This is a genomic window from Caldanaerobacter subterraneus subsp. tengcongensis MB4 (assembly GCF_000007085.1).
Classification (GTDB): domain Bacteria; phylum Bacillota; class Thermoanaerobacteria; order Thermoanaerobacterales; family Thermoanaerobacteraceae; genus Thermoanaerobacter; species Thermoanaerobacter subterraneus.
This window is the reverse complement of record NC_003869.1, coordinates 318,186-375,856: the sequence shown is the minus strand read 5'-3', so window position 1 is coordinate 375,856 and position 57,671 is coordinate 318,186. Positions and strand designations below refer to the sequence as shown.

The following is a 57,671-nucleotide window of genomic DNA, read 5'->3' as shown; positions in this document are numbered from 1 at the left end:
AAATCCATACTGTGAAACTACGTTCTTATCATAATATTCTTCCCAAGACTTAGCAGGCACAAAACCTAGAGGATTTGAAGGTTCAACCTGATTTTCGTACACCTTTTCAGCTATTACTTTTGGATTTATAGCATAAGCCATGGCGCGTCTTAGTTCTACATTGCTAAGAGGTTCTTTAGTCACATTGATAAACATAAACACTGTATTATCAGGAATCATGTATGGTGGATTGTCATAGAAAGTCGTTATTCCATAATTAGCTTTTAACGTCGGTATACCAGGGAGGAAGAAATTACTTACATCCAGTTCTCCTTTCATCAACATTCCGAGAGCTACGTTATTACTTGGAACAATTAAGTACACTATTCTCTTAGGTTGTGGAGTAAGTCCCAGAGCTTTTATACCCCACCAGTTATCATTTCTCTTATATACCATGCGGTCATTGCTGTAAGTATCAAATAAGTAAGGTCCTGAACCAATTGCCTTTTCATTAGCACCATTCAGCAAATCATCTTTAGATTTATTCTGCCAAATATGTTTTGGTATAATAGGAATTTGATATAAGTTATATTGCCATTCGTGATAATGGGAAGTTGAAAATTTAAATACCACAGTCTTATTATCAGGAGTATCTACAGATTGCAACCATTGCCACATTGGGCTATAATAGATTTCAGGGTGTTCTTTTGCTATTTCAAAAGTGAATTTTACATCCTCTGAAGTCAAAGGCTGACCATCTGACCAAGTAAGTCCATCTCTTAATGTTACTTGATAAGTATTATCAGAGGTCCATTCACCTTTTTCGGCTAACCATGGAATGAATTCGTTTTTAAGCGGGTCATAATTAAACAAAGTTTCGTAAATCAATCCTACTGTACCTGTTACTGCATTCCATGGTGTAAGCGGATTCCAGTTGCTCGGTGGTGCCCACAATCCGCCTCCAGCATAAAGAGTTTCATTTCTCTGATAGGTAGTTTCTTGGGCAGGTTGCTGGGCTGTTTCACTTTGCTGGGTTTTATCAGCTGCTTCCTGGCTCTTTTGTCCACAGCCTGCCAGTGCACCCGTCACCAACATTAAAACCAATAATACACTTAAGAGCCTTCGCACCTCACAATCCCCCTTTTGAAATAGTTTTCAAAGTCTATAAATTTTTTAAATATACCTTTTCTTTTTATCACCCCTTTCTCAATTTTTAGATTAAAAAGGCTTTAAGCCTTTTTATACCATATATTATACAAAAATCCAATAAACACGTGTTTACAAAAGAGTATAGAAACAAAAATGTTGACCTTCATCTTGATAAAAGATATTCTTTCTTTTCATTTTCTTCTTTTATCTCAATTCTTTTACAAGATTCTCTTTCTACCAGTTTTACAGGTACTACAAATTTAGCTTTAATTGCTATCTCTTCCTCGACTGACCTAATAAGATTTTCTACTGCTAACTCTGCCATTTGCAATAAAGAAACGCTCATCGTCGTTAAAGCAGGTTTCAAATAGCGAGATATAGTAATATCATCAAAACCAATTATAGAAACATCATCTGGAATTTTGTATCCCATCTCTTCTAAAGCCTGCATAGCTCCTATAGCCATCTGATCATTTGAAGCAAAAATCGCCGTGGGTTTTGCTTTTTTGAATAATTTATATGCAGCCTTATAACCGCTTTCTTCAACAAAATCCCCTTTTACTACCAGACTACTTTTAAATGGAATTCCCGCTTCTTTCAATGCTTTCTTGTATCCTTCTAATCTTGCAAAACCAGAGAGCTTTTCCATATCACCTGTTATATGGGCAATTTCCCTGTGACCCAGACTTATCAAGTACTTTGTAGCTTCATAGGCTCCAGTCACATTATCCATGTTGACTATGATACTTTTATTGAATGGGTCATTCTCATCATCTCTTATTTCCTGGTCAATCACTGCCGTCTTAAGCCCTGCCTCAATAAGATTTTTTATTTCGGGGTCATCATTTTTTACACCAATAAAAATTGCTCCATTGATAGTCTTATTGTAAAAGACTTCCCTCACTTTTTTATAATCTTTCGGTTTATAAACAGTAATGACAAGAACATTATATCCTAGCTGATTTGCAAAATCGATAACCGCAGTTGTAAAAGGTCCAAAGTAAACATTGTCATAAACCTTATGAATATCACTATTCCTCTTCAAATCTACAATCACAAGGCCAATCGTCTTAGAGCTTTTTCCTCTCAACATGCGAGCTGAAGCATGAGGAACATAGTTATATTCCTTAATAGCTTTTAACACTTTTTCCTTAGTTTCAGGCGAAACATTGGGATAATTATTTATGACTCTTGACACAGTACTGCGAGACACACCGGCAATCCTAGCAATGTCTTTGCTATTAATCATAACAATTCTCCTCTATTTCTATATTGTTTGTTATAGATTATAGAGTAACTTTTCGCATTTTTCAACAAAAACTCTTAAAATAAATTTCATGAACACGTGTTTACGAGATAATTATATATTACCCCTTACCTAAAAGTCAATATGGTTTTTGTATTTTCATGTATTTTCAAATTGTCAGACATCTTATAACTTGCAAGGGGATAAGAATTTTATCCCCTTGCGTACTCAAACACCTCTGTATATTCGCTCATGAAAATATCTATAGGGAGCACCCAGTAACCTCCATTGTAGTCTATGTCTATCCCTGCAATTTCATAATATCCTCTCCATGGAACCAAAGAACAGTACCAGGATGTAGGGTTGTTTTTATGGGCGCTCCAGTAATACCTTTCTCCTACGTGTTTTGAAAGTTCTTCAACTATTTCAATCCTCTGTTTGAAAGTTGTCCCTGGAACAAAAAGCCCCCATGCTTCTCCAAAATTTTCGTAATAAAACTGAATAGATTCGTATATTACTCCTTTGTCAGGTTCTGCAGTGAGCAAACACTCATCATCAATACTTCCATGATATCTTCTGCTGTCAAATATAGCAGCATGCCTTATAGCTCCCTGTATGTGAAAGCCCAGACTTGTCGCAAGTACTATATCTCCAATAGTGAATTTTTCAAAAGAAAGCCTGTTTGTGTAAACCTTCTTCTTATTAGACTTTCCAGGAATTCTTAATCCAAATACCTCTTCATAGTCTATTTCTTTCATAAGTTCATACAAACTCATCTTATAGCTTTTTTCTTGCCATTCTTCATCATAAGGTTTAGAAATCATTATTAGGTTTCCAATTTTTAAAAAACGGTGATAAAACTTTTCTTTTGGTATAATGCTTCTTCTTTTGATTTCTTCTTTATACTGAAATTCTAACAAATCGATCCCTTTGTATTTCCTAACCTCCTCCCTCTATTATCTTTTATTTTCTCTTAATATCTTAGTTTTTCTTTAATTTTCTCATCACAACAAGAGCATCTCATGGCTTATATTACCATTTCTTACTTATCTAACCATTAAATGGGTAAGCTTAATAAACCTCATATCCTATTTCCATATTATGGCGGGATAGCTCCACTTATCTCATGGGGTTTACCCTCCCATGTCTCACTGGATCTTAGTCCTTAATTCCTTCGTTCTACCTGCCATGAGGTGGATGTCATTTCTGCTCCATTGCAGGGTCTTTGCCCGTATGGTGATTATTTTTATGACAATTCCCGCTCTTGTTGTCAATATCCCATCTCTTGATTGGTTGTTTTTGTCTTATTCCTTCTTTTACCTTTTATGTCACATCGTTCACACTTTCGCTTTTCATAAAAATCAATTTCTTCTTAAGGGTCAGCTCTTTAGATGTGACTAAGTTAAAGCTGAAGAGAAGATGATTAACCCTTAATTGATTTGATAGTATGTTGGCACTTTTTATGCAGCTTCCTGTAAGCCTGGCCTCTTTATGTCCTTCATCATCTTGATTGGGTCATATTTTACTCCTTTCTTTAATATGACATAAAATATCCTTATCAGTTTGTTGCACAATACTATTAGTGATTGCTTCTTTTTTAGCGGGTTTTGCGCTCTGGTGGTGTAATATTTGTGTAGTTCACGAAATTCTTCGTTTTTTGCGACCAAGGCCATTACTGCATTAAATAGCACACTCCTCAATCGCTTCCTCCCTCTTTTACTTATTGTCGTTTCTCCTTTATGCTTACCAGAGCTATTTTCTATTAGGTTTAATCCCCCTAGTTTTTGTATCTGTTTTGGATGTTCATATTTTTCAATATCTCCTACTTCTGCAATAAAACCTGCTACTGTGTTTACTCCTATCCCTTTGATTTCTAGTAGTTCTTTAACCCCTGGTATCTCAACTATTAATTCTTCCATCTTCTTCTCTATTTCTTCAATTTGTTTTTTTAAAAATTCGTATTGTTCAATGAGAGTCTTTATCTCGTATTCCGCCATCTTTATGCCCTGCTTCTTCCCTATGCTCTCCTTAGCAGTTTCTATCAGCTTTATAGCCCTTTTTTCTCCTACCCCTCTTTGTACTTCTTTCTTCCATATCGATATTATTTCTTCAGCACTCTTTTTTGCTATCTTCTCAGGCGTTGGAAATTCTCTTAATGTGATAAGTGCTGCTTTCCCTTCCCAGTCTGAAAATACGGTGTTAAACTCTGGAAAGTATATGTCCAACCATCTTGTTATTTGATTTTTTGTCATCCCTATTTGTTTGTTCAACCTGTCTTTTATGCCCATCGCTACCCTTAATTCTGCATATACTCCTTCAGGTATTATCGGCTCTACATATCTCCCGTCTTTTACTAGCATTGCTATTGTTTTTGGGTCTTTCTTATCGCTTTTTGTGGGAGAATTGTCATCTAATTCTTTGCTCATCTTTACATGAAATGGATTAACCAATACTACCTTTATGTTATTGTCTTTAAGGTATTGGGCAAAACACAGCCAATATTGCCCTGTCGGTTCTATCCCTACTATTAGTTTGTTTTTCTTATGTCTCTCCATCAAGTCTTTTGCCCAGTTAAGAAATTTTGTCATACCTTCTCTATTGTTTTCAAATCTCAGGTATTTCCCATATTCTACTCCTCTGTAGTCAAATGCTCTGGCATAATGGCTTTCTTTTGCTATGTCTACTCCCGCAATTAATGTGTCTCCCGTTACTTGCAAAATCTTTTCATTTTGTTTATACTTCATTTTAGGTACCTCCTGTTTATTTTGATAATTCGAGGTAAGTTCTTAAACTTACACTCTGTATTTTATCAGGAGGTACTTATTTTTTCAAAGTCCATTCTCCCTTATTTTTTATTCATTACAGGAATGCTCCATTTATACATCATCTCCTTTTGTAATAACATAATGTGCCCTACTTTCCCGTATGTGCCTGTCCTAAGTTTTTACAAAAAATTATTAGCTTTGACCTATGGATAATATAAAAATAACTGATGCATTTTAAATTGCATTATATGTAAAAAAGGTTTAAAATTAGGGTGTAAGCCCTAAAAAATTTGAGGTGATAGAATGACTGATGTCAATATTTTTAAGCCAGGAGCTGAGATAACAATAGACGACAAAAAGTGCATAGGTTGTAGAAGATGTGTAGAAGTATGCCCTGAAGATGTATATGAACTTGTAAAGAGGGAAGGAGAAACGAATCCGAACAGAGAATACAAATCTATAGCCTTATATCCTGAAAAGTGCATACTATGCCTTTCTTGTTTGGAAATCTGCCCGACTAATGCCATATATATTTTTGGCAAACAATAGGAGGTTGTTAAAATGGCCGGTCCACTTTTAGAAGAGCAACTCATAAAGCCAAAACATGACTGGAAAGACTTAACTTCAAAAATAGTAAAAAAATTAAAGCTAAAATATGAACCTGTAGGTGTATTTTTGGTACCATCTGTTCACAAAGAAAGGTATGAGAAGTTTTTTGAAGATATCCCAAGGCCCAATGGCAGATTAACTTACTGCCAGGCGGTTGAAACAGTAAGAGGTTCAACAAATTACTCTGGATTACCTGAACCGCCTGATGCTTTAAGGCTTAAGGCAGAAGATTTTATGTGCGCTGCAGGAGCTGCAAATCTTGGACTATACGATTTGCCTGAACCTATTAAAAACGGGGAAAGAGATTTTTTGCTAAGAAGATTTTATTCGCTGGAAACCTCAAGAGTGACAAGGGAGAAAATCCCCAAACTGGAACCTGGGAACGTGTCTGAGGTTATTGTATTCAAACTTTCAAAGGCTCCTGTAGAACCTCAGGTAGTGCTGGTTTTCGGAGTACCAGCACAAATACTCGCTTTAGAAGGGCATTATCTGATGAAAAAAGGCGGGAGGCTTAATATAGACTTACTTGGAACCTGTGGAGTATGTTCTGAAATGACAGTATCCCCTCTTGTGAATAGAAAAATGAACTTCTCCCTTCTCTGTGGCGGTGCAAGAGCCCATGCCTTTCACGACCCAACAGAAATGGGAGCAGGTATACCCGCTGAAGAATTCCCTGACTTGGTAGAAAACCTTCTAAATAGGCAAAACATCCCAATGAGACAGACGTTGCCTGAAAATTTAAGATAAAAATCCTGCTCTCGCAGGATTTTTTATTACCCTTTTTCGTAAATTTTAGGAATACCTTCTAAAAATTCTTTTATTTCTTTATAACTTTCCATTTTAAATACTGCTTCTCTCATTCGTGCACTGCCTGGAAGGCCTTTTAAATACCAAGCGATGTGCTTTCTCATTTCTACCACACCTGTTCTTTCACCTTTATACTCAACCATCATAGTAAGATGCCTTATCATAAGGTCTACTTTTTCCTTTATTGTAGGTTCAGGCAAAAGTTCACCCGTTTTAAGATAATGGACAGTCCTTTTAAATATCCACGGATTGCCCTGGGCTCCTCTCCCAATCATTACGGCATCGCAACCTGTTTCATCAAGCATTCTTTTTGCATCTTCTGGCGTAAATATATCTCCATTGCCTATTACAGGTATCTTTACGCTTTCCTTGACTTTTTTAATTATCTCCCAGTCAGCTTTTCCTGAATAAAACTGTTCTCTTGTCCTCCCGTGTACCGCTACAGCTTTAATGCCTACTCTCTCAGCAATTTGTGCAATCTCTACTGCATTTACATTATTATCATTCCATCCTTTTCTTATTTTTACAGTTACTGGTTTATATGAAGCCTTTACCACCGCCTCCATCACTTTTTCAGCCAAATCCGGTTTTAACATTAAAGCTGCTCCATCTCCATTTTTTACTATCTTTGGAGTAGGGCATCCCATGTTTATATCAATGATTAACGCTTTGCTTTCATTCAACCTTCTTGCAATCTCTCCCATAATCTCGGGGTCAGAGCCAAATATCTGAATGGCTACTTTTTCCCCATCGTCAATATCCAAAAGTGCCTTTGTATTTTCACTCCCATAGTAAAGCCCTTTAGCGCTTACCATTTCAGTATAAGTAAGTCCTGCACCCATTTCCTGACATATCAATCTGAACGGCTTATCTGTAACTCCTGCCATAGGTGATAAAAATACGTTATTTTCTAAAACTACATCCCCTATTTTCAACAGAGCTTCAACCCCTTTAACGAATGTTTCCTTCATATATTCTATCATATTTTGATACAAAAATAATAAGGGAGTGGAAAGCCACTCCCTTCACTTTACTTTGTATATTTCGCATATACGTATCCAAATCCACCATTATAGAGCACTTGATACCATCCGTTATATTCTCCAACTACTTTGAGCTCTGTTCCGTATGGTACTGCTCCAATCTTTCTCGCATTGAGAGAATTGTTTACTCTTACATTTAGTCCACTCTTAGCAGTGACTTTAACAGCTTTTAGCACAACAACATTTGACGGATTCGGAGTTGCAGCAACATACTTGCTGTAAATATATCCTGTCTTTCCATTGTAGTCAATCTTATACCAGCCATTTACTTCTTCAAGCAGTGTAACAACTTTACCTGCAGGAAGCACTCCTATTACCTTATATCTAAGCCCTGCGCCTTCTCTCACATTAAGTGCTGATGCTGTGACAATTCCGTAATTGTAAACTGGCTGAGAAGCTGTCTGTTGTTCTGTCTGCTGTGATGGCTGAGTTGTACCCTGGCTTACTTCTACTTCTTCCTGTACTGGCGTCGTTGAGATGTACCAATCGCTCTCAACCACAGGGCTTATCGTGCCGTGCTCCTGTATATACCTTATCATCAAATTTCTTACCTGGCCGTCATCTCCATAGGCCTTTGCTGAATCAAACACAATCTCTGGATTTGTTATTCCAGCAGCCTGCATGAATCCACCGCCACCGTTGAACCTGTAGTTATTTATTGCGACAGTGAATACATCATCATCTTTTACAAGTTTGCCATTTACTTTGAGGTTTTTGATTCTGTGTCCTGCCGGCTGTGTCAAATCTATCACATAGCTTGCACCGTACAGCTGGTCGAGGTTGTAATCAGGTATATTGAGTGTCGGATCTTTTGTTATTGGATCATTTGGTGAAGACACTTGTTTGTAATACCTTGCTGACCACTCCAACCAAGCCTTTAACTGCTTTCCAGTCATCTTTATTCCATAGAGGTAGTTCTCATAAACATACACGCCCATTATATCCTGTATAGTGATGTCACCTTTTAATATCTTAGCTGAGCTACTCAAAGGTGCGGCAATTGAAAGGTCTGTCTTTGCATAGTATTTCTGCACTTTGTTTATAAGGTCCATTATTGCTGTAGGCTTTATTGTCTGGTCTGTGCCCAAGAAATCGCCTGTTGCAACCCCAATCTTTGTGCCAATGTATTTTAATGTAGCATCGTGATATGGCTGTGCCAAGTTTAATATCTCAGGGTCTGCCTGTATTGAATCGTCCATCTTTATTGTAGTGCTCCATTTGTCTGCAATTACCCATTTGCCCTGATCGTTCTTTGTGATATCAAAGTATATCTGTGATACATATTCACCCCACTTGCCAGGCTCTGTAACTATTACAGTCTGTCCTGATGGATTCTTGTAGTCATGCTGCGGTATATTAACATGAGTATGCCCTGCAACTATTGCATCTATTCCATCGACATTCGTTGCCACTGCAATTACCTGGTTTTCTGGTATGATGTCTGTTGGTTTTTCTTCACCAGAGTGCATTGTGACCACTACAATATCTGCCCCTGCTTCTCTTAATTTTGGCACCCATTTCTTAGCTTCATCTACAAGGTCATTGAAGTGAAGTCCTGCGTAATTTTCTTTGTTCTCCCAAGCAGGTATCATCTTAGTTGTTAGTCCCAGGATACCTACTTTGACAGGTCCTTGAGGCGTATTAAATGTTTTGATGTAATAAGCGTCTACATAATTTGTTCCATCATCTTTGTAGGTATTAGCTGAAAGAACGTGTATTCCTTCGTTTCTCATATCCTTTATTACTCTGTTTAATACTTCAAGTCCATAGTTAAACTCGTGGTTTCCTAATGTCCAAGTATCATACTTCATTGCGCCCATCACTTTTGCAAGTGGATACTCTGTCTTCGTGTCTATCTTGTCATAGTAGTAAGATAATGGTGTACCCTGGATTGTATCTCCATTGTCAACAAGCACTACATAAGGATACTTTTCTCTCACCTGTTTTACATAAGTTGAAACTTTTGCCAATCCTCTGTTGGCAGGTTTAGCCGTGTTGTAATCCCATGGGAATATATTGCCGTGTATATCAGATGTAGCAAGAACTGTGATTAATGTACCCTCTTTTGTAGCAGGAGCAATTCTTCCGTCTATTACTGAAGTTATTGTCCCCTGCTCTTTTACTGCTTCAATGAAAGCGTCTCTCACAAGTTTGTAAGTGTCAACAAAGCTCTTCTTCACTTCAGGGTCAGTAAATCCTGTAAATCCGTCTCCACCTGTGCCCATGAAATTGTTTGTAGCAACAAGGTAGGACTTATTCATGTCTATAGGTGTACCGTCAGATTTTCTCATGTCAAATACTCTGTGCATTGAAGGCCTGGTTGGGTCGTATTTGAAGGAAAGTCCTGCAACCTGTATACCCTTTCCTCCGTCTTGAACTGCCTGTTCAAGAATTGTCTTAATCTGAGCACCTGTCATCTTCATCGTAACTATTGTGTTATCAAAAGGCATTAACTGATACATCATTCCAACGGTTATATCGCCTTTTGGAATGTCAATTCTGAGTCCTCCATTGTTGGCAAATCCAAAATCTGCATTGACTGCCTTCCTTGTCACTTCAGCTGCCCAGTTACCAAGCAATGAATCCCCATAGGGTTTAGCACTCTGAGTTCTTGTCAAATCTATTGCCGCTTTGCCTATAACTTCATTAAATATAGGTCCTACGTCTTCATTGGCTTTATCAACTATTGCCTGTACCTCTGGGTCAATATACTTAGGGTCGATATTTGGTGTGGAATAAATCTTAGTAAGGTCAATATACTGCATGTCACCAGCTGTGATAGTTCCATCTTCATTAATTGTAATCTTCAGGTCAATAATTCCCTTCCCGTAATTTGCAGCAACTCCAACTGGTATTCCGTTAACCCTTGTAGTAACTATAGTATGAGTATGTCCGCCAAATATAGCATCTACACCTTTTACCTGTTTTGCAAAGTCTATGAGGTTGCCACTTACATTGCCAGAGCTATCTTGATATGCACCCATATGTGCTAGAACTACCACAATCTTTACGCCCTGCTGTCTCAGCTGCTGTGCGAGGTCATTTACAATTGGCACAGGGTCTTTAAAATCTACATTTTGTATAAAAGCTGGCATTATTATAGTGGGGAATTCCTTGTTGTCTACAATACCTATTATTCCAATCTTTACTCCATCTCTTTCAATAACAACATATGGTTTTACATAGCTCACTGGCTTGCCTGTGGTCTTGTCATACACGTTTGCAGCAAGAACTGGAATTGTGGAATTCTTCAAAGTAGCATTCTGCGTGTCAATTACTGACTCAATACCCCAGTCATACTCATGGTTGCCAAGAGCCATTGCGTCAAATCCGATGTTTTTCATCATCTCAATGACTGGCTTGCCCCTTAGCACATTAGAAAGTGGCGTTCCTTGGAACATATCCCCGCCGGACAAAATCACTGTTCTGTCGGGGTTTTGTGCTTTTATGTCCTTGATCTGTTTTGCCATTACAGCTGCTATCTGCTGCTTGTACAAAGTGCCATCAGATGCCTTACCATCATTTTGTAGGTAACCGTGGAAGTCTGTTACTTCAATGAAATCGAAGGTCTTGGAGGTTGCAGCAAATGCGATTTGTGGCACTGACGGGAAAATGAGGCTAAAAATCAATAGAGCTGCAACCAGAATGGAAAACAAGCGAGACCTTTGACTAAACATTTACATCCTCCTTTTACCTTTAGAATTGGATTTAGAAAGGGTAAAACCCCACAGCAATTTTAAGTATAACAGAGGAGTGTTAAATTGAAGTTAAACTAGTATTAATTTTGTGTAAATTAAATCATACATCAGATGTCAGACAAGCTTTGATTTAATTATATAAAACACTTCTTTTGCCTTTCAATTTTGATATAGCGCAATTTTGCAAGAACTTTTTGGCCTTTGCTCTTATTTTCTCCCAATTTTATACGTTTTCTCTCTCTTGTAAACATTTTTAAGGGCATTTTGTGCCTTATCACAAAACGCCCTTTTTATATTAATTTTCCTTTTAGCTCAAAGTACCTTTTCTCTATCTCTTCTACTAAATCACTTTCCTCTTCAAGTCCTGTAATAACATTTACAGCCTTTTTTATGCCAAATTGTTCTACATATTCTCTCATTTTAACGGCCTGTGCATCTTCTTTGTAGTCAAATAAAAGCCCAGCAGCAATTCCATAGAGGATAAAGTTTGGCGTAATTCCAACTTCACTGCAAAGCTTTAAAGGTGCAATTAATCTATCTTCTGATGAAAGCTTTCTCAAAGGTTCCCTTCCAACTCTTGTAACCTCATCTTGTAAATATGGATTTTCAAACCTCTTAATCACTTTTTCTGCATAGGCCATAAGAGATTCTTTATCTACATCATATTTTTTAGAAAGAGCAGTAGATATTTCTTCCTGCATTCCTTTCACTATAGCCCTTATATTGTCATCTTTTATCGCTTGATGAATATACGTATAACCTCTTAAATAGCCCAAATAGGCTGTTGTAGCGTGGGCTCCATTTAGCAAAAATAATTTCCTCTCTATATAAGGTTTTAAATCATCTACTAATTCTACCCCTTCTATTTGGAGGTTCCCTTTAATTTTATTTTTCTCAATATCCCACTCAAAAAACTCTTCTACTGCCACATCCACAGGAAGTTTTTTATCAATTTTAACTGCTGGAACAATCCTATCAACTGCTGTATTGGGAAAACCAACTTTTAAATTGAGGTAAGTAATAAAATCATCGTCCTCTTCTTTTACTACCCTTTCTCTTAAAACGTCAGTAGCAAAAAGCGCATTTTCGCAAGCCATTATGTCAAGAGGTTTTTCATTTTTTTCTTTTCTTGCCTTTAAGTATTTCTTTAATCTTCCACCAATGGAAGAAAGGTTTGAAACACCTACAGAAGTTGTAACCATATCCGCCTCTAAAAAAGCATCAAGCACTTTATCCTCTTCCTCTAGATGCAAAGCCTTGACCTCTTTTACTTCCTCTTTTTCCACAGGCTCTTTTAAAATAATGACATTGTACTTTTTGTACTTATTAATATTATCCACAATTTCTTTCGAAATATCTACAAAGGTAACTTCATATCCGGATTTATTAAGTAAATATCCAATAAATCCTCTCCCTATATTGCCTGCTCCAAAGTGAAGCGCCTTCAGCATTTTACTCATCACCTTTCTCCAGGATTTCTATTATCTCCTGTGGAGTCTTTGCTTTTTTGAGCTTTTCTACATTCTCTTCGTACTGGCATGTCAAAGCTATCTTTGAAAGAATGTTAAGATGCTCATCTCCTTTACCTGCAATTCCTATCACAATATAGGCCCTGTTGCCATCTCCAAAATCCACCCCATCGGGATACTGAGCTATGACTATCCCCGATTTTTTGATGTATTTGACATATTCAGAAACCCCATGAGGTATAGCTACCCCATTTCCTATATAAGTCGTTATGTCTTCTTCTCTTTTCTTCATACCTTCGATATACTCTTTTTCAACATAGCCGTTTTCAACAAGGAGATTCCCTACCCTTTCAATAGCCTCTATTTTAGACTCTGAAGGAAGGTTTAAAAGTATGTTCTTTTCATTGAGTATTTCTCTGTCCATGACTTCGCCTCCTATGCCTCATTTAATATTTTCACCAAAGCATTTCTTACATCTTTTACATCCCCAAGCCTTAAAATCTCACTAAAATTTTTGTCCTCAATCAAAGAAATGCTCACCTTTCCTAACATCTCTAGTATATCACTTTTTTCTGTCTTACGCGCCAGCATAATCAAAAAAGTATCCACTTCTTCGTAGGCAAACCCTACGCTTTGAAGTTTCAAAGGGCTTTTCACCTTGTAAACTCCAAGAAAAGGAAGTACCATTTTATCACTTCGAGTGTGCAAAAGAGCAATTCGAGTACCAGGTATAACCACATTGCCCATTGCTTCCCTCTTAAGGAGAAGCTCTTTTATTTCTTCAGCATCTTCAGCAAGCATGGATTTTGACAGGTCTTGCCCAATTAGCTCTATCAGTCTTTCTGTGCTATCAGCTTCTACTTCTTCTATTTTAAAATTTCTCAATATTTCATCTGCTACTTCAAAATTCTCTTCTACCTTTACTTTAGCCTCAAACTGCCCACCTTTTTGTTCCACTTTTTCGACAAGATTTTGTATATAATCTCTTATCTTCTCTTCATCTTCTTCTGTCAAAAAAGGAGATACAATTATTACTTTTGAATCTGCCTCTTCCAATCTTATAGTAGAAACTATCAAATCGTATTCCTGATGCTTCCTCTTGAATTCCCAAATAGTTCCTATATTTAACTGGTCAATCTCTTTAAACTTGTTTTTCAATTTAGCAGAAAGTATTCGGGCAGTTCCAATTCCATTAGGGCAAATCACCAGAACTTTAAGCTTCTTGGCCATTTCCTTTTGCCTTTCAATAGCCGCTCCTATGTGCATTGTAATGTATCCGATCTCTTCTTCTGGTACTATGATGTTGTACTTTGAAAAAACTATTTTACAGGCTCTTTCCACCGCACTGAACAAATCTTTATAATAGCTTTTAATCTCCTCTATCAAAGGATTTGAAGTAACAAGACCCATCCTCAACCTGTAAAAAGCTGGTTCTAGATGCTGTGCTAACCCTAAAAGAAGTTGCTCATCGCAGCGTATATTTACATTGAAAATCCTTGAGACTTCCTCTACGACCTCTTTTGACAGCTCCTCCAGAGTAATGCCCAATTCTTCAAACCTATGCTGTTTGTACACATACTTTTTTGGGCTCAAGTGAATAGCTAAATATGCTATTTCTGACTCTGGCAGGTAGAAATCTTCCTCTTCAAGGATTTTTTCAACTTTCTTCATAAAATTGAACTCTTCTGACTGTAATATATCATTTATAAATTCTCTATCAAGTTCAATGGCCTTTCCTTCTTTGCTTCTGTAGATTGAAAGAAGTATATGAACAAACATGCCAAAATAATTTAAATCAGGCAGTTCTTCGTATACGGCTTCTTTAATTTTTTCGCACAGACTTTTTACTTTCTCTACCAAATCCTTGCCAAACACTGAATCAAAAAAGGCTTTGAAGTATTTGCCTTTTTCTTCATCGTAAATAAATTGCAGCAGGTCTTCCATTGGCGTATAATTGTAAAATAGCTCTATAATGGCATTTCTTCTATCAACTTCACTGCCCTCTACTTTTATCCCATATCCTCTTCTTCTTATAAGCGTGAGCTTTCTCATCCTAAGCCACTCTTCAATTTTATCGAGGTAAAGGCTTATTGTGCCTTCAACCACATTAAACTGATAGCTGAAATAGCCAGCTTTAATGGGTTCATCAGAAAGAAGAAGCTGAAGAGTCATCAAAACCTGCCTTTGGTCAGGTGTTAAAAGCCATTGGAGAGGAATGGCGCCCAAAGAACTGTAAACCCTCTTGAGCGCCTCTTCCTCTCCTTCTATGAATATCTTTCTCCCCTGTTCTACAATTTTTACATTAAAATCCCTTAAGCGTTCGTTTATTAATGCCACTTCTCTTAAAACCGTTCTTTCACTGACATCCATAAGATTGGCAAGGTCAGCTATTTCAAATGGTCCCTTTTCTATTAAATTTTTAAGGATAAACTTCTGCCTTACACTCAAATCTTCCATGGCTTTCACCATCAGCTATTTTCTAAGGCTTTTTACAAATTCGTCATACACGGTATTGTCAAGGAAATTCTTCACTGTCACAATCTTAGCATGGGGCACAACCTGGGCTGCTCTTTCTGCCAGATTCTCCTGTGTGAATACTACATCCGCTTCTTTTGGTATCTGATTTACAGCTGAGTGCTTCACCTGTATGTCAAAACCGGCTTCTTTGAGCTTCTTTCTCAAGATAGTTTCTCCCATAGCTGAAGAACCCATACCTGCATCGCAGGCAAAAACTATGAGTTTGGGAAGTGTATCCATTTTCACTTCTGCTTTTGGCATTTCAACTTTTTCGCCCTTGCTCTGGGCCTTGAGACCACTTACTATTGAACGTGCAAAGCTCATGCTTTCAGCTGACATGCTCTCTTCGCTTGCCCTCTTTACAATAGGTGAAGCTATCAAGAAGGAAACCAGAGCTCCTACTGCTATACCTGCAAGTACAGGAAGTAATCCGCCTTTTGGAGCCATAGCTATTTCTGCAAATATGCTGCCAGGTGAAGGAGTTGCCACAAGTCCTGCTTTTGTGAGAACAAATGTTGCATCTGCAGCCATTCCGCCGCCTATGACAGCGAGAAGCAATGCAGGGTTCATTAAAACATACGGGAAGTATATTTCATGTATTCCACCAAAGAACTGGATTATTATGGCGCCAGGAGCTGACTGTTTTGCGTCTCCCTTTCCAAAGAGCCAGTATGCCAAAAGCACTCCCAAACCTGGGCCTGGGTTTGTTTCAAGAAGGAAGAATATAGACTTTCCAAATTCTTTTACCTGGGCTACTCCAAGAGGAGCCAATATACCATGGTTTATGGCATTATTCAGGAAGAGAACCTTTCCGGGTTCAATAAACAATGCTATCAAAGGAAGTAATCCTTTGTCCGTAACCCACTGAGCTGCAGCTCCAAGTCCAAGTGAGATAGCGTTCATAACAGGCTCTACAAATAAAAATGCTAAAATTGCCAAAATTCCTCCTAAAATTCCTGCTGAGAAGTTGTTCACAAGCATTTCAAATCCGGCTGGTACTTTGCCTTCCACCGCTTCGTCAAATTTTTTGATTACATAACCACCCAGTGGTCCCATTATCATAGCACCGATGAACATTGGAACAGAAGAACCTATAGCTACACCAGCCGTGGCAACGGCTCCAACAACTCCACCTCTTACATCATATACAAGTTTACCGCCTGTATAACCTATCAATATAGGCAAGAGGTACATTATCATGGGACCGACCAACTTAGCTAAGTGTTCATTCGGAACCCATCCTGTCGGTATAAAGAATGCAGTGATAAGTCCCCATGCTATAAATGCGCCAATATTAGGTATTACCATTCCTGCCAAGAAGCCACCCAGTCTCTGTAATTTTACTCTTAGGCTTCCACCTTTTGTAGTAATCGCATTCACATTTTGCATACCTTTTCCCTCCTTCTTTCAAAAACTTCTTTAACTATATTGTAATCCCCCTTCTTTTTTTATGCAATTAAAAGAAACTCAGTCTTGTCATTCGTTTTCTATGACAAAATTGAAAAAAGAAAAAACCCCGGGAAAACCGGGGTTAATCGACAAAGCCATTATTTTCTGCCACTTCTTTAAACCAATAACCACTCTTTTTTATTGTACGCTTTTGCGTTTTTAAATCTATCGCTACGAGCCCATAACGGTTTTTATACGCATTAAGCCACGACCAATTGTCCATAAATGTCCATACATGATATCCTTTGACATTGCATCCCTCTTCAATTGCTTTATGAACCCATTTTAAATGCTCTTTTATAAATTCAATCCTATAGTCGTCTTGAATAATACCATCTTTTATAAAGCGTTCTTCCCCTTCCACTCCCATTCCATTTTCTGAAATAAAACACTCTATGTTTCCATATTCATCTTTTATTCTTTTCAGAAGATCATATATCCCTTTTTCGTAGATTTCCCATCCTCTATAAGGATTCATTCTCCTACCTGGCATAATATACTCATCATAAAACCAATTGGGTGTAAATACACCATATGGATTTGGCATATTCTCTTTAGCTTTAACTCTAAGCGGCTGATAATAATTTACTCCTAAATATTGTACAGTATTATCTTTTATTAATTCTAAATCTTCTTCCTTATATTCCGGCAAATGATTGTAAGCTTTTAAAACTTCTACTAATTCTTTAGGATACTCCCCTTTAACGGAAGGGTCAAGAAAACTTCTATTATGAAACAAATCCGCAAGCTCCGCTGCTTTTAAATCTGCCGGATGATTACTTCTTGGATAAACAGGACTCAAGTTTAAAACAATACCTATTTTAGCATCATTTATTTTTAGTTTTTTAAATTCCTCTATTGCCCTCGCACTTGCTAATACTGTGCCATAACCGAATTGCACTGCTCTTTTAAAATCCACTATATCTGGATAATGGAAATTATATAAATACCCACCTAATACGGGAACTATCGGTTCATTAAATGTTATCCATCTTTTTACTCTATCACCAAACAACTCAAAACATGTCTTAGCATATTCAGCAAAATATTCTACTACTTTTCTATTCTCAAAACCTCCAATATTTTGCATTTCTATAGGCATGTCAAAGTGAAAAAGGGTAGCAAAAGGTTCGATACCATTTTCCAAGAGCTCATTAATAACATTGTTGTAAAATTCTACTGCTTTTTCGTTAACTTTACCTGTGCCACCAGGAATTAGACGAGACCATGAAATAGAAAATCTAAATGAATTGTGCCCCAACTCTTTCATAAGTTTTATATCTTCTTTATATCTATGATAAAAATCAGATGTTACTTGAGACCCTATTCCATTAAAAAAGCGATTAGGTTCTTTCTGATACCAATAATCCCATACATTCATCCCTTTACCGTCTTCATCTGCAGCCCCTTCAATTTGCACTGCTGATGTTGCCGAACCCCACCAAAAACCTTCTGGAAATCTGTATTCTTTAGACATAGGAATTTCACTCCTCATGTTAAAGTGATTTTGAAACATAATTCTAGAAAACAAAGAGAGGTAATTTCTATTATTACTTATATTGCGGTAAATATTCTTTATTCTGTTCAATTATATCATCAAGTATCTTTTTAGCAATAGTGGCAGATGGCACTAAAGGATGTATTGTTAACGCTTGTAAAGCCGCATAATAATCCCCTCTTACCCCTGCTTCAATTGTAAGTTCTTCATATGCTTTAACAACTTGCATCAAACCCCTTATTTTTGGTGATACATGCCCAATAGTTATAGGATGAGCACCATTTTTATCAACTACTGCATTTGTTTCTATTACCACATCATCCGGCAAATCTGCAATCGTCCCATTGTTTCTCACATTAACCACATGTATATCTTTCTTATCATTATATATTGAACTTATCAAAGAACAAGCAGCATCAGAATAGTGTGCTCCTCCTCTTTTTTCTAATTGAGGAGGTTTTACGTTTAAATTCGGATCTTTATATAGTTCGAATAGTTCTTTCTCTAATTTCTTAACGACTTCCCCTCTTGTTCCTACTGTAGCAGCTTCTTTCTTTTGCTCTTTTAACATTTGATCAGTTAAATAGTAATACCTATGATAAGGACAAGGGTACATTCCAAGAGATTTGATAAATTCGGGATCCCAAGGAAGTTCTGGTATGTTTTTCATTGATAAAGACTTACCACCTGCAAAACTATCTATTAATTTTTCTGTTATATCTTCTCCATCTAAGTAAATGTGTGTACCCCATACTAAATGATTAAGCCCTGCAAAATCTATATACACTCTTTTTGAATCAACCTCAAGCATTTTTGCAACACCGTGTACCATACCTATAGGTACATTACATAATCCGATCGCTTTTACGTTTGTATGCTTTAAAATCGTTTCTGTTATTACACCTGCAGGATTTGTAAAATTGATAAGCCACGCATTTGGTGCAAGTTCTTCTATGTCTTTGCATACATCTAGTATAACTGGTATTGTTCTCTGTGCTTTTGCAAAACCACCGGGTCCAGTTGTTTCTTGTCCTATAACATCATACTTTAAAGGAATTTTTTCATCTCTAATTCTCGCATCTATTCCTCCTACTCTGAATTGAGTAACAACAAAATCTGCATCTTTTATGGCTTCACGTCTGTCTAAAGTCAGATGAATGTTTATACCAACCCCAGCTTTTTCTACCATTCTTTTTGCAAGACCGCCAACAATCTCAAGTTTTTCTTTGCCTTCTTCTATGTCCATTAAATAAATATCTCTTACGGGTAATTCTTCATATCTTTTGATAAACCCTTCAATAAGCTCAGGGGTATAACTAGAACCACCCCCTATAACTGCAATTTTTAAATCTTTTTTAGACATTATAAGTAGCCCCCTTTGTTTGATAAATAATTTTATAGAGCTCAATCATTTCAGTTATCAACTCTTTCGCAAGGATAGCATTCATGAGATGATCCTCAGCATGAACTAAAAGCAAAGTTATCTCTTGTTTTTCTCCTGCCGCTTCCTTGTGTATCATATCTGTTTGTACGTGATGAGCTTCTAAAAGCTCTTCACTCGCTTTTTCTAAACATTTTTCTGCTTCTTCAAAATTGCCTTCTCTTGCGTATTTCAATGCTTCAAAAGAATTACTCCGTGCATTCCCTGCATGAGATATAATGGTAAATACAATCTGTTCCAAATCCATTTTGATGCCTCCCGTCTTTTATTTATTCTTTAGTGCCTCTATTGCTAAATCTAATGTTTTAGCTCCATCCACCATTCCATATATATGAGGCGGAATTACTCTGTAAACCTTATTTTTTTCTTTTGTAAGCTCTGCAACGTATTTCTCTTTATATCTTATCTGGGGTCCCAAAAGAACTACATCGTAGTCATCAATAACTTTTTCTAAATTATCTGCTGCTTCTGCATTAATGTACAAATCCTTTATTCCTCTTTTTTCCCCTTCTTTTTTCATCTTTTCTACTAACAAACTTGTTGACATTCCTGCGCCACAAATTAACAAAATTCTCATGATATATTCCCCTCCTTATAAAATTTTACAAATTACCTGAAAATTGAGTAATTTACTAGTGTTATATTATTTTCTTTAACAAATTGAATCACATCTGGATCGGTTAATATTTTTCTTTCTATTTCTCTTTTAGTATTATAAGAAGAAACTCTCATTAATTCATCATCTACATAAGCAGGGTGAGTCATTATTTCTGTTATTCCATTCTCTAGTTTTTTTAAAATAAACAAAAGATTTTCCTTTTCTACTCCTTCATCATAAAAGGTATAAACAAAATTATCAATTGTTTTCACACCTGATTTTAATATAACTTCTTTATCCAAGGGAGTTGCACGTACAGGCAAATTATACTTTATAGCCATATCTATAAATATTTCTATCACTTTAGGGTGACTTTGCACACCATGATGGCTATCCATATGGGTTATAGGAACCCCTAAAGAAAATGCCTTTTTAATTTGCTCCTCTATCTCTATTTTTATCTGATCAATATCTGCTTCATTTAAAGAATGGGAAAAACCTTTTTTAAAATATCCTTTTTCATCCACTAGGGTACTTACCTTATAAGGACTATTCAAAGGTTTACCAGCATCTAATGTAATGTGTATCCCAAATCCCAAATCAGGACATATCTCTTTTATTTGAGAAGCCTCATCAGCATAAGGCATGTTACACATTATAGAAGTACTTCTTAAAATGCCATTTTTGTAGCTTTCAACAATCCCCTTATTTACACCTTTTGTAAGACCAAAATCATCTCCATTTACAATAAGATACTTCACTTTCCTCACTCCTTTAAGGATCCATATCCTGGAGGAAATTCTCTCCAGGATATGGTATTATATTTACGCCTTCCCTCTATTATCTTTTATTTTCTCTTAATATCTTAGTTTTTCTTTAATTTTCTCATCACAACAAGAGCATCTCATGGCTTATATTACCATTTCTTACTTATCTAACCATTAAATGGGTAAGCTTAATAAACCTCATATCCTATTTCCATATTATGGCGGGATAGCTCCACTTATCTCATGGGGTTTACCCTCCCATGTCTCACTGGATCTTAGTCCTTAATTCCTTCGTTCTACCTGCCATGAGGTGGATGTCATTTCTGCTCCATTGCAGGGTCTTTGCCCGTATGGTGATTATTTTTATGACAATTCCCGCTCTTGTTGTCAATATCCCATCTCTTGATTGGTTGTTTTTGTCTTATTCCTTCTTTTACCTTTTATGTCACATCGTTCACACTTTCGCTTTTCATAAAAATCAATTTCTTCTTAAGGGTCAGCTCTTTAGATGTGACTAAGTTAAAGCTGAAGAGAAGATGATTAACCCTTAATTGATTTGATAGTATGTTGGCACTTTTTATGCAGCTTCCTGTAAGCCTGGCCTCTTTATGTCCTTCATCATCTTGATTGGGTCATATTTTACTCCTTTCTTTAATATGACATAAAATATCCTTATCAGTTTGTTGCACAATACTATTAGTGATTGCTTCTTTTTTAGCGGGTTTTGCGCTCTGGTGGTGTAATATTTGTGTAGTTCACGAAATTCTTCGTTTTTTGCGACCAAGGCCATTACTGCATTAAATAGCACACTCCTCAATCGCTTCCTCCCTCTTTTACTTATTGTCGTTTCTCCTTTATGCTTACCAGAGCTATTTTCTATTAGGTTTAATCCCCCTAGTTTTTGTATCTGTTTTGGATGTTCATATTTTTCAATATCTCCTACTTCTGCAATAAAACCTGCTACTGTGTTTACTCCTATCCCTTTGATTTCTAGTAGTTCTTTAACCCCTGGTATCTCAACTATTAATTCTTCCATCTTCTTCTCTATTTCTTCAATTTGTTTTTTTAAAAATTCGTATTGTTCAATGAGAGTCTTTATCTCGTATTCCGCCATCTTTATGCCCTGCTTCTTCCCTATGCTCTCCTTAGCAGTTTCTATCAGCTTTATAGCCCTTTTTTCTCCTACCCCTCTTTGTACTTCTTTCTTCCATATCGATATTATTTCTTCAGCACTCTTTTTTGCTATCTTCTCAGGCGTTGGAAATTCTCTTAATGTGATAAGTGCTGCTTTCCCTTCCCAGTCTGAAAATACGGTGTTAAACTCTGGAAAGTATATGTCCAACCATCTTGTTATTTGATTTTTTGTCATCCCTATTTGTTTGTTCAACCTCTCTTTTATGTCCATCGCTACCCTTAATTCCGCATATACTCCTTCAGGTATTATCGGCTCTACATATCTCCCGTCTTTTACTAGCATTGCTATTGTTTTTGGGTCTTTCTTATCGCTTTTTGTGGGAGAATTGTCATCTAATTCTTTGCTCATCTTTACATGAAATGGATTAACCAATACTACCTTTATGTTATTGTCTTTAAGGTATTGGGCAAAACACAGCCAATATTGCCCTGTCGGTTCTATCCCTACTATTAGTTTGTTTTTCTTATGTCTCTCCATCAAGTCTTTTGCCCAGTTAAGAAATTTTGTCATACCTTCTCTATTGTTTTCAAATCTCAGGTATTTCCCATATTCTACTCCTCTGTAGTCAAATGCTCTGGCATAATGGCTTTCTTTTGCTATGTCTACTCCCGCAATTAATGTGTCTCCCGTTACTTGCAAAATCTTTTCATTTTGTTTATACTTCATTTTAGGTACCTCCTGTTTATTTTGATAATTCGAGGTAAGTTCTTAAACTTACACTCTGTATTTTATCAGGAGGTACTTATTTTTTCAAAGTCCATTCTCCCTTATTTTTTATTCATTACAGGAATGCTCCATTTACAATAAGATACTTCACTTTCCTCACTCCTTTAAGGATCCATATCCTGGAGGAAATTCTCTCCAGGATATGGTATTATATTTACGCCTTTGTCTGTGCTACTTCCTCTTCTTCTTTCTTTAACTGCTGTTCTTCCTCATATTTTTTATTATCCCAGAGCTTTAAGAAAGGATAGTAAATTGCCCCTGCTACTGCAAAGTTAATAATCTGTAAAATTATAGCTTTCCAATCACCTGTAGTTAAAAATCCGCTAATCAACACAGGTGTTGTCCATGGAATCAAAGCATAAGGTCGAGCCACAAGATTTAATGCCATCGCAAAATAAGTTATAAGAGCCGCTGCAATAGGAGCTAAAATAAATGGTATAATCATAACGGGATTCATCACTATTGGCATGCCAAAAGTAATAGGTTCGTTTATGTTAAATATACCCGGCCCAATAGCAGCTTTTCCAACAGCTTTTAGCTGCTCCGATTTTGTTGCAAATAACAAAAGTAAAGCTAGTGCTAATGTTGTTCCGGAACCACCTATATAAATGAAGATATCAAAAAACTGTTGTGTTACGATGTGAGGTAAAATTTTTTCTCCCGCAATTTTAGCAGCTGCATTTTCTTGTGTAAAAGTCAGCCATATCGGTCCCAAAATTCCTCCTACTAAAGCTGCTCCGTGGATACCTACACTCCATAAGAACTGAATAGCTAAGATTGCTAATATTACTGCAGGAAGTGTAGAACCCAATTTCATAAGAGGAACAGCAATTAATTTATTAATAGCTTCAGGGATTGTTAAATGAACAGTTTTAATTAATATCATGTGTATAATCCAAATAGATGTAATAATTACAGCACCAGGAATTAATGCTGCAAAAGCTCTACCTACAGAAGGTGGAACCCCTTCTGGCATACGAATAATTAAATTTTTTTCTATAAATTTTCTTTGTACTTCTACCGTAAAAATTGCAAGAATCATTGCAACAAATAATCCTTGGCTCCCCATCCAATTCAAAGGAATATTGCCATCCTGAGTTAAGGGTATCGATAACATAAATGTCGATAGACTTAACACTCCAGAAGCAACAGGATCTATTCTATAAGTTCCAGCTAGAGAATAAGCTATTGTAAAAGATGCAACCATAGCAATTATTCCAAATGTTGCATTGACTATTTTTAATAAATCGTTCACATAGGGTTTAATTAAAGCTTCAAGAGCAGGTACAGGTGGAAAAGCTATAATCAAGAAAAACGAACCAATGAGAAGTAATGGCATTGTAGCAACTATTCCATCACGAATAGATTTTAAATGCCTTTGCTCAGCAAGTCTTCCTGCTACAGGCATAAAATACCTGTCAAGAAAATTAATGAACGTATCCATTAGATCAACTCCCCTTCAAAATATTTTGCAACGTATATTTACGCAAATTTTATGCCAACTAGCTCTCGAATTTAAAATACAGCTTCTTTTCTGCCTCTTATTTTTATCTTTCTTGTTCTGTTTTAATGTGTATCCTATAAAAACGTCTTCAATACACATATGTGTATTAAATTGAATAGATAATTTTCATTATATTTACACATTCTTCATCAGAAATACTAATATCACATCCTTCTTCTAAAATCTTGACTGTTTTTCTTATGGTTTCAAATTCTTTTGGATAATCTCTAATGTATTGTTGTGTATTTTTCACATGTGTCAACTCTTTGCCCTCAATAATGCGCTCAATTACACAGGCAATATGAAGAATCAAACCTATTGTAATATCCTCATTCAGTTTTACACCTTTTGCTATTAAAGTAGAATAAAACTGTTTAAATGAAGAGATATACTTTTCAGCATCTATTCTCACATTTTCTCTTATGACTTCTCTCATATTGTCAATCAAACCCACATTAGATACGGCTTCTATTGCGTTTTTCAATACAGATAACTTGTTTTTATCAAATACATCAGATGTAGAAATGTACAAAATGGACTCATCTTCTGGATTTATAGCGCTTACCACCGCCAAAACATTTTTCTCCTCTTTTATATTAAGAAGCTTCCTTTTAAATTCTTTTTTACTTTCAATTTCCATCGGGATGATATCTATATCCTTCTCTTTTAAATTGAGCTCTTTTTCCAGTATTGATTTAAGTTTAACTGCCGTACCTTCCCCTGTTATACAAGCAGTTATGATTACATTTTTCTTGAGAGGATTTTCAAATTTAACACTTTCTCTATAAATCCGCCCTACATAGGGGCTTAAATTGACAACTGCATCATATACTTCATCTAAAGATGAATTGAGCAAAGCTTTTCTTGCTGCTTCTAGTACCATAGGAGTAGAAACCATTTCAACAGTCTTTACTGGAATACCTGTTCTCTCGTATATCATATCGCCGAAAAATACTAGTGAACCCATATCAACAAGAAGCAATACCCCTTTGCCTTTATTAACCTTTTTAACGATATTTACCAAATTGTTCAATGCAATTTCTGGTTTTTGGTCAAGAGGCATATTATATCCAATTACATAATTTTCACCCAAAAGCCTGTTAGCTACCTCTGCAATAGAAGTAGCAGCTGCTTCTCCGTGCATAGCAACAATAATGCCTACTCTTTCATCTTTTTCTTCCGTTCCTTCTTCAAGACAAAGAAACATTGTAATAAAACCTACTTCATCTTCAGGCACAACTATGTTGAATTCTCTTTGAATTTCTTCTTTTAATACTTTAGCTATTTCAAACTCCTTTGGATAAACCTTCTTTATATGTTCTAACTGATGGTTTACAATATCTTTACCTTCTAGTATCCTTTCAATAGAACTTGCGACATGCATAGAAAGCCCGTACAAAGTTTTATCGCTAAATTCTTTTTGCAATTTTTTGCTGGCATAGTTTAAGAAATCTTGTACTAAGCTAACTACCTTTTTGTCTACTACCTTGTATAGCTCCTCTAAGTTGCTTTTGTCTAAATTTAAAAGATACTTTTTTAAGTAGGTGTCAATATCAATACTCATGATAAGTTTGATATCCTCTTCACTTAAACCCTTTTGCTCGAGTATTTTTCTTTTTTCTTCTAAAGCTTCATAAAAATTGAAAATTTGAGTGTTTCTTTGAACGATCGGTATCATATCATCAACAGAAAACCTTATTATTTCTCCTGTAATAAATTTATCAATCTCTTCTCTTTTTTCCTTATACTTTAAAAGACCTTTTCTTACATATTCAGGCAAATCCTCCGTATGGACACATACATTTTCATCCCTTTTCATCATGTATCCCAGATACGCTTTAGCTATTGCAAGCTTTATGTCACTCTTTAACTGCCCTACATTATTGGGGCAATCATAAAGTAACAAGGCCTTTAAGGCGTTAGATGTAATCATTACATCTGTTTTAATAATAGCAGCTTCAGCTTTGAAGAAATTTTTAATAAGTTCAAACCTTTCTTCATACGTTCTCTCCGCCAAACTTGGAAGTTTAATTACCATTGGAATTCGCCTTATAAAAGTTTTAAGAAGAGCAGATTCAATATCTTCCGTGGTAGCACATATTATCAGAACATTTGCTTTATGCTCTACATCAGATTCGCCAAGTCTTCTGTACAATCCTTTGTCAATAAGATAAAAAAGCATTTCCTGACCCTCTGGTGGCAATCTGTGAACTTCATCCAAAAATAAAATTCCACCATCAGCTTTCTCCACAAGGCCAACTTTATCACTATCTGCACCAGTATAAGCTCCCTTTTTTACTCCAAACAAATGAGCCATCAAAAGCTGAGGATTACTGGCATAATCGGCACAGTTAAAAGTCACAAAAGGAGCATTTTTCTTTATACGCCCAATTTCTTTCGCGAAGTTGTACATAACTTCTGCAAACATAGACTTACCCGTTCCAGTTTCTCCAAGCAAAAGAGTATGGAGTCCATGAGGAGGATAAATTATAGCAGCTTTGGCTTGCTGTACAGCATTTTTAAGGCTTAACTCAGCGCCTATTATTTCGCTAAAAGCATCTTTTGTCCTCAAAGGATTAACGTTAGAAGTAATGCTCAGCTCTTTAACTTTGTATAATACTGGTTTACCTTCGATTTTTGTCAACTTCCCTTCCCTAACAAGGGTATTTAAATCACTTGAAGCATTGCTTCTTTGAATTTTTAAAGCTTGGGCTACTTCTATGGCAGAAACACCTGTTACTTCTCCCTTTTCTTTAAATTGCCTTTCGCAAGCTTCTTGAACGTAATTATAAACTTTGTTAATTCTTTTCATAAACGTTCCCCTCTTTTCTCTTTCATTTTATCATAAAACACAAAAATAATACACATTAAAACTCTTATTCTAACAAAAATTTAAGAGCAAAATTCGCCCTTTATATCATCTTCACATAAATGTGACCAAGTATATCTCCTGCTAAATCTATTCTGTCAGCGCAATTGCTAAGATGCCTGAAAATTTCCCTCATTTTAAGTATATACTTTATGTCATCTCCTTCAAAAAGCTTTGCCAAATTCTTTCTGTAAAGATTTTCTACTCTGTTCTCGTATTTTTTTGCTTGCAGCGCTTGCCTCATTCCTTCCTTTCTGTCTTTGTTTAAATTGCATACAGATTCATGTATAAGCTCAGTGCTAATTCGTATAACTTCTACAATCTCTCTCAGCTCCGGTGTAGGTTCAAGTTCATATATCTCCATCTCCTCTACTGTACTATCTGAATAGTCCAGTATATCATCAATAGCCTTAGAAAGGTTAAAAATATCTTCCCTGTCAAAAGGAGTTATAAAAGTCCTGTCAAGCTCTTTTATAAGTTCCTCTCTTTTCCTATCCGCAAGCTTTTCAAGTCTTGTAACTTCTTTGCCGTCTTCTTCACTCCCTGTAAACATATACCTTTCTAAAGCTGTTACTCCCTGCAGTGTAAGTTTAGACTGCTCCTGCAACAGTTTGTAGAAATCAACACTTTCAGTAAAAAGCCATTTAAATACATTCACCTTCATCACCTCTTACAATAATTTAGCAACCATATAAATGATGGAAGAAAATATAAAAGAAGCTGGTATTGTGGTAATCCAGGCGGCAAATATGGCTTTTGCAAACTGCCATCTTACTGCGCTAGGCCTCTCCCTTGCTCCAACGCCCAAAATGGAAGAGTTCACAAGCTGTGTGCCACTTATAGGCGCTCCAACCAAAGTAGCAGCAGTCACTACCAAAAGAGATGAAAGCTGAGCATTAAAAGAGTGAAAAGGTCTTACTCTGTATATCCTTCCGCCCACACTTTTTATCATTCTAAATCCACCAAATAAAAGACCAAAGGATATCATAAAAGCTGCTATATATTTTATAAAAAAGGGAACTTCAAAATTATGAGTGTTTCCCTTTATCATCATTAAAATTACAATCAAACCCATTCCTTTTTGAGCATCGTTTGCACTTTGCCCTATATTCAATAAAAACATCGTACCGTATTGAAGTTTTTTAAGAAAACTATTCACAGAAGGTTGCGCATTTTTCAATAATTTCCAGAAAATTAATGTAATTATATATCCAGCAGCAAAGCCTATTACAGGAGAAAAAAATAGAGGTATTATAACTTTTGTCATTATTCCGTAAAAATTGATAGAATGAAAACCGTACTCTATTGCAAAAGGCCCCAATATACCTCCAATTAAAGCATGCGAAGAGCTAGAAGGAATAGCATAGTACCATGTTATAAAATTCCACAAAGCAGCTCCCAAGATACCAGAAAGTATCAACAATGATATATTTTCACCGCTGTTAAGAAGGTAAGAATATTTTATAATATCCTTTGCAATAGTAGTGCTAACTGCCGTGGTAACAATCAAAGGTCCTAAAAACTGAGCAACAGAAGCTATAATTAAAGCTTTTTTCGCCTCTATAGACCTTGAACATACGATGGTAGCTATTAAATTTCCCTCGTCATGAAAGCCTGTAATAAAGATGTATAAAAATATTACTGCAATTGTAAGCGTGTAAAGAGCCATATTTTTCACCTCAAGTCTTTAGTATTATAACAGATTTGAGGTTTTTAATTATATTACAATTATAACTGTATCCCAGATTTTCTTCAATATCTCATCTGTTTTATAACACATAAATAAATTTTTGCTGAACAAAATAAATATGAAAATAAAAATTTAGGAGTGATGTCTATGGGAAAAGAAGAAAGATATACAAAAAAGCCAAAGCCTGATGATAGGTCAGACAATGTGGAAAAGCTTCAAGAAATGATACACAATACAATAGAAAATTATAGAGAAGCAGAAGATTATCTGAAACTACACGCAGAAGAGCTTTCACCTGAAGAAATAGAGAGGATAAAAGAAAAAAATAGAAACAGGCTTATAAGCATACAGAACATGCGTCAGGAAATAATTGACGAGGTCCATGACAGAGAAAGAAGGTAATAAAGAAGGTAATAAAGTATAAAGAGGCGTTCTACGCCTCTTTATACAGTTTATTCAATTGTACAGCAATTTTGGCTCCAACTCTGGCATTATTCTTAACAAGTTCAATATTTGCTTTTAAACTTTTACCCTCTGTCAGGTCCTTTATCTTTTCCAACAAAAATGGCGTAAGGGCTTTACCCCTTATTCCTCGTCTGTCTGCTTCAAAAATAGCCTCTTCTATGGCTTTTTCAATATAAGCTCTGTCTAGGGCATATTCTTCAGGAATGGGATTGGCTATTAAAATCCCTCCTTTAAGTCCCAAATCCCATTTAGTTTTTATAACCTTTGCGGCTTCTACTTCATCTTCCACTCTGTAGTCCACTTTGAGCCCGCTCTCTCTTGTGTAAAAAGCAGGAAATTCCTCTGTTCTAAATCCAATTACAGGAACACCAAAGGTTTCAAGATATTCTAAAGTACGAGGTAAATCAAGTATAGCTTTTGCTCCTGCACATACAACTGCTACATTTGTATTTGCAAGTTCTTGCAAATCGGCAGATATATCGAAAGTCTCTTCTGCCCCTCTGTGTACTCCTCCTATTCCTCCTGTCACAAATACCTTTATACCTGCAAGGTTTGCACAAATCATCGTGGCAGAAACAGTAGTAGCAGCGTTTAACCCTTTTGCTAAGACCACAGGCAAATCTCTTTTGCTGGCTTTTAATATTTCTTTTGATGTACCCATAAACTCCAGTTCCTCTTCATTTAGACCTATTTTTATTTTTCCTCCTATAATTGCAATTGTAGCAGGTACAGCGCCATTTTCCCTTACAATTTCTTCTAAGGCTCTGGCAGTTTCAATATTTTGTGGGTAGGGCATACCGTGGGATATTATCGTAGATTCTAAAGCCACAACTGGCCTTCTTTCCTCTAAGGCACTTTTTACTTCTTCTGACAAATCGATAAATCTATTCATTTTTCAAATCTCCTTTACTATATTTTTTAACTGATTTTCATTTAAAAACGGATTAACTGTATAAGGTGAGGATATAGTAAGGGAAGCTGCAGCAAGTCCCAGCTTTGCTGATACTTCAAGAGAATAACCATTGAAAATGCCATAAACCAAGCCTGCCGTCAGCGCATCCCCTGCGCCCGTGGCATCCACAATTTCAGTTTGGTAAGGCTCTATGAATTTTTCTAATTCTTCTGAAGAAACATATACGCCTCTCTCCCCCAAAGTTACTATGACGTTTTTAATTCCTTTATCTCTCAAATATTTAACAGCTTTTTTCATATCCTCATCATCTAGTATTTTTATCTCTGTTATAGATTCCAATTCTTCTTTATTTGGAGTGATATAATCAATCTTGTCTAACACATTTTTTAATTTTTTCGCCTTGTCTATTGAGACAGGTTCTACTACCACAGGAATGTTATTGTTGTAACAAAGTTCTGTAATGTATCTAATGCTCTCCTCAGGAATATTGGCATCAAAAACTACAATCTCGCTATTTTTTATAACCTCTGTCTTGGACTCAAGATACTGTATATTTAATTCTTCTAAAATGTCCATACCTGAAAGGGCTATGTCCATATCGCCAATTGCATTTAAAATAGCGAGGTATATGCCTGTTCGCCTGGTATTTGAAATCACCACCTGTTCTACATTAACTCCTGCCTGCCTTGTCTCCTCTAAAAGCCTTCTTCCTTCATCATCATTGCCAACAACGCTTAAAAAAGTCACAGGAACATTGAGTTGTGCGAGATTATGAGCAATATTTCGCCCCACTCCACCAGGTGCTATGTTTATGTGGCCTGGATTTGATGTGTGCTGCCTTAATTCCTTATAGGGTTTCCCTTTTATATCTATGTTTGCACCTCCAATTACTGTAACTCCTTTTAAATCCCTTACTACATAGCCCCTACCCAGTATAAACCCCTTTTTCATTAGGTTAGCTATGTGCCCTGCAACAGCTGACCGGCTTATTCCCAGCATCTTCGCCAGCTCTTCCTGAGAAATCATGGGATTTTTCTTGATTAATCTTAGTATCTCTTTTTCTCTTTGTGTTAATGCCACATTCACACACTCCCAAACAATTATTTGTTTATCAAACATTTGCAAGTATATTATAGCATAAAAATAAAAGACCGTCTATAAACGATAAAGTCATTTTATTCTTTTTAATATTTCATGTCTTAAATTTTCAAGTATTTCAAAGGCTTCCTCCGCTTCCTTAGTCGTTCTCGAAGTTTCGAAATCAACAGGATACCTTGGGGTTGAGTCTACCATATATAACCTTCCCTTCCTTTACTATATTTGCAGTAAATGATTTATCGTCTTTCATTGCCTCTTTTAGTTCTTCACTCGTACACGTCAAAATATCAATAGGAACTTCCACAAATCCAAGCAACTTTCTTAATTTTATACGCCGTTGAGTATTATTTAATCCTTCCTCTTCATCCCACACAATTAATAAATCAATATCAGAATTTTCATGATTCTTGCCTTTTGCCAGTGAACCAAAAAGTATAATAGCTTTGGGATCAATAGTTTCAACTAATTTCTTTACTATGCTATCAATTACAGCCTCAGCTTTCACCAAATTACTCACCTCCACACTAAATTATACCAAAAACTAAAGCAGGGGCAAGCCCTGCCTTAGTTTACCACAATATTTACAAGTCTATTTTTTACAATTATCACTTTCTTTATTTCTTTGCCATCCAGGTAAGATTTCACTCTCTCATCAGAAAGAGCAATCTGCTTCAACTCTTCATCCGTCGCATTTGAAGGCACTTGAGCCTTGCTTCTAACCTTTCCGTTTACCTGAATAGCAATTTCTATCATGTCTCTTTCAAGGGCTTTTTCGTCCCACTCAGGCCACTTCTGATTGAAAACAGAATATTCATACCCCAGTCTTTCCCACATCTCTTCAGAGAAATGGGGCGCAAAGGGCGCCAGGATTTTTACAAAATCTCTTACCACATCTTCATAAAATTTCATGTTCTTTACTTCAACCTCATTTTCATATTTGTACAAAGCATTTACAAGTTCCATTATTCTCGCTATAGCAGTGTTGAACTCAAATTTATCGGCATCCAATGTCACGTGTTTTATAGTGTAATGTCTCACATAGTTCAATTCTTTTTCCGCATCTTCCATTTCTTCTTTTGTCTTCCCTGGATTTTGTCTGGTCTCAATAAATTTTTCTATAAACCTCTCCACCCTATTGACAAATCTAGCAATAGCCTTTATTCCTTCATCGCTCCATGGTCCGCCCTCTGAGTAAGAGAAGCCAAACATTAGATACAGCCTAAATACATCTGAACCGTACTGTTTAATATAGTCATCCGGCGAAATAACATTCCCTCTTGATTTGCTCATTCTGCTGCCATCCGGCCCTAAAATCGTCCCCTGATGCACAAGTGAAAGGAAAGGTTCATCAAAATTAAGGTATCCCAGATCTCTTAAAACTTTCGTTATAAACCTCGAATACAAAAGGTGCATAGTGGCGTGCTCTGCTCCACCTACATATTTATCTACTGGAAGCATTTTGTTTATCCACTCTTTATTAAAAGGCTCTTTATCGTTTTTATTGTCAGGGTATCTCAAGTAATACCAAGAAGAATCTACAAAAGTATCAAGAGTATCAGGATCTCTTAAAGCCGGACCTCCGCACTTAGGGCAGGTGACATTCATAAAACCTGCATGCTTTTTAAGAGGAGATTCTCCTGTTGGCTCAAACTCAACATCATATGGCAAAAGTACAGGTAAATCCTCTTCTGGCACAGGCACTATTCCACAGCGTTCGCAGTGGATTATAGGAATGGGAGCTCCCCAGTACCTCTGTCTGGACACAAGCCAGTCCCTCATCCTATAATTTACTTTAAACTCTGCTTTCCCTTCTGCTTTCAACTTTTCGACTATTTTGACTCGCGCTTCCTCAGATGTCATCCCCGTAAATTCTTCGCTATTTACTAAAATTCCATATTCCACAAAAGGCAAACTGTCGTCTACATCTCCAACTCCTTTTATAACTCTTTTTATAGGCAGATTGTATTTTGTCGCAAATTCATAGTCTCTTTCATCATGACCAGGAACTCCCATAACACATCCAGTACCGTAAGTTACAAGCACATAATCCGCTATCCAAATAGGGAGTTTTTCACCTGTCAGCGGATGAATCGCGTACGCTCCTGTAAACACTCCTGTCTTTTCCTTTTCTGTTGAAAGCCTCTCAATCTCACTCTGCTTTTTGGCATACTCTTTGTATTCTTCCACAGCCTCTTTATATTCCTCTGTAGTAATCAAATCCACCAATTCATGCTCAGGAGCCAATACCACATAAGTTGCTCCAAACAGCGTATCTGCCCTTGTGGTAAAAACTCTAAAAGACAAGTCTTTCCCATCAATTTTAAACTCTATCTCTGCGCCCTCAGATTTTCCAATCCAGTTCCTCTGCATCATTTTAGTTTTTTCAGGCCAATCAAGATCATCTAATTTTTCTAAAAGTTCTTCCGCATAGGCAGTTATTTTGAAAAACCACTGAGTAAGCTCTTTCTTTGTAACTTCAGTTCCGCACCTTTCGCATTTCCCATCAATTACCTGTTCGTTTGCAAGAACAGTCTGGCAGCTGGGACACCAGTTTACAGGCGCTTTCTTTCTGTAGGCAAGACCTGCTTCATAAAGTTTTAAGAAAATCCACTGAGTCCATTTATAGTACTCTGGCAGACAGGTTATAATCTCATAGTCCCAGTCAAAAGTGACTCCCATTTCTCTGAGTTGTCTTTCCATGGTCCTTATGTTTTCCATTGTCGAGTCATAAGGGTGTATGCCTGTCTTTATGGCATAATTTTCAGCAGGAAGGCCAAAGGCGTCAAACCCCATAGGGTGGAATACTTCATAGCCCTGCATCCTCTTCATTCTTGCCCATGAATCTGTAGGACCGTAATTATACCAGTGACCTATGTGCAATTTTGCCCCTGAAGGGTACGGAAACATCTCTAAACAATAAAGCTTTTTGTCCACATTTTCAGGATTAAACTTGTAAAGTTTTGTCTCTTCCCAGATTTTCTGCCATTTCCTATCAATCTCCACTGAATACGCCATATCCTCCACCTCTACTTTTTAATTTTTCCATTAAAAAAAGCCTTTCATCTCAAAGAGACGAAAGACCCACATCTTCCGCGGTACCACTCTTTTTGGCGCAAAAGCGCCCTCTCAAAGCCTGTAACGGCGGCAAGCCGTGCGCACCTACTTATTTCAGTGCGCCTGCTCTGCGGCGAGTTTCAGCAAGTCAGGCTGCCGTTTCGCACCTGCCAACGACTCTCTGAAAGCCCTCATTGCCTACTGCTCCGCTTCATCGCATTTACAAATTGATTTGTACATTATTTTATTATAAAACTAAAATAAATGCAAGGGTATTGTTACCTTTTGTGTAGATTTTCGTCTATAAAGGTGGGAGGAGTCAATAAAGGAGAGAAGGGAGGCCAAATTTGTGCCAGAAAGCTTTATTGAATTTTATGAGAAAAACTTTGACGATGTGTACCGGTACGTATATTTTAAAGTTGGCAACAAATGGGATGCAGATGACATTGTAAGTGAAACTTTTCAAAAAGCCTTTGAAAAGTACAATACAGTAAAATCAAACTCAAAGGCATGGATTTTTTCTATAGCCCGAAATACTGTGACAGACTATTACAGAATGAGGAAAAACCTAGTATCAGAAGAACTCATTATGGAGCATTTTTATCCTGATGTATTTGAAGACAAATTGGAAAGGGAAGTAGAATTAGATTGTTTGAAAAAGTCCCTTTATTCCCTTTCAAAAGAAGAAATAGAAATTGTAAATTTAAAATACTTTGCAAACATGACACACAGAGAAATTTCTCAATTAATTGAAAAAACAGAAGAAGCGGTAAAAGCGCAGGCTTATAGAATAATTCAAAAATTGAAAAATCTTGTAATAAAATGTTTGGAGGGATGAAAATGGACGAAAAGAGAATAGAGGAAAATCTCAATAGGCTAAAAGAACTAATTCCTGTAAATTACCAGCTCAAAGAATCTCTTAAAAAAAGATTTAAAAGAAACAGATGGAAAAAGATAGGTGTAGCAATCATAGCAGCTGCTGCAATACTTTTAATGGTGTTTTCTTTCGGCATCAAGAACTTGCAAGATAATTTAATAACAAAAGTAAATGCAGAAGAATTAAAAATTATAAATCAAATATCTTTTATAAGTTTAGGAAATATAAATGCTGGAAAAATAGCAGAATATAATGGGACTATATATATACCCTTATATGACAAAGGTATATACAAGTACGATAATAAAGGCTTTAAAAAAATAATAGATAAAACTTCCGGTGAAGTTGGCATTTCACCAGATGGAACAAAATTAGTATTCACAACAAGAACATCTGATGGTAAAAACGCAATTTACATTAAAGATTTAAAGACTGGAAAAGAAACTAAAATAATCGAAAGCAAAGATAGAGATACTTATTATAGCGACCCAGGTTTTTCACCAGATGGGAATAAAGTAATTTACACTGAACAAATAATTGTTCCAAGAGAAACCCATGGTTTTGAGGTAAAAGAAAGTAATATTAATGCAATAGATTTAAAAAGCTTAAAAGTCACTAAATTAGCAGATGGAAGCTGTGGATCTTTTGTAAAAACTGAAGATGCCATAGTCTTTGAAAGGGATAATAAAATAATTTATAAAAACCTAAAAGACGGCAGCGAAAAAATAATTGATGAAGGCAAAAATCCTTCTGTATCTCCAAATGGTTACTATATAGCATATGAGAAATATGAACCTAAAAAAGAAAAAGTAGAGGATATGAATGTTACAGTAAGCATGAATAACATTTGGATAGCAGACGCCGCATCTTTCACAACCAAAAAACAAGTGACGCTAAATGTGCCAAAGCGCATACCCCCAGAAGTACTTAAAGAAAAAATACAAAACTACGTAACAAGCAGTTTATACACTTATTACTGGCCTGTATGGAGTAGTGATTCAAAAAGCATTTTCGTCCTGAAAAATCTAAACGAGGATATAAGAGGAAATACAATGCAACTTATGAAGATTGAGTTAAGTAGAGAAGAATTGACCCCCGAAGAAGTGGTAAAGAAATTCTTGCAAGCAATAATAGTAAGAGATGAAGATTTCGCAAGGGTACTAATGAAAAATCCTCCTCAGATGATGACAATGTCAAACCCTCATCCTGTAGCCTATGAAATATTAGGCTCAGGTACAGAAGACGGCAAACCTTATGTAGATGCGTCGTTAACCTATGGATATATTATGAACGGGTATTGCTCTGTAAATAAATCACGTTACTATTTGTCTCCTGATAGCAATGGCTATATAATTGACAGCATAAAAGATTTAGGAACTGTGGAGTTTATTGAAAAAAATGGAACCTTTTATAAAATAGAAAATAATGTTGAAACAAAGCTTTTTGACAGCGGAGAAATTCCAAAAGAAATTTTGCCAGACAATCTCAATACTCATTCCACTACTTTGACTTATAGTCCAAAAACTAATACCATATTTTTCACAATGCAAACTAATGATAGGTCTCAAAGCAGAATAATAAGCTATGATATATCTCACAGAGCATTTAAACTAATAGATTCTCTTGAAAATACAATTATACCAGATATTAAAGTAGATTCCAGTGGAAAATACCTTGCAGTACTCGCTTACAACGATACCTCACAACAGTCAAATACTTACGTGTACAATCTCAAAACAGGGGAAAGAGAAGATTTGAGGTCAAGATTTGAAGATACAAAAATAGAGGAAATATCGCCCCAGTTCTGGCAGCAAGATAAACTGATATTTCAAATTTCACTAAAAGAAGGATTTTTGTACTACGTATATGACCCTTATAAAGGGCAGGTTTTAATACCATAATTTTGAGGCAGGCTAAAAGGCCTGCCTTAGTTGATGTTGTTTTGTAAAAAATGTCCTGTACGTCAAAAAAGTCACTGTGAAACAGGATATTGCAACTGTCGATGCCAGCATAAAAGTAACCATTATCTGATATTTTACAGCCGTAATCGGATCTACTCCTCCTAATATAAGACCTGTCATCATGCCAGGAAGTTGAACAATACCTAATGTTTTCATGCTGTCCACTGTTGGCATCATTCCTGTCTTTATGCTCATCTTTATTACTTTTTGAGCAGCCTGCCTGGAAGTAGCTCCTAAAGCAAGGTAGGCCTCTATCTCTTCCTGCCTATTTTTTATCTCATCTTTTAATCTGGATACAGAAAGCCCGGAAGCCACCATAGAATTTCCTATTATCATACCAGATACAGGTATAACCTGTTGAGGCTCAAATTTGATGTTTCCAAACAGTATAAGAAGTGAAAGTGTTACAGCAGCGCTTACTGCAATGGAAAAAGTTACATAATAAAAAATTCCTGGAATCTCTTTCCCTCTCTTTGATGCATTGTGCCCAGCTACAAGTATCATAACCGCCACCATCGCCAAAGTAAAAAGAGCATTATTTGCTGAAAAGATATAGTGAAGTATATACCCCACAACCATAAGCTGGAAAACAGCCCTAGCCGTTCCTATTATTATCTCCTTTTCAATGCCAAGCTTTTGATAGTAAGAAATGAAAATCGCAACAAAAACAAGAGAAGAAGCAAAAATCAAAGAGCTAGTACTCACTTTATCATCTCCTTTAATTTTCCTTCCAAAAATAACTTTGAAACCTCGCTTACAGGATTTTCAAAAAATTCCCATGTTTTTCTCGCCTCTATTAGTTCTCCCTTGTAAAGAAACAAGGTATAATCTCCTATTCTCTTTGCCTGTTCCATGTTGTGGGTGACCAATATGACCATAATGCCCTCTCTATTAAGCCTTTTAATTAGTTCTTCTATTATGCTGGTAGAAGTAGGGTCAAGGGAAGAGGTAGGCTCGTCCAAAAGAAGTACTTCAGGAGAATTTGCAAGGGCTCTGGCAATGGAAACCCTTTGTGCTTCTCCTCCTGATAGATTGTTCACATCTTTAAAGAGGTAGTCTTTGCTCAATCCAACTGCTTCAAGGTAAAAAAGCGCATCTATGTTTTTCTCCCCTCTAAGAGAAGGCCCTAATTCAATATTTTCTTTTACCGTACCTTCAAATAGGAAAGGCCTTTGAAATACCATGCCAATTTTTCTTCGTAAGAGAATTACATCTATATTTTTGTATTCAACACCATTTATAAAAATAGCTCCTTCTGTAGGTTCAATTAATCTATTGATCAATTTAAGCATTGTAGATTTTCCTGCTCCAGACGGCCCTACTACAGTGTATATGCCATTTTTCTCGAATTTAAAATACACATTCTTTAAAATGTACTTTCCATCTCGAAAGTAATTTACATTTTTAAGCTCTATTTCCACAATACCACCTCCTTGTTGTAACAACTGTTACATTTAATTAAATTTTACCTCTTAGCCATAAAAAAATCAATCAAAAAATAAAAAGGGGGTTATCCCCTCATTTTCATATTACAGAATTTGAATATCTCCCACATCTATCTCCTGTCATAGCAATTATCTTTCCATTCGCCTTAATCTGTATTATTTCGCACTCATTGGGACAAGCTTTGCATATAAAGGTGGTGGTTTCAAATTTTTCTCCCGATACATCAAAACCTTTAAACTTGGTAGGTCTACCTGTCCTCTTTACCTCTTCTTTAGCAATCATCGCAATCCCTATAGCACCCATTATATCATAATGTTTAGGCACTATCACCTCATGACCTACCTCTTCTTCAAAAGCCTTCCTTATAGCAATATTCGCCGCAACTCCTCCCTGGAACACAAAAGCGGGTTTTAATTCTCTTCCTCTTACTAGATTATTCATATAATTCCTCACCAAGGCTTTTGACAGTCCTTTTAATATCTCTGCCTTACTAAAACCGTACTGCTGTTTTGATATCATATCCGATTCAGCAAAAACTGTACATCTTCCAGCAATGCGAACCTCTCTTTTCGCAGTAAGAGCAATCTCTCCAAATTCCTCAATCTTTATCCCAAGCCTTTGGGCCTGGTGATCCAAAAATGACCCTGTACCAGCAGCACAAACAGTATTCATAGCAAAATCAGCTATTGTGCCATCATTTATTATGATCAGTTTCGAATCTTGTCCCCCGATTTCAAAAATAGTGCTGACATCTGGGTGAAAATAAATTGTAGCAGTTGCATGGGCAGTAATTTCATTTTTAACCACATCAGCCCCTAAGACATAGCCGATTAGCTGTCTACCGCTTCCAGTAACACCTACTCCACCTATCTCTTTGTCAGGCAATTCATTGTGCAATTTCTTAAGCTCTTCCTTTACAATATCAATAGGCTGTCCTACATTTCTGACGTAGGACCTAAATAAAATATTGTTATCATTGTCAATAGCCACAACCTTAATGCTCACTGATCCTACATCAACACCAATGTACACCTTTTCCACTTTGTCCTACCTCACTATCCTTTTTTTACGTTTTTTTAACCTTATGACATCCAAAAAAGCTTCTATCCTAGTCAAAGTATTGGCAATAGCCATCTGTTCATCTATCGATAAAGTCAAGATTGGGTAATCATATTCTCTCTTTATCTTATTTATTGCGCTTTCAGTAATAAGTTCAGGAAGGCATCCAAAGGGCTTTAAGTGAATAACTCCGTCAAACCCTCTGTCCATAAAATCTATTATGGCACCAACAGATTGTTTGGCATGACCGCCAATTATTATTTCTATGTACTTTTCTCCTTTTTTCAAAATTTGATGCTCTTTTTCTTTGTAGGAAGGTAGAGGAATTAAATTAAAATCAATCCACTCTGAGATATAATGAGACCTCTCAACTTCCGCGCCGTATGTATTTAAGACTTCTTCTATATTGCCATTTATAGAAGGCTCCATTACAACATATATTTCTCCAACTATTCCAATTCTTATCTTCTCTTCCTCTGGCACTTCACACACCTTTATGCTGTTTAATCTTTCAATAGCTTCTTTTTCTACCCTTCTTACATCCTCAGAAGATTCTATTTTTCTGTATTCCTCCATTATCTCGTGCCATGCCCTTGTAAACTCTCCCCTGTTGCATTCATAAGCTCTCTTTACTTCAACTATTTTCTCTACTTTGTCCATAGATTTAGCCATATCATATACAATTTTTGCCACCTTTAAAACCTTTCCCCATGAATTCTTCCCTTTTATTTTCTTCACATTGTCCATAAAAGTCTTTATATCTTTCTTAGGCTCATCAAATATAATAAATTCAACATCATAACCCATATTTTTAAGTATTTTCTTTTGGGCCTCCCCGTAATAACCCGCTCTACAAGGTCCGTTTCCTCCTGATGTAACTATGGTATCTGCTCCCATTTCCAAAGCCTCAAGATATGTACCCAAAATGACCTTTAAAGGAAAACATGCAAATTCGGGACTGTATTTTACACCGTAGTCTACAGTCTTCTGAGAAGGCCGTGGAGGAGTTATTACTTCATGACCCAAAAGAGTAAACAGCTTTTCGTACATATAGGGGGAGCCCATGTAGGGAAAAGTAATTTTCATCCTACACCACGCCTTTCGCCTTTTCCTCGGCTTTATATTTTTTCATCCTTATCAAATCAGTAAAAGCCTCTACTCTCGTTATAACGTGACTCTCTCCAGTCTGCTCATCAATTCTTATTGTCATAAAAGGTTTTTTATTCTTTTCAGAATCTATCGTCAAAAAAGGTTCAAGAATAGAATCCGGTCCGCATCCAAAAGCAGTCAAATGAATAATTCCGTCAATATCATCTCTCTTCATAAATTCATAAGCCGTTCCTAATAGCATATTTGTAAATTCCCAAAACATGTTTTTCCCAAAATTTCTCAGGTTTTTGTAGATCACCTTTTCATCCATCATATCAAAAGTAACTACTTTTACATTAAGCCTTCTAAAGACACTAAATATGTCCATATTTACAAATCTATCGTACACATTGTACACATAACCTAAAAGCCCTATAGTTATATCACCATCGTATTTTTGAGGTTTATTACTTGTCAAAAGCTCATTTATATCGTACCCTTCCTTGTTTAACCTCCGAAACTTAAGCCATTCTTCTCTTGCCTTTGCTAAAGCTTTCTTTAAGTCCTTTTTACCAATTCCAAATTTTTCTATAAATATGGTATAATTGTGAAACTCAGAAATATCTAAAGTCTTTGAAACTATATGGTGAGTAAGAATCTTATCTTCAATTCTATCAAAAAGACCTTTTATCATATCGGGAAGACCCATGAATTTTGGACACATAAAAATTCCTTTTCTCAAACTTACAAAGCGGGGAACGTATATGTAATCTACTCCTTTTTCTAACAAATTAAGAACATGGCCTGTATAAACCTTCATAGGAAGGCATATTTCAGCCACAGCTTCCTTTACGCCAATATCCAATATGCTCTTTGAAGTATCGTCAGAAGTGACTACCTCAAAACCGAGACTTTCAAAAAGGGTTTTCCAGAAAGGGTAATAAAAATAATACATCAAAGCTTTAGGAATGCCAATTTTCATTAATCCTTCTCCTCTCCCAGCACCTTACTATACTATATATTTTACACCACATCAACTACTTTTCGCTATTCCTTTTACAAAAATTTCAATGCTTCTACGGACAAACTCATCATTGCTGAAGCCAATCAACTTTCTGCCGTAAGAAGCTTTCATTAGTATAAAGCCAAAATTTAACGATAAAAACGAAAAAGCCAGTAATTCAAAATCATCATTATTTAACATGCCCTTTTGATACATTATCTTAAAATATTCAATTAAAACATCCTTGAAACCTTTTGGAATCCTTATCAAGTACTCCTTTACCTCTTCAAAAATCTCTGGACTTCTCAAACCTATCATAATTTTAGCTTTATCTTCTGTAAAATTCTTGTGATACTCTTCAGCCAACATCAAAAGGTCTTCTTTTAAATCCCATTTACACTTCTCCAATATCTTTTTATCCATGGGTTTAAGTAGTTCCAGCTCTTTCAAAGCATAAAGGACTATATCTTTTTTACTTCTAAAACACCTAAAAATTGTAACTTCATTTACTCCTGCCTCTTCTGCAATATTTCTTGTAGTTGTAGACCTATACCCCTTTTCAGAAATTAGTTTTAAAGTAGATACAACTATCTTTTCCTTAACCGAATCACCCATCAAAACACCTCACAACATTTATGCAAGTAATTGCTTACAAAAATATTATAGCATATCTATATAAAAATAAAAATAAGCTAGCGCCACCTATTTTATTTTTTGACTTACTTTTATAATAAGCATCTTCTTTTGTTACATCATTCAAAACATATCCGCCTCTTGTAGCAAAAACTATCTCAAGTTCTGGGTTAAATCTTTTTATCTCTTCTCCAGTTCTCTTGCTACTTTCATCAAATATTCTTTAAAAAATTCCTCCTCATACAAAAGAAGGTCTATATCTACATTTTCTATTGTATCTGTATGCCAGTGATAATTTCCTAGCCTTCCCTTTTCATCTTTTGCAAGGAAGGCTATAGCATCAAAACCTGCTGCCATGACAGGTAAAGCGTCTGTCGGAAGGAGCAAGTTTTTCATTCTCTGCACTTTTCCGCTATACCCTTTTTGCATTTCCTCAGCTATATCAAGTAACATCTTTCCTGCCTTTTTATAAAAAATCATTCCCTCTCCTTCAAGATACGTAATCTTACCCGTTCCTAAATTGTCAAGAATTATAAATTGCGTATCTTTGGGAAGGCTTTTAGCATATCTTTTTATAAAATGTTTCATACCCCTTTCTCCCGTTTCTTCGCTGCCTGTAAATAAAAATACTACATCAACATTTCCGGGAAATTCATCTTTATGATTTATATAATACTCGGCTAAAGCTAATGCTAATGCAACCCCCGTTCCATTGTCGTTAGCACCCTGAGTGTACTTACCCGTTATTTCACACAAAGCCATAAAAATTATGTTGGCAGTAACAATTATAAGGCCAATTATGAGAAAAACAGTTCCTAAGGGTTGAAATTTAAATACATTAAACAGTATTCCAATCGGAACAAGCCCAAAACCTACATAAGAAATATTATAAATTAACCCTAAATAGTCTACAATTTTAGGGTGAAACATTACACTCGCTCTTTGAGTATCATAGTGAGCTGATACAATTATTCTTTTTTCTTTGCTTTCATCAAATTTCGTAAAAATATTTTGGGACAAAAATCTCGGCATAATACTCGTTTCAACCGGAATACCGCTTACCTCTAATAATAGAAGCATTATTCCGAAAATGCTCAAGAAAAATGCTAATGCATTCACTATACCCCCATACATTAGAGAAAGGAGGGCAGAAATAAATAGTAAGATTGCAACTTGTAACGGCAACATGTAGAGATTATCCCTTGTAGTCTTAAATGTCTGCCTTTCTACTTTATAACCCATGCGCTCAAGCTCTCTTAAAATGTATTCAGCTGCCTGCCTTTCATTTTTAGTAGCAGAACCTCTATGCCTAAATTGTACTAGTTCTTCTAGATACTTTCTACTATCCTTCAAACTAAAAGCCCCCTCTCACAAGCTCTTTACATTAAATATACCACAAAATTTCAAAAGAGCCCACCCTCTACTTGGAGTGGACTCTTTTGATATTGCTCAAGGCTTGCTATTTTTAGGAGGAAAGATCTTTTCCAGAGGGTTACTTGACGTATTATTGTTGTTATTCTGAGGCGGATTCTGTGTAGTACCGTTATTCCCTCCATTATTGGGAGGAGTATTCCCGGGAGGCTGTTGTATCTCATTCGGAGGCTGAGATGGTGGATTTTGCGTATTCTCTGGCGGCAACACTTCTCCCGACGGTGGTTGTGCTGGTGGAGGTGTGTCGTCATAATCCTTTGGCACCACATATTTGCCGTCTAGCGCCACAGCATTTTGCTCAGGAGTCCTGCCTGGAGGGTCAATGAACACAGCCTCTTTAACTAAATCTGGTGGAGTAAATTCTGTCGCCAATTTGCCATTTTGTGAATTAATTTTTGCCAGCACATGGACAGTACAGTAGGTAGTGGGTTGCGTGCCTTCTGCAAAAATTTCAGTATAGGTTCTGTCGCCTCTCAGGTCTTGATGGCACAGGTCAGTTGGAAGCTCCCCAGAATCTTTGCACACTGTCACAGAAATAATACCTGGAGGTCTTTCAAAATCTTTGTAAGGCAAGCTTTTGTGTATCTCTGCCATGACTGTTCTCCATAGCATGGCTGGATAGGAGCCTCCTACAACTCCCCTCCCTCCATATATCATAGGAATGTTTTCCCCTGTACCCATCCACACAGACCCAACGTAGTAAGGAGTAAAGCCTGTAAACCATGCATCGTTGTAACTTTCATTTGTACCTGTTTTACCTGCCACCGGCATATTAGGCAACCTTGCATTTGTACCTGTCCCGTATTTCACTACGTCCTGCATCATACTTGTTAAAATGTATGCGTTCTGTGGCGTTAAGACCATATGCTGTGAAGGCTTGTTTTCCAAAATTACTTTTCCTTTTGAATCAGTGACTTTTGTAAAAGTGATAGGAGTAGTATATACTCCTCCATTGGCAATGGCACCGTAAGCTGCAGCTTCCTGTAAGGGTGTAACTGCGCCTCCCGCTCCTAATGCAAGAGCAGCAGGAGAAGAGGCAACATCTTTTGTTACAGTAAGTCCAAATTTCTTTCCATATTCCGCTGCAGTATGAAGTCCAATCATTTCTACAACTATCCTCGCCGCAGGAACATTTTCGGAATAAGTTAAAGCCTCTCTAAAGGTCATAAGCCCTCTGTACTTCCCGCTTTCGTAGTTATGGGGCTCCCAGTTCCATTGTTTATAAAAAACAGGGACATCATCCACAACAGTAGCTGCCGTATAACCTTTCTCTAAAGCAGGTCCGTAAACTGTAAGAGGTTTTATAGAAGAACCAGCTGGTCTTCCACCTTGTGTTGCATAGTTAAATATCCTTGTCTTACCTTTAGTCTCTTCTGTTTCCCTGCCTCCTACAATTCCCTTTACCTCGCCAGTCTTCCAGTCCATTACTACCATTGCACCTTGAACTATTCTCGTATTCCCACTTCTATCCTTTATATCAGGAGGGAACAATTTTGGATTTTTAAAAGCTTCTTCCATTGTTTTTTGTATTTGCAAATCCATAGTAGAATAAATTCTCAAACCCCCGTTGTATATTTTCTTTATTGCCTCATCGTGGGAAATGTTAAGGTGCTGAGACAAAGCATCTGCCACATCATTTATAACTTGGTCAATAAAGTATTTATGCTCATAAGTGGTAAAATTGGTTTTCTTGAAAACCAATTTTTCTGAGATTGCCTTTTCATACTCTTCTTTTGTTATATAGCCTTGTTCCAGCATTTTCTTTAACACTAAATGCTGCCTTTCTGTAGCGGCTTCTAGATCAGCATAAGGAGAATAACGGGATGGATTCTTTGTAATTCCCGCAATCATAGCACATTCCGCAAGGTCTAACTGGCTCACATCTTTGCCAAAATAAGCTAAAGAAGCTGCCTGGACACCATAGGCATTCACATTGGGACCGCCTAAATAGATGGTATTAAGATAAGCTTCCAGTATCTGTTGCTTTGAATATATCTGCTCCAATCTCCAAGCCAAAACCATTTCCTGTATTTTTCTAGTAATAGTTTTTTCACTGGACAGCATGGTGTTTTTCACAAGTTGCTGTGTAATAGTACTGGCTCCCTCTACAGGCTTTCCTCCCGCCATAATATCTGCAATAAGAGCTCCAATAATTCTCTTTGGGTCAATTCCTAGTTTGTTCTTATAAAAACGCTGGTCCTCTATTGCCACAAAAGCATTTTGCAAATTCTTGGGTATTTTCTCTATTGGAACCCACAGCCTGTTATCAGCACCATGAAGTATTGCTACTCTCTGCCAGTTACCATTTTCGTCTTTTGCATAAACAACAGAAGACTGCGCCTGAGACGTCAAAGCTTCCTGAGAAATTGGAGGAGTATTTTTAATTATAGCCAAGACTTTTCCGCCGATTGCCCCAACCGCTGCAAAAAACAGAATGAGAAAAGCAATTCCAACCCATTTGAAAAAAAGCTTAATGGAGCTTTTTTTCTTTTTTTCACTATTCTTTTTTCGCCGGCTTCTTTTTAGGTTTAAATCGCTATTTTTGTCCATACTGATCCCCCATAAAATTATGGTTTATCCAATCATATTGATTATATCATAAATTATATCACTTTTTTATGTCCAAATTGTAACAAAAAAGAAAAGTCAGCTAAAAATACTGACTTTTACCTCGCCAACTCGTAAATTTTTATTATATCTTCTTTATTAAGTTTAACAAAATCTCCTATTGTCCTGGTTCCTCCCTTTGTACACTTGTCAGCCATCTCTTCAAACCTATCGTCCGAAATGCCTGCCTCTTTCAATCTAACTGGAAGTCCAATCTCTTTAAAAAATTCTTCTGTTCTTCTAATCCCTTCCAGGGCAATTTCTTCTAAGTTTTCGTACGGCAAATCAACGTCCCAAACTTTTACAGCAAACTGAACAAATCTATTAATGTTATTTTTATAAACATACTTCATCCATGCAGGAAATACAATAGCAAGGCCTGCTCCATGAGCAATGTCGTAAATAGCGCTTAGTTCATGCTCAATTCTATGTGATGCCCAATCTCCTCTTCCTCTTCCAGTGTTAAGAAGGTCATTGTGAGCAATTGTGCCGGCCCACATAATCTGCGCCCTCGCATTGTAATTAGCAGGGTCTTTTAAAACAATGCGGGCATTATTTATCACAGTCTTTAATGTAGCCTCGCAGAGTCTATCAGTCAGCTCAACTCCTTCTTCATTCACAAAATACCTCTCCATTATATGTGCCATAATGTCAGCAACACCACAGGCAGTCTGATACGGCGGAAGAGTGTATGTAAGCTCTGGGTTCATAATTGCAAACTTAGGCCTCAAAAGTTCATGGTGGAAACCTATCTTATACCACCCATCTTCATTTGTGATAACTGTAGCATCACTTGCCTCACTGCCTGTTGCTGGAATGGTAAGAATCACTCCCACAGGAAGAGCTTCTTTCAATTCTGCTTTTCCTTCAAAAAAGTCCCAAACATTCCCTTCATAAGGCACTCCCATTGCGATAGCCTTTGCAGTGTCAATAACACTTCCCCCGCCAACAGCTAAAATAAAGTTGATATTGTTTTCTCTAACTAATTTTATCCCTTCCTGTACAAGGCCAAGTCTAGGATTAGGCTTTACCCCTGATAGCTCTACAAATTCAACTCCCTCTTCTTTTAAAGCCTTTACGACTTTATCGTACAATCCGTATTTCTTTATGCTTCCTCCACCATAGCATAACAATACTTTGTTGCTATAATTTTTTACTTCTTTCCCAACTTGCTCTTCTGTCCCTTTTCCAAAGATAATCTTTGTAGGACTTGAAAAAATAAAGTCTTTCATCAAGACCACTCCCTATCTCAATATTTTGTAATTAGCTCAATCAAGCTTGAAAAATCTCATTTTTTCACTAAATTTGAGCTCTTTTTACCTTTTTCAAATAAAGCCTTTTTAAAACAACACAACACCTCCCTTAGGCAACTTATTTCACGGTTGCCTTTTATTAGCATATTTTTATGTTTTTTTACTTAGCCCTCGGCTACCCTATCATGTCTCTCAGGGTCATGCCCTTAATTACATTCCTTCCTCCTGCCTTTGAGGGCTTTTGGGGAGCTTCTTACTCGTATTCAGGGTCTTGCCCTTATGGGGGGTACTACAGCTTCCCCAACCTTATTTGCTCTAAATTGATTTGTTGCCCCCTAGGCTACTAATTCCTTTATTTGCTTCATACGATATTCTCCAAGTACTTTTTGTGAATCGTATTTTTCTTTCTTCTTAGCAAGCGTAAACATAACTCTTATGAGTTTTATTGAAATCGCAATTAATGCTTGTTTCTTCTCTAAAGGATTTTCTCGCCTTCTTAAAAAGTAGTTGTAAAGTGCTTTAAATTCTTTGTTTTTGGCTACTAATGTCAGGCTTGCTTTGTATAGAAGATTTCTTAACTCAGGACGCCCTCTCTTTGATATCTTGGTCTTCCCCCTGTGTTTCCTTGATTGGTTATCCGTTATGTTTAATCCCCCAAGTTTCTGGATTTGTTTATAGTGTGTGTATTTCCCTATGTCCCCTACTTCTGCTAAAAATCCTGCTACTGTTATTACTCCTATGCCTGGAATGCTTAACAGATATTCTGCTATGTCTATTTTTTTGAGCAGTTCTTCCATAGCTTTTTCTATGGTTTCTAATTGTGTTTTTAAAAATTCTAATTCATCAAGGTAAATGTTTAAACGTATTTGTGCCCCTTTTATCCCTTCTTTTACACCTATTGACTTTTTTGCTGCTTCAATGAGCTTTTCTGCCCTTTTCATGCCTACCCTGTTATTAGTGGCTTTCTTTAGCTGTTCTGCTATTTCTTCTTTGCTCAGTTTAAGTATTATGCTGGGAAATGGACAGTTCCTCAATATCCATAAGGCTGCTTTCCCCCACAAATTCTTGAATACTTCTTCAAATTCAGGAAAGTATTCGTCTAATATTGCAATAATTTTATTCTTTACACTGTTTAGTTTCTTTATTAACTGCTTTCTTGCAACTGAAAGGTTTCTTAAATCTGCATATGTGTTTTGAGGTAAAAGACAGTTTAGAAATTTCCCTTCTTTTATTAGTCTTGCAATTATTAACGCGTCCTTTCTATCGTTTTTTGATGGACTGTTGTCCTCCTCTTCTTTCCTTTGTTTTACGTGATATGGGTTTACTATCACTACTGTATATCCTTTTTCTTTTAAAAACCATGCAAGTGGCTTCCAATAATGACCGCTTGGTTCGAAACCTATTAATATTTTTGTTGCTTTCGATTTTTCTTTGGCTTCAAGTATTTTGGATACTAGACGTTCATATCCATCTATGCTATTATTAAATTTGAAGGGTTTTATTACTTCAAGTCCTATGTGATTTATTATTCTTGCATAATGGGTCTTTTTAGCTACATCGACCCCGACAAAAATTATATCAGAACTGTGGACTAAAAGTAGTTTTTGTACTTTGTTCATGTGTATCACCCTCCTGGTTATTGTTTTTCCTTTTCACTTTCTTTTTTACCAGGAGGGTTTTATTTTTGCAAAGGCTGTTTTAATTTATTACAGGAATGCTCGTATAATATGATTGTAATCCACATTAAAAATTTAATAATAAACACACAAATTAAATCCTTAAAAACCATTTTTACCCTGGTAAAACAATCTCATAATTAAATTTCTCATTTTTATTTAAATGGTCCTTTGTCTCTGATAAACTTAAAAGTAGAAGGTCCCTTTTAAGTTTACTGAGGTATTTTTGACTCACTCCTGTGGCATGCTGGTAAAGCAGCATTACCACTCGGCAAAGACTGAACCTCTGGAGTTATTTGAGTAATACATACTCGTTTGTTGTGCCTCTTTAGCTTATCTGTCCATCGCTTGAGCATCGATGGTCAGGCACCCTATAAGCTAAATCTGAGCACTAATCACGGCGAGGGTGTATTACAAATAACTCTCAGAGACAAAGGACCTTCAAAAAACTTTTTGCAAAAAGGAGCGTGAATTTATCCATGAGCTCTACACTTATTGTGGGCATTGATATCTCTAGCGAATTAAATGCTGCTTCCTTTATTGATGAGGCCGGTAACCGCTTAGTTAAAAAAGCTTTATTCTTCCCCAATGATTTAGATGGCGCTCAGCAGCTTATAGATTTCACTATCTCTCTTGCTCAACAGTTCAATATTTCATCCATTAAATTTGGCATGGAAGCTACTTCACACTATGCCTGGCATTTGCATACTTTCCTGGCTTCTTCTCCTGAACTTGCTCCCTTTAATCCTCTATTCTACGTCATCAATCCTTCTATCATTAAATCTTTCAAGGGTGCTTATATCCATCTCCCTAAAACAGATTCTGTTGACGCAACTGTTATCGCTGAATGTGTTAGATTTGGTCAAGTCAAACCAACTCCGCTGCCAGATTTAAGATACGCTGCATTGCAAAGACTCACTCGCATGTGTTATCATATTGTCCGCAGTCTGGTCCGCGAAAAAAATCGCGCCCTAAACCTTATTTCCTTCAAGTTCTCAACCTATCCTTCAGAGTGCCCTTTTAGCAACATATTTGGTAAAGCTTCCTTAGCTATCATTGAAAATTTTACTCCTGATGATATTGCTTCCATGCCTCTTGATAACCTTATCGACTTTATTGTGAAAAACGGCAATAACAGACTCTCAGACCCTACTCAAATCGCCAAAACTTTAAAAGCTGCTGCTAACAGAGCTTACAGGCTTCACCCTGATCTTGCTGAAGCAAACGACTTAGCTCTTTCTATGACACTTGAAAATATTCGCTTCCTTGAATCCCAACTTAAAAAGCTTGACGGCAAGTTTAAAGACAGCTTAAAGCTTTTAATCAAACTCTAACTACTATCCCCGGCATTGGGGACGTCCTTGCTGCTGGTATCATCGCCGAAATTGGAGATATCAAAAGGTTTAATAATGAAGCTGCTCTTGCCAAGTATGCCGGCCTCATCTGGAATAAATACCAGTCTGGTAATTTCAATGCCCAGGATACTTCTTTGGTTAAGTGCGGTGATCAGTACCTGCGATACTATCTTGTTGAAGCCGCTAACTGTGTTAGGGTGCACACAGTGAGGTTTAAAGAGTACTACAACAAGAAGTATCGCGAGGTACCTAAACACCAACATAAACGTGCCCTCGTCTTAACTGCTAGAAGATTAATCCCTCTGATCTTTGCAATGCTCAGCAAAGGTCAAATATATCAAGAAAGAGGTGCTGTTAGTATTTAAATACTCTTTTGTTAAAAATTAATAACGAACTCTATTTTGGAACTTCCAATTCCATTTATTGGCATGTTGGAAGAAGGGTATTTTTTTGTCTTTTTGCCCTTTAAATGCCTCAAAAATTTTTTAATTACCCCCTTGACATTTTACCGTTTGTCTTTTTTACTTTAAAAAATTCAGAAACTCTCTAAAAAAATTATACCATGAATAAAAAATAAAACAAAAATGCCCCAAAATCTATAGGGGCAAGGAATTAAAAAAATCAATTTTCTGCTTTTGTATAATGCTTTTTTACTATATCCAATATACCCTTCTTTTCTAAAATTTCTACTGGAACCAAAAATGTAACTGTAACTACCCCTGGCAATCGCCCTATTTCAATTGAGCCTGTTATGGTAGCTCTGTTCAAAACTTCTGGTAAAGGCAATTCTAAAAATTTTGCAGCTCTTTCTAAACCATTGTTTACAGCTTCATTCAAATTTGCTCCAGTACCTATGAAAGAAAGCGGATATGATTTCTCTAACGAATCGGCTCCCCACTGGTTTGCTAATTTCTTAGCTTTTTCAAGCTCTTCTTCTGTAAAAGGACGAGCTAAATATGGCAAATCTTCAAAATTAGGTAACAATATTGGCCCCTCTATTTTCAAACCTTTTAATACTTTCACTCTAAGTGTAACTATCCCAGCAACATCAGTAGTATGGCCTGCTATCTCTCCATCCCCCTGCATCGCGTGCATATCACCCATATACACTCCAGCACCTTTTACTTTAACAGGGGCAATAACTACTGCTCCTTTTCTAACTCTATTTATATCCATATGTCCATCCGTTCTATGTCTTTCTAATTCTTCTTTAGTAATAGCATATTCATGTTCAGCGCCTATCAAAAATGTGCCAAAATCTCCTGCGTTATGAGAGTCCGGCATTTTTATAGAAGGCAATGTCCCTAACTGTCCTAAAAAAGGCCTCATTCGTGAGATTACTCCTACCAGGTCATGAGGTGCCAAAGTAACTGCAGGATTTTGAGCAGAATTATGAGGTATCCTCATATATTCTCTTCCATTTGCTGCTATTTTTTCTGCAGCCTCTTTGCCTACAGTTACTCCAATATTTTCTTCTTTATCTAAGACCATAGTATAACCATGTTCAAATTTAAATGGAACTACATCTGCTCCACAATTAGCACAGCGTATAGAATCTGGCCCCACACCTTCTATAACAGTTTCTGGATATACTGTGCCACAGTTAGGACATTTAGCAGCTACAAAAGGATCGCTTATATATCTTCCTTCTATTACCTTTTCTTTACCTGAAGCTGTAGCAATTGATGTTACCTGAATATCTTCAATATATATTGCTACTGCATCACCAACTTCTGCATTTTCAACAAAAACCGGCCTAGTAACTTCATGCCCTCCTTTTAGCTTAGGAGTAAGCATTGGCCCCCAACACCCCGGCGCAGTATTAGCTATAATGTATCCTCCATCCTTTACTGCTTTTATCATTTCTTTTTCAGGATCAAGAATGCCATCGGTAAACTCATCCACATATACGACATTTCTCGCTTCCATACTCCTAACCCCCTCAAATTATTTTCATAAAATCCATACAATCTATACATTTTCAATTATAACTTAAACTCACTCTAAAAGTCTAGTTTAAGAAATAAATCTTTTAAGCATAACTATATCAAAAAAGAGAGCCTTTTGGCTCTCAGAAGTTTTTTTCTCTTTACTTCAAGTATATTTTAGTAAAAACCTTCCTTTACAAATGTTTACAAATGCCTTAGTCTTTTTTTATACTTCTCAATCAACTTAAGATTGTGCTCTTCTGCTCCTTCGATATTGCCACTTAAAAAAACAGGCGGAGACATATTTTTCTCCAACATATTGGTAATTATTTCAGCCTCGAGCATATTTAATATAACGGTATTTAATACCGTAGAAAGAGGTGAGAAAGAAATTTTTATATCTTCTTTTTCAACTGTCAATACTGCATCCCCATAAGGACCGCAATTGTCAATTACGATATCAGCTACATCTTCAAGAAATTTGCCTGACGAATGTCTTGAGAAAGTCTTCTGCTTATATTCTGTAGAAGTCAGGGCAACAACATGTAGTCCTCTTCGCTTAGCATCAATAGCAGCTTCCACAGGTGCTCCATTTCTACCTGAATGAGACACAATAATAATACATTCTCCCTTTCTCAATTCATATCTGTCAAAAATTAACTTTATAATCTCTTCATTTCTCTCATAATAAGAGCTTTTTAGGGCTCCTTCATGAAGCATTAACTCCGAAGGTAAGATAGCATTTACACATGCAAGTCCTCCAGCCCTGTAAAAAAGTTCTTCTGCGGCCATGTGAGAATGGCCGCAGCCAAATACATGAAAAACACTGTCTTCACTTATAAGTGATTCTGTTATTAAATGTGCAGCTTGTTTAATTTTTTCCAACTGGGTGCTTTTTATTTTTTCAATCCTTTTATAAATTTCTTCAATATACAAATCCAACAACCTTTAAACCTCCCCTTTGTTGCCAAATTTTCTTAGTTCATCTAAGGCATTCACAATTTTTTCTTTCAATTTTTCTTTGTTAAAAAAATCATCTATGGCCACTACCACTTTAGCATCTCCCTCTACTTTTTCTTTATGAAACGTCTGAACAACCAAAATATCCGCTCCTGTGGCTTTTACACTTCCTATATCCGAATGTTCAACTATGGCAGATATACCCAGTTCTTTTAGAATATCTTCTATCATCATCTTTAAAATTAAACTACTTCCCATTCCTACTCCGCAAGCTGTTACAATTTTTATTTTTTCTGACATTAACAGAACCTCCCAATACTTAAATTACTACCCTATTACTAATTTAATCAATTTTCCTACTCCTATAATTAACCAAATAATTACATACCAATCTGGATCCGCTAACACGGCAAGTTCTGGAGCTGTATTGCCAAGCATAGGCCATGTAAGTGCTTGCCCAAATGCCAGGAATAGTCCATTTATCGCTCCACCTAGGACTGCACCTTTCCAACCTCCTACTGCATTCCCAAATACTGCGGCACCAGCTGCAGGGAAGAAAAGCATTATCATTGATGGTACTATAGTAGCAAATCCTGTTAATCCAAATATTACCATGAAAATTAAGAATACTAAAGTAGAACTAATAAACCCTATAAGAACAGCTGTAGGCGCATATGGAAATACCACAGGAACATCCAATGCTGGTCTCGCTCCAGGAATGAGTTTTTGAGAAATTCCTCTAAAAGCTGGTATAATTTCTGCAAGGAAAAGCCTAACACCGTATAATAGAATTGTTATTCCTGCTGCAAATTTAAATCCTTGAATTATCGACCACATAACAAAGTTTAGATCTCCTGCTTGCTTTACTACAACTTCTCTTTCGGCAAAAAAGCTAGCAATAAGCATTATTATGGTAATTATGAAGGCTGTACCTACAGTAATATCTTTCATAAATTCTATCTTCTTAGGCACTTTCATTTTTTCAGTACTCTCTTCCGGTTTTCCTAGCAAGTGTCCAAAACGACCTGCTAAATATGCTGCAATAGAAGAAGTATGTCCATAACCTATTTCATCACTATTAGTCACTTTTTTCATATACTTATGAACATACATAGGCTGGAACGTCCAATAAAGAGCAATCAAAATTGAGCCCACTAATATCAAAACTCCCTGATTAATACGAGGGAAAACTTCTAATAAGCTTGCACTGATAACAAGAGAAATCCACCACATTAAATGTCCTGTAAGATACACAAATCCTGTATTAAAAATCCTTACAATGAGAAGATGAATTAAAAATCCTAATGCCATAATAGAAACTGCTACACTTCCAAAGTTGTTCGTGAAATTTTGCAAGGTGTTTTGAGCTGTCGGAGGAGAGATGTGAAAGGCAGAAGATACTATTGTCTGAAAGGAGACAAGTCCTCCTATAAAAACATCTACTCCTGCCAGCATAATCAATATACCAACCATCGATTTTATAGTTCCAGAAATGGTATCTTCAAAAGATTTCTTTTGCAATACCAATCCTATAAGTGTAACTAGTCCTATTAGAACGGCTACTTGATTAAAAATGTTTTTTACCAGAAAATCAATTAACCACATTATTCCACCCTCCTACATGGATTTATACTTTTTCTTTACCTAATAATTTCAATACTCTATCTACATCATTTGCATTTAATACTGCTTCTACAAATTCCTCATCTCCCAAAAGCTCCACTAATTCAGATAATGCTTTAAGGTGTGAAGAATGATCAATTGCACAGAGAGAAACTACAATTTTTACTGGATCATTTTCTTTGTTCCCAAAGTTAACAGGATTTTTTAGTGTGATTAAACTCATACCTATTTTTCTTGCTCCTGCCTCAGGTCTTGCATGGGGCATTGCTATACCTGGTGCAATTACAATGTAAGGTCCCATTTCTTTTACAGTGTTTATCATTGCCTCAACGTATTGAGGCTCAGCAAAACCATTTTTGACTAACAACTCACCTCCTATCCTTACAGCTTCTTCCCAATCTTTTGCCTCAACATTTAGCTTTATGGTATCTTTTGTCAAAAGGTCCTTCAACACTGGATGAACAACTCCTCTCCTATTTTCATATGATGCTATGTTGAAAAAAATTAGTAAATCTTCTAGCAATTTTTCGCGATCTTTTATTACGCAATGCCTATTTATGATTTCCATAAGCTCGTCTACCACATCCAAGCGCCTTTCTAAAGGCTTAGCGAGGAATTTACTTAATTTTTCTATATCCCTATCCGTGAGAAGAGGATTGACCTCGACTACTTTTACTTCATCACATTTGAGCGGAATAGTAGACACTATCAAGTCTATTTTTTTATCCTTTAAAACCTCTTTAATCTGGTGAAAAGCGATAGTGTCAATTATGTGTACATCAAAAACAGATTGCAATCTGGAAGAAAGGAGTTTTGCTGTCCCTATTCCTGTGCTACATACAACTAATACATTGGGCTTAATAGAAATAGCGGTCTTTTTTCTTTCTATTGCTGCACCAAAATGTATGACAAAATAACCTATTTCTTCTTCATTCAAGTTCCTGCCTGTGTACTCTTCAATAGGCTTTAAGCTCTCCCTAACTATTTCAAAAAGTTCTCTGTAATTAGTTTTAATTTCATCTAGAATGGGATTTTTTAATTTTAAATCGTGCTTCAAGCGGTATATCGTGGGTCTCAAATGATCTAGTAAACCTTCAAAAAGTTGCTGATCTTCTAAAAGGTTTTCTTTTATCCTTTCACTAACATTTCGTATGATTTTTTCTGTAAGAAGCTGATATTCAATCCAGTTTTCATTGAGGTAAGTTTTAGGCTTAGCTACATTGCTTCCTAATAAATGGATAGTGATGTATCCAATTTCATCTACAGGTATTGATACATTAAAGCGGTCTTCTAACATCTTAGCTATATTTGATGCAACAGCGAATTCCTTAGTCATTTCTAAAGCTTTTAATTCCTCTTTTGGCATTACTATATCCTTGCCCAGTTGAATTCTCTTTATTGCAATCGCTATGTGAATCACAAGTCCAGAAAAAGCCGCATCGGAAAAAATTGTCTCCAGCTCTCTTTCTGCTATCTGCACACATTGCTCTATATACGGTATGTCTATATCCTCAAAAAGCTTTGCAATCTGACCACTGCCGCCCAAACTTCGCCCATAGAAAGGTGCCTTTACAATATCCAATGCTTTGTCAATATCTATTGCTTCTGTAAGAAGTTCAATAGCAGCTCTTCTTAACTGCTTTTCATCTCCAACGACTTTTACACCGTATTTGGGTAAAGCTTTAAGGTAAAGCCCTCTTTCCTCTAACCATTCTTTTACTTTTTTTAAATCGCTTATGACTGTGCTTCTTGAAACCATAAGCTTTTCAGCTAAAGTGTTTATTGTGATGTAGTCTCTCTGTTGGATAAGCTCGCTTAGTATTACATTTACTCTTTCTTTTTGGGATAAGTTGTAATAATAAGGAGAAAGAGTGTCTAAGAAGGATAAGGCTTTGTTTCTATGTTCTAATAGTTCAGAAAATTTCACGCCTACATTCGGTTTTCTAATTAATTGTGGCAAATTATTATACTTTAAAAACTCATCAATAGCATCGAGGTCATACCTTATAGTTCTAGAGCTTACATTGAATAATTTTGCAAGCTCAGAAATTTTTATTGGCTCGTTTGAATTGATAAGTTTCATCAAAATTTGTTTACTTCTGTCATTGAGAGTGATAATTATCACCTCTTTTTAAGTAAATTATATTATACTTCTATGATAATGAAAAGCTTAACATTTTTCAATAGAATTGTGGCAAAAGTAAACTATTATTTTGCCAAA

Annotated in this window: 44 protein-coding genes, 1 pseudogene and 1 other annotated feature (1 of these 46 only partly in view); of the genes and pseudogenes, 6 read left to right on the top strand and 39 right to left on the bottom strand. The window is 36.4% G+C overall.

Annotation, left to right across the window (positions count from 1 at the left end; translation table 11 throughout):
- The 4 genes from TTE_RS01685 to TTE_RS01670 all read right to left on the bottom strand — a co-directional run.
- On the bottom strand, positions 1 to 1,107 hold the 5' portion of the coding sequence (locus TTE_RS01685) for an ABC transporter substrate-binding protein (protein WP_011024802.1). 645 nt of this gene lie to the left of the window's left edge; only the first 1,107 of its 1,752 coding nucleotides appear in the window; it begins with the start codon at positions 1,105 to 1,107; the stop codon falls past the left edge of the window.
- 184 nt (positions 1,108 to 1,291) lie between these two features.
- Complete coding sequence (locus TTE_RS01680; protein WP_031314172.1) at positions 1,292 to 2,374, bottom strand: LacI family DNA-binding transcriptional regulator; 1,083 nt, start codon at positions 2,372 to 2,374, stop codon at positions 1,292 to 1,294.
- Between the two features lie 212 nt (positions 2,375 to 2,586).
- Positions 2,587 to 3,294, bottom strand: a complete 708-nt coding sequence (locus TTE_RS01675; RefSeq protein ID WP_011024800.1) for a hypothetical protein — start codon at positions 3,292 to 3,294, stop codon at positions 2,587 to 2,589.
- A gap of 540 nt (positions 3,295 to 3,834) precedes the next feature.
- Positions 3,835 to 5,118: an IS110 family transposase gene (locus tag TTE_RS01670; RefSeq protein WP_011024548.1), complete on the bottom strand. Its 1,284-nt coding sequence runs from the start codon at positions 5,116 to 5,118 to the stop codon at positions 3,835 to 3,837.
- A 324-nt stretch (positions 5,119 to 5,442) separates the two neighbouring features.
- Between TTE_RS01670 and TTE_RS01665 the strand changes: the two genes are divergently transcribed.
- Together TTE_RS01665 and TTE_RS01660 are read left to right on the top strand one after the other, a co-directional pair.
- Complete coding sequence (locus TTE_RS01665; protein WP_011024799.1) at positions 5,443 to 5,688, top strand: 4Fe-4S dicluster domain-containing protein; 246 nt, start codon at positions 5,443 to 5,445, stop codon at positions 5,686 to 5,688.
- A gap of 12 nt (positions 5,689 to 5,700) precedes the next feature.
- Positions 5,701 to 6,495 carry a DUF169 domain-containing protein gene (locus TTE_RS01660; protein WP_009610044.1) on the top strand — a complete coding sequence of 265 codons (795 nt, stop codon included), beginning with the start codon at positions 5,701 to 5,703 and terminating at the stop codon, positions 6,493 to 6,495.
- A gap of 26 nt (positions 6,496 to 6,521) precedes the next feature.
- On the opposite strand, the gene dusB is transcribed toward TTE_RS01660, so the two are convergent.
- From dusB to TTE_RS01580, 16 genes are all read right to left on the bottom strand, one after another.
- Positions 6,522 to 7,490: a tRNA dihydrouridine synthase DusB gene (dusB, locus tag TTE_RS01655; RefSeq protein ID WP_011024798.1), complete on the bottom strand. Its 969-nt coding sequence runs from the start codon at positions 7,488 to 7,490 to the stop codon at positions 6,522 to 6,524.
- Between the two features lie 95 nt (positions 7,491 to 7,585).
- The gene (locus TTE_RS01650; RefSeq protein ID WP_011024797.1) at positions 7,586 to 11,275 is read right to left on the bottom strand and encodes a 5'-nucleotidase C-terminal domain-containing protein; all 3,690 of its coding nucleotides are present in this window, start codon (positions 11,273 to 11,275) and stop codon (positions 7,586 to 7,588) included.
- Between the two features lie 311 nt (positions 11,276 to 11,586).
- The gene (locus TTE_RS01645) at positions 11,587 to 12,747 is read right to left on the bottom strand and encodes a mannitol-1-phosphate 5-dehydrogenase (RefSeq protein ID WP_011024796.1); all 1,161 of its coding nucleotides are present in this window, start codon (positions 12,745 to 12,747) and stop codon (positions 11,587 to 11,589) included.
- Position 12,748: 1 nt separating this feature from the next.
- Positions 12,749 to 13,189: a PTS sugar transporter subunit IIA gene (locus tag TTE_RS01640; protein WP_011024795.1), complete on the bottom strand. Its 441-nt coding sequence runs from the start codon at positions 13,187 to 13,189 to the stop codon at positions 12,749 to 12,751.
- An 11-nt stretch (positions 13,190 to 13,200) separates the two neighbouring features.
- Positions 13,201 to 15,234, bottom strand: a complete 2,034-nt coding sequence (locus TTE_RS01635; RefSeq protein WP_050724067.1) for a BglG family transcription antiterminator — start codon at positions 15,232 to 15,234, stop codon at positions 13,201 to 13,203.
- A gap of 3 nt (positions 15,235 to 15,237) precedes the next feature.
- A complete protein-coding gene (locus tag TTE_RS01630; RefSeq protein WP_011024793.1) occupies positions 15,238 to 16,671 on the bottom strand; it encodes a PTS mannitol transporter subunit IICB in 1,434 nt (477 codons plus the stop codon).
- A gap of 142 nt (positions 16,672 to 16,813) precedes the next feature.
- The gene (locus TTE_RS01625; protein ID WP_011024792.1) at positions 16,814 to 18,208 is read right to left on the bottom strand and encodes a glycoside hydrolase family 1 protein; all 1,395 of its coding nucleotides are present in this window, start codon (positions 18,206 to 18,208) and stop codon (positions 16,814 to 16,816) included.
- 73 nt (positions 18,209 to 18,281) lie between these two features.
- Positions 18,282 to 19,592, bottom strand: coding sequence for a 6-phospho-beta-glucosidase (locus tag TTE_RS01620; RefSeq protein WP_009610048.1), 1,311 nt, complete (start codon positions 19,590 to 19,592; stop codon positions 18,282 to 18,284).
- Positions 19,585 to 19,917: a PTS lactose/cellobiose transporter subunit IIA gene (locus TTE_RS01615; RefSeq protein WP_011024791.1), complete on the bottom strand. Its 333-nt coding sequence runs from the start codon at positions 19,915 to 19,917 to the stop codon at positions 19,585 to 19,587. The genes TTE_RS01620 and TTE_RS01615 overlap by 8 nt, the downstream gene beginning before the upstream one ends.
- 18 nt (positions 19,918 to 19,935) lie before the next feature.
- On the bottom strand, positions 19,936 to 20,247 hold the full coding sequence (locus tag TTE_RS01610; protein ID WP_011024790.1) for a PTS sugar transporter subunit IIB: 312 nt from the start codon (positions 20,245 to 20,247) through the stop codon (positions 19,936 to 19,938).
- A 32-nt stretch (positions 20,248 to 20,279) separates the two neighbouring features.
- Positions 20,280 to 21,029, bottom strand: coding sequence for a carbohydrate deacetylase (locus TTE_RS01605; protein ID WP_011024789.1), 750 nt, complete (start codon positions 21,027 to 21,029; stop codon positions 20,280 to 20,282).
- Between the two features lie 583 nt (positions 21,030 to 21,612).
- The gene (locus TTE_RS01600) at positions 21,613 to 22,896 is read right to left on the bottom strand and encodes an IS110 family transposase (protein ID WP_009609557.1); all 1,284 of its coding nucleotides are present in this window, start codon (positions 22,894 to 22,896) and stop codon (positions 21,613 to 21,615) included.
- 214 nt (positions 22,897 to 23,110) lie between these two features.
- Positions 23,111 to 24,400 carry a PTS sugar transporter subunit IIC gene (locus TTE_RS01595; RefSeq protein WP_011024788.1) on the bottom strand — a complete coding sequence of 430 codons (1,290 nt, stop codon included), beginning with the start codon at positions 24,398 to 24,400 and terminating at the stop codon, positions 23,111 to 23,113.
- 166 nt (positions 24,401 to 24,566) lie between these two features.
- Positions 24,567 to 27,272, bottom strand: coding sequence for a sigma 54-interacting transcriptional regulator (locus TTE_RS01590; protein ID WP_011024787.1), 2,706 nt, complete (start codon positions 27,270 to 27,272; stop codon positions 24,567 to 24,569).
- Between the two features lie 100 nt (positions 27,273 to 27,372).
- Positions 27,373 to 27,987 (bottom strand): DUF47 domain-containing protein, encoded by a 615-nt coding sequence (locus tag TTE_RS01585; protein ID WP_041587092.1) that lies wholly within the window; start codon positions 27,985 to 27,987, stop codon positions 27,373 to 27,375.
- Positions 27,988 to 27,999: 12 nt separating this feature from the next.
- Positions 28,000 to 28,998 carry an inorganic phosphate transporter gene (locus TTE_RS01580; RefSeq protein WP_011024785.1) on the bottom strand — a complete coding sequence of 333 codons (999 nt, stop codon included), beginning with the start codon at positions 28,996 to 28,998 and terminating at the stop codon, positions 28,000 to 28,002.
- A gap of 168 nt (positions 28,999 to 29,166) precedes the next feature.
- Between TTE_RS01580 and tlp the strand changes: the two genes are divergently transcribed.
- Positions 29,167 to 29,421 (top strand): small acid-soluble spore protein Tlp, encoded by a 255-nt coding sequence (gene tlp, locus TTE_RS01575; RefSeq protein WP_011024784.1) that lies wholly within the window; start codon positions 29,167 to 29,169, stop codon positions 29,419 to 29,421.
- A 31-nt stretch (positions 29,422 to 29,452) separates the two neighbouring features.
- On the opposite strand, the gene TTE_RS01570 is transcribed toward tlp, so the two are convergent.
- From TTE_RS01570 to leuS, 4 genes are all read right to left on the bottom strand, one after another.
- Entirely contained in the window at positions 29,453 to 30,376 is a 924-nt protein-coding gene (locus tag TTE_RS01570) for a pseudouridine-5'-phosphate glycosidase (protein WP_011024783.1), read from the bottom strand.
- A gap of 3 nt (positions 30,377 to 30,379) precedes the next feature.
- Positions 30,380 to 31,477 (bottom strand): carbohydrate kinase, encoded by a 1,098-nt coding sequence (locus TTE_RS01565; RefSeq protein WP_011024782.1) that lies wholly within the window; start codon positions 31,475 to 31,477, stop codon positions 30,380 to 30,382.
- A gap of 181 nt (positions 31,478 to 31,658) precedes the next feature.
- On the bottom strand, positions 31,659 to 32,000 hold the full coding sequence (locus TTE_RS01560; RefSeq protein ID WP_011024781.1) for a nucleotidyltransferase domain-containing protein: 342 nt from the start codon (positions 31,998 to 32,000) through the stop codon (positions 31,659 to 31,661).
- Positions 32,001 to 32,059: 59 nt separating this feature from the next.
- Positions 32,060 to 34,510 (bottom strand): leucine--tRNA ligase, encoded by a 2,451-nt coding sequence (leuS, locus tag TTE_RS01555; RefSeq protein ID WP_041587090.1) that lies wholly within the window; start codon positions 34,508 to 34,510, stop codon positions 32,060 to 32,062.
- A gap of 50 nt (positions 34,511 to 34,560) precedes the next feature.
- Positions 34,561 to 34,773: a binding site (T-box leader), on the bottom strand.
- Between the two features lie 125 nt (positions 34,774 to 34,898).
- Between leuS and TTE_RS01550 the strand changes: the two genes are divergently transcribed.
- Both TTE_RS01550 and TTE_RS01545 read left to right on the top strand, forming a co-directional pair.
- Complete coding sequence (locus TTE_RS01550) at positions 34,899 to 35,387, top strand: RNA polymerase sigma factor (RefSeq protein ID WP_009611248.1); 489 nt, start codon at positions 34,899 to 34,901, stop codon at positions 35,385 to 35,387.
- Between the two features lie 2 nt (positions 35,388 to 35,389).
- Complete coding sequence (locus tag TTE_RS01545; RefSeq protein ID WP_011024779.1) at positions 35,390 to 37,327, top strand: PD40 domain-containing protein; 1,938 nt, start codon at positions 35,390 to 35,392, stop codon at positions 37,325 to 37,327.
- Positions 37,328 to 37,339: 12 nt separating this feature from the next.
- Here the strand turns inward: TTE_RS01545 and TTE_RS01540 are convergent, their stop codons facing one another.
- From TTE_RS01540 to TTE_RS01495, 10 genes are all read right to left on the bottom strand, one after another.
- Complete coding sequence (locus TTE_RS01540) at positions 37,340 to 38,092, bottom strand: ABC transporter permease (RefSeq protein ID WP_011024778.1); 753 nt, start codon at positions 38,090 to 38,092, stop codon at positions 37,340 to 37,342.
- Positions 38,089 to 38,811 carry an ABC transporter ATP-binding protein gene (locus TTE_RS01535; RefSeq protein ID WP_041587265.1) on the bottom strand — a complete coding sequence of 241 codons (723 nt, stop codon included), beginning with the start codon at positions 38,809 to 38,811 and terminating at the stop codon, positions 38,089 to 38,091. Before TTE_RS01535 ends, TTE_RS01540 begins: the two co-directional genes overlap by 4 nt.
- A gap of 100 nt (positions 38,812 to 38,911) precedes the next feature.
- On the bottom strand, positions 38,912 to 39,874 hold the full coding sequence (locus TTE_RS01530) for an acyl-CoA dehydratase activase (RefSeq protein WP_011024776.1): 963 nt from the start codon (positions 39,872 to 39,874) through the stop codon (positions 38,912 to 38,914).
- Between the two features lie 6 nt (positions 39,875 to 39,880).
- Positions 39,881 to 40,978, bottom strand: coding sequence for an acyl-CoA dehydratase activase-related protein (locus TTE_RS01525; protein WP_011024775.1), 1,098 nt, complete (start codon positions 40,976 to 40,978; stop codon positions 39,881 to 39,883).
- 1 nt (position 40,979) lies between these two features.
- A complete protein-coding gene (locus TTE_RS01520) occupies positions 40,980 to 41,963 on the bottom strand; it encodes an acyl-CoA dehydratase activase-related protein (RefSeq protein WP_011024774.1) in 984 nt (327 codons plus the stop codon).
- Between the two features lie 51 nt (positions 41,964 to 42,014).
- Positions 42,015 to 42,599, bottom strand: a complete 585-nt coding sequence (locus TTE_RS01515; protein WP_011024773.1) for a TetR/AcrR family transcriptional regulator — start codon at positions 42,597 to 42,599, stop codon at positions 42,015 to 42,017.
- A gap of 198 nt (positions 42,600 to 42,797) precedes the next feature.
- On the bottom strand, positions 42,798 to 43,970 hold the full coding sequence (locus TTE_RS01510) for a M20/M25/M40 family metallo-hydrolase (RefSeq protein WP_011024772.1): 1,173 nt from the start codon (positions 43,968 to 43,970) through the stop codon (positions 42,798 to 42,800).
- A gap of 96 nt (positions 43,971 to 44,066) precedes the next feature.
- The gene (locus TTE_RS01505; protein WP_011024771.1) at positions 44,067 to 46,598 is read right to left on the bottom strand and encodes a transglycosylase domain-containing protein; all 2,532 of its coding nucleotides are present in this window, start codon (positions 46,596 to 46,598) and stop codon (positions 44,067 to 44,069) included.
- A 116-nt stretch (positions 46,599 to 46,714) separates the two neighbouring features.
- Positions 46,715 to 47,887 (bottom strand): iron-containing alcohol dehydrogenase, encoded by a 1,173-nt coding sequence (locus TTE_RS01500; protein WP_011024770.1) that lies wholly within the window; start codon positions 47,885 to 47,887, stop codon positions 46,715 to 46,717.
- Between the two features lie 356 nt (positions 47,888 to 48,243).
- Positions 48,244 to 49,527 carry an IS110 family transposase gene (locus TTE_RS01495; RefSeq protein ID WP_011024769.1) on the bottom strand — a complete coding sequence of 428 codons (1,284 nt, stop codon included), beginning with the start codon at positions 49,525 to 49,527 and terminating at the stop codon, positions 48,244 to 48,246.
- A 536-nt stretch (positions 49,528 to 50,063) separates the two neighbouring features.
- Between TTE_RS01495 and TTE_RS01490 the strand changes: the two are divergent.
- Positions 50,064 to 51,304, top strand: a pseudogene (locus TTE_RS01490) (IS110 family transposase).
- Positions 51,305 to 51,560: 256 nt separating this feature from the next.
- Here TTE_RS01490 and TTE_RS01485 read toward each other — a convergent pair.
- From TTE_RS01485 to TTE_RS01465, 5 genes are all read right to left on the bottom strand, one after another.
- Positions 51,561 to 52,868: an acetamidase/formamidase family protein gene (locus tag TTE_RS01485; RefSeq protein WP_011024768.1), complete on the bottom strand. Its 1,308-nt coding sequence runs from the start codon at positions 52,866 to 52,868 to the stop codon at positions 51,561 to 51,563.
- 203 nt (positions 52,869 to 53,071) lie between these two features.
- Positions 53,072 to 53,812 (bottom strand): SIS domain-containing protein, encoded by a 741-nt coding sequence (locus TTE_RS01480; RefSeq protein WP_011024767.1) that lies wholly within the window; start codon positions 53,810 to 53,812, stop codon positions 53,072 to 53,074.
- 3 nt (positions 53,813 to 53,815) lie between these two features.
- Complete coding sequence (locus tag TTE_RS01475) at positions 53,816 to 54,127, bottom strand: PTS sugar transporter subunit IIB (RefSeq protein ID WP_011024766.1); 312 nt, start codon at positions 54,125 to 54,127, stop codon at positions 53,816 to 53,818.
- A 27-nt stretch (positions 54,128 to 54,154) separates the two neighbouring features.
- Positions 54,155 to 55,432: a PTS ascorbate transporter subunit IIC gene (locus TTE_RS01470; protein WP_011024765.1), complete on the bottom strand. Its 1,278-nt coding sequence runs from the start codon at positions 55,430 to 55,432 to the stop codon at positions 54,155 to 54,157.
- A gap of 22 nt (positions 55,433 to 55,454) precedes the next feature.
- Positions 55,455 to 57,575, bottom strand: coding sequence for a BglG family transcription antiterminator (locus TTE_RS01465; protein WP_041587089.1), 2,121 nt, complete (start codon positions 57,573 to 57,575; stop codon positions 55,455 to 55,457).
- Between the last annotated feature and the right edge of the window lie 96 nt (positions 57,576 to 57,671).

Coding starts and splice junctions, on each gene's coding strand:
- TTE_RS01470 (WP_011024765.1), bottom strand. CDS start 55,432: ATGTGGTTAATTGATTTTCTGGTAAAAAACATTTTTAATCAAGTAGCC.
- TTE_RS01525 (WP_011024775.1), bottom strand. CDS start 40,978: ATGAAAATTACTTTTCCCTACATGGGCTCCCCCTATATGTACGAAAAG.
- TTE_RS01610 (WP_011024790.1), bottom strand. CDS start 20,247: ATGAGAATTTTGTTAATTTGTGGCGCAGGAATGTCAACAAGTTTGTTA.
- TTE_RS01595 (WP_011024788.1), bottom strand. CDS start 24,400: ATGGATACGTTCATTAATTTTCTTGACAGGTATTTTATGCCTGTAGCA.
- TTE_RS01650 (WP_011024797.1), bottom strand. CDS start 11,275: ATGTTTAGTCAAAGGTCTCGCTTGTTTTCCATTCTGGTTGCAGCTCTA.
- leuS (WP_041587090.1), bottom strand. CDS start 34,510: ATGGCGTATTCAGTGGAGATTGATAGGAAATGGCAGAAAATCTGGGAA.
- TTE_RS01570 (WP_011024783.1), bottom strand. CDS start 30,376: ATGAATAGATTTATCGATTTGTCAGAAGAAGTAAAAAGTGCCTTAGAG.
- TTE_RS01635 (WP_050724067.1), bottom strand. CDS start 15,234: ATGGTGAAAGCCATGGAAGATTTGAGTGTAAGGCAGAAGTTTATCCTT.
- TTE_RS01590 (WP_011024787.1), bottom strand. CDS start 27,272: ATGAAAAGAATTAACAAAGTTTATAATTACGTTCAAGAAGCTTGCGAA.
- TTE_RS01615 (WP_011024791.1), bottom strand. CDS start 19,917: ATGGATTTGGAACAGATTGTATTTACCATTATATCTCATGCAGGGAAT.
- TTE_RS01545 (WP_011024779.1), top strand. CDS start 35,390: ATGGACGAAAAGAGAATAGAGGAAAATCTCAATAGGCTAAAAGAACTA.
- TTE_RS01620 (WP_009610048.1), bottom strand. CDS start 19,592: ATGTCTAAAAAAGATTTAAAAATTGCAGTTATAGGGGGTGGTTCTAGT.
- TTE_RS01515 (WP_011024773.1), bottom strand. CDS start 42,599: ATGGGTGATTCGGTTAAGGAAAAGATAGTTGTATCTACTTTAAAACTA.
- TTE_RS01475 (WP_011024766.1), bottom strand. CDS start 54,127: ATGTCAGAAAAAATAAAAATTGTAACAGCTTGCGGAGTAGGAATGGGA.
- TTE_RS01660 (WP_009610044.1), top strand. CDS start 5,701: ATGGCCGGTCCACTTTTAGAAGAGCAACTCATAAAGCCAAAACATGAC.
- TTE_RS01495 (WP_011024769.1), bottom strand. CDS start 49,527: ATGAACAAAGTACAAAAACTACTTTTAGTCCACAGTTCTGATATAATT.
- TTE_RS01580 (WP_011024785.1), bottom strand. CDS start 28,998: ATGGCTCTTTACACGCTTACAATTGCAGTAATATTTTTATACATCTTT.
- TTE_RS01625 (WP_011024792.1), bottom strand. CDS start 18,208: ATGTCTAAAGAATACAGATTTCCAGAAGGTTTTTGGTGGGGTTCGGCA.
- TTE_RS01640 (WP_011024795.1), bottom strand. CDS start 13,189: ATGGACAGAGAAATACTCAATGAAAAGAACATACTTTTAAACCTTCCT.
- TTE_RS01485 (WP_011024768.1), bottom strand. CDS start 52,868: ATGGAAGCGAGAAATGTCGTATATGTGGATGAGTTTACCGATGGCATT.
- TTE_RS01520 (WP_011024774.1), bottom strand. CDS start 41,963: ATGAAAATTGGCATTCCTAAAGCTTTGATGTATTATTTTTATTACCCT.
- TTE_RS01670 (WP_011024548.1), bottom strand. CDS start 5,118: ATGAAGTATAAACAAAATGAAAAGATTTTGCAAGTAACGGGAGACACA.
- TTE_RS01505 (WP_011024771.1), bottom strand. CDS start 46,598: ATGGACAAAAATAGCGATTTAAACCTAAAAAGAAGCCGGCGAAAAAAG.
- TTE_RS01600 (WP_009609557.1), bottom strand. CDS start 22,896: ATGAAGTATAAACAAAATGAAAAGATTTTGCAAGTAACGGGAGACACA.
- TTE_RS01665 (WP_011024799.1), top strand. CDS start 5,443: ATGACTGATGTCAATATTTTTAAGCCAGGAGCTGAGATAACAATAGAC.
- TTE_RS01645 (WP_011024796.1), bottom strand. CDS start 12,747: ATGCTGAAGGCGCTTCACTTTGGAGCAGGCAATATAGGGAGAGGATTT.
- tlp (WP_011024784.1), top strand. CDS start 29,167: ATGGGAAAAGAAGAAAGATATACAAAAAAGCCAAAGCCTGATGATAGG.
- TTE_RS01500 (WP_011024770.1), bottom strand. CDS start 47,887: ATGAAAGACTTTATTTTTTCAAGTCCTACAAAGATTATCTTTGGAAAA.
- TTE_RS01630 (WP_011024793.1), bottom strand. CDS start 16,671: ATGCAAAATGTGAATGCGATTACTACAAAAGGTGGAAGCCTAAGAGTA.